General features: G+C 68.8%; 63 protein-coding genes and 4 tRNA genes (2 of these 67 cut by a window edge). 65 read left to right on the top strand and 2 right to left on the bottom strand.

The window, feature by feature from the left end; translation table 11 throughout:
- From AB0M35_RS09645 to AB0M35_RS09615, 7 genes are all read left to right on the top strand, one after another.
- Positions 1 to 557 carry the 3' portion of an NADH-quinone oxidoreductase subunit J gene (locus AB0M35_RS09645; RefSeq protein WP_363743518.1) on the top strand. Its footprint begins 4 nt before the window's first position, so 557 of the gene's 561 nt are visible here — the last part of the coding sequence; its start codon lies off the left edge, out of view; it ends in the stop codon at positions 555 to 557.
- Entirely contained in the window at positions 554 to 925 is a 372-nt protein-coding gene (gene nuoK / locus AB0M35_RS09640; protein ID WP_363743515.1) for an NADH-quinone oxidoreductase subunit NuoK, read from the top strand. Before AB0M35_RS09645 ends, nuoK begins: the two co-directional genes overlap by 4 nt.
- A complete protein-coding gene (locus AB0M35_RS09635) occupies positions 922 to 2,874 on the top strand; it encodes an NADH-quinone oxidoreductase subunit L (RefSeq protein WP_363743512.1) in 1,953 nt (650 codons plus the stop codon). The genes nuoK and AB0M35_RS09635 overlap by 4 nt, the downstream gene beginning before the upstream one ends.
- A 46-nt stretch (positions 2,875 to 2,920) precedes the next feature.
- Positions 2,921 to 4,453, top strand: a complete 1,533-nt coding sequence (locus AB0M35_RS09630; RefSeq protein WP_363743510.1) for an NADH-quinone oxidoreductase subunit M — start codon at positions 2,921 to 2,923, stop codon at positions 4,451 to 4,453.
- 34 nt (positions 4,454 to 4,487) lie between these two features.
- Positions 4,488 to 5,966, top strand: coding sequence for a proton-conducting transporter membrane subunit (locus AB0M35_RS09625; protein WP_363743508.1), 1,479 nt, complete (start codon positions 4,488 to 4,490; stop codon positions 5,964 to 5,966).
- A 138-nt stretch (positions 5,967 to 6,104) separates the two neighbouring features.
- A complete protein-coding gene (htpX, locus tag AB0M35_RS09620; protein ID WP_363743506.1) occupies positions 6,105 to 6,980 on the top strand; it encodes a zinc metalloprotease HtpX in 876 nt (291 codons plus the stop codon).
- Between the two features lie 126 nt (positions 6,981 to 7,106).
- Positions 7,107 to 8,366: an MFS transporter gene (locus tag AB0M35_RS09615; RefSeq protein WP_363743504.1), complete on the top strand. Its 1,260-nt coding sequence runs from the start codon at positions 7,107 to 7,109 to the stop codon at positions 8,364 to 8,366.
- 340 nt (positions 8,367 to 8,706) lie between these two features.
- Here the strand turns inward: AB0M35_RS09615 and AB0M35_RS09610 are convergent, their stop codons facing one another.
- On the bottom strand, positions 8,707 to 9,201 hold the full coding sequence (locus tag AB0M35_RS09610) for a YajQ family cyclic di-GMP-binding protein (RefSeq protein WP_363743502.1): 495 nt from the start codon (positions 9,199 to 9,201) through the stop codon (positions 8,707 to 8,709).
- 149 nt (positions 9,202 to 9,350) lie between these two features.
- Between AB0M35_RS09610 and AB0M35_RS09605 the strand changes: the two genes are divergently transcribed.
- From AB0M35_RS09605 to truA, 56 genes are all read left to right on the top strand, one after another.
- Positions 9,351 to 9,434 (top strand) — tRNA-Tyr (locus AB0M35_RS09605).
- A gap of 750 nt (positions 9,435 to 10,184) precedes the next feature.
- Positions 10,185 to 10,331 carry a hypothetical protein gene (locus AB0M35_RS09600; RefSeq protein ID WP_363743500.1) on the top strand — a complete coding sequence of 49 codons (147 nt, stop codon included), beginning with the start codon at positions 10,185 to 10,187 and terminating at the stop codon, positions 10,329 to 10,331.
- A 59-nt stretch (positions 10,332 to 10,390) separates the two neighbouring features.
- On the top strand, positions 10,391 to 12,919 hold the full coding sequence (locus tag AB0M35_RS09595) for a bifunctional diguanylate cyclase/phosphodiesterase (RefSeq protein ID WP_363743498.1): 2,529 nt from the start codon (positions 10,391 to 10,393) through the stop codon (positions 12,917 to 12,919).
- A 92-nt stretch (positions 12,920 to 13,011) separates the two neighbouring features.
- Positions 13,012 to 13,084, top strand: a tRNA-Thr gene (locus tag AB0M35_RS09590).
- Positions 13,085 to 13,109: 25 nt separating this feature from the next.
- Positions 13,110 to 13,182, top strand: a tRNA-Met gene (locus AB0M35_RS09585).
- A 132-nt stretch (positions 13,183 to 13,314) separates the two neighbouring features.
- Positions 13,315 to 13,482: a 50S ribosomal protein L33 gene (gene rpmG / locus AB0M35_RS09580; protein ID WP_007073056.1), complete on the top strand. Its 168-nt coding sequence runs from the start codon at positions 13,315 to 13,317 to the stop codon at positions 13,480 to 13,482.
- Between the two features lie 124 nt (positions 13,483 to 13,606).
- Positions 13,607 to 14,053, top strand: coding sequence for a MaoC family dehydratase N-terminal domain-containing protein (locus AB0M35_RS09575; protein ID WP_363743496.1), 447 nt, complete (start codon positions 13,607 to 13,609; stop codon positions 14,051 to 14,053).
- 1 nt (position 14,054) lies between these two features.
- Positions 14,055 to 14,447 (top strand): MaoC family dehydratase, encoded by a 393-nt coding sequence (locus tag AB0M35_RS09570; RefSeq protein ID WP_363743494.1) that lies wholly within the window; start codon positions 14,055 to 14,057, stop codon positions 14,445 to 14,447.
- 125 nt (positions 14,448 to 14,572) lie between these two features.
- A tRNA-Trp gene (locus AB0M35_RS09565) sits at positions 14,573 to 14,645 on the top strand.
- A 211-nt stretch (positions 14,646 to 14,856) separates the two neighbouring features.
- Positions 14,857 to 15,249 (top strand): preprotein translocase subunit SecE, encoded by a 393-nt coding sequence (gene secE, locus AB0M35_RS09560; RefSeq protein WP_363743492.1) that lies wholly within the window; start codon positions 14,857 to 14,859, stop codon positions 15,247 to 15,249.
- A gap of 38 nt (positions 15,250 to 15,287) precedes the next feature.
- Positions 15,288 to 16,010, top strand: a complete 723-nt coding sequence (nusG, locus tag AB0M35_RS09555) for a transcription termination/antitermination protein NusG (protein ID WP_363743490.1) — start codon at positions 15,288 to 15,290, stop codon at positions 16,008 to 16,010.
- A 207-nt stretch (positions 16,011 to 16,217) separates the two neighbouring features.
- Positions 16,218 to 16,652 (top strand): 50S ribosomal protein L11, encoded by a 435-nt coding sequence (gene rplK / locus AB0M35_RS09550; protein WP_363743488.1) that lies wholly within the window; start codon positions 16,218 to 16,220, stop codon positions 16,650 to 16,652.
- An 82-nt stretch (positions 16,653 to 16,734) separates the two neighbouring features.
- Positions 16,735 to 17,451: a 50S ribosomal protein L1 gene (gene rplA / locus AB0M35_RS09545; protein ID WP_363743487.1), complete on the top strand. Its 717-nt coding sequence runs from the start codon at positions 16,735 to 16,737 to the stop codon at positions 17,449 to 17,451.
- A gap of 576 nt (positions 17,452 to 18,027) precedes the next feature.
- Positions 18,028 to 18,573, top strand: a complete 546-nt coding sequence (gene rplJ / locus AB0M35_RS09540) for a 50S ribosomal protein L10 (protein ID WP_013735964.1) — start codon at positions 18,028 to 18,030, stop codon at positions 18,571 to 18,573.
- A gap of 54 nt (positions 18,574 to 18,627) precedes the next feature.
- Entirely contained in the window at positions 18,628 to 19,014 is a 387-nt protein-coding gene (gene rplL, locus AB0M35_RS09535) for a 50S ribosomal protein L7/L12 (protein WP_363743485.1), read from the top strand.
- A gap of 575 nt (positions 19,015 to 19,589) precedes the next feature.
- A complete protein-coding gene (locus tag AB0M35_RS09530; RefSeq protein WP_363743483.1) occupies positions 19,590 to 23,021 on the top strand; it encodes a DNA-directed RNA polymerase subunit beta in 3,432 nt (1,143 codons plus the stop codon).
- 126 nt (positions 23,022 to 23,147) lie between these two features.
- Positions 23,148 to 27,035, top strand: a complete 3,888-nt coding sequence (locus AB0M35_RS09525) for a DNA-directed RNA polymerase subunit beta' (RefSeq protein ID WP_363743823.1) — start codon at positions 23,148 to 23,150, stop codon at positions 27,033 to 27,035.
- Between the two features lie 107 nt (positions 27,036 to 27,142).
- On the top strand, positions 27,143 to 27,517 hold the full coding sequence (locus AB0M35_RS09520; RefSeq protein WP_363743481.1) for a hypothetical protein: 375 nt from the start codon (positions 27,143 to 27,145) through the stop codon (positions 27,515 to 27,517).
- 447 nt (positions 27,518 to 27,964) lie between these two features.
- Entirely contained in the window at positions 27,965 to 28,345 is a 381-nt protein-coding gene (locus AB0M35_RS09515; protein WP_363743480.1) for a hypothetical protein, read from the top strand.
- A gap of 514 nt (positions 28,346 to 28,859) precedes the next feature.
- A complete protein-coding gene (rpsL, locus tag AB0M35_RS09510; protein ID WP_013735958.1) occupies positions 28,860 to 29,234 on the top strand; it encodes a 30S ribosomal protein S12 in 375 nt (124 codons plus the stop codon).
- A 1-nt stretch (position 29,235) separates the two neighbouring features.
- Positions 29,236 to 29,706: a 30S ribosomal protein S7 gene (gene rpsG / locus AB0M35_RS09505; RefSeq protein WP_077938296.1), complete on the top strand. Its 471-nt coding sequence runs from the start codon at positions 29,236 to 29,238 to the stop codon at positions 29,704 to 29,706.
- A gap of 76 nt (positions 29,707 to 29,782) precedes the next feature.
- A complete protein-coding gene (gene fusA / locus AB0M35_RS09500; protein ID WP_363743478.1) occupies positions 29,783 to 31,879 on the top strand; it encodes an elongation factor G in 2,097 nt (698 codons plus the stop codon).
- Positions 31,880 to 32,095: 216 nt separating this feature from the next.
- The gene (gene tuf / locus AB0M35_RS09495; protein ID WP_102658909.1) at positions 32,096 to 33,289 is read left to right on the top strand and encodes an elongation factor Tu; all 1,194 of its coding nucleotides are present in this window, start codon (positions 32,096 to 32,098) and stop codon (positions 33,287 to 33,289) included.
- A 349-nt stretch (positions 33,290 to 33,638) separates the two neighbouring features.
- Positions 33,639 to 33,947, top strand: a complete 309-nt coding sequence (gene rpsJ, locus AB0M35_RS09490; RefSeq protein ID WP_007073037.1) for a 30S ribosomal protein S10 — start codon at positions 33,639 to 33,641, stop codon at positions 33,945 to 33,947.
- An 11-nt stretch (positions 33,948 to 33,958) separates the two neighbouring features.
- Entirely contained in the window at positions 33,959 to 34,624 is a 666-nt protein-coding gene (gene rplC / locus AB0M35_RS09485) for a 50S ribosomal protein L3 (RefSeq protein WP_363743476.1), read from the top strand.
- The gene (gene rplD, locus AB0M35_RS09480) at positions 34,621 to 35,271 is read left to right on the top strand and encodes a 50S ribosomal protein L4 (RefSeq protein ID WP_363743474.1); all 651 of its coding nucleotides are present in this window, start codon (positions 34,621 to 34,623) and stop codon (positions 35,269 to 35,271) included. The genes rplC and rplD overlap by 4 nt, the downstream gene beginning before the upstream one ends.
- Positions 35,268 to 35,570: a 50S ribosomal protein L23 gene (gene rplW, locus AB0M35_RS09475; protein WP_013735952.1), complete on the top strand. Its 303-nt coding sequence runs from the start codon at positions 35,268 to 35,270 to the stop codon at positions 35,568 to 35,570. Before rplD ends, rplW begins: the two co-directional genes overlap by 4 nt.
- A gap of 12 nt (positions 35,571 to 35,582) precedes the next feature.
- Positions 35,583 to 36,422 carry a 50S ribosomal protein L2 gene (rplB, locus tag AB0M35_RS09470; RefSeq protein ID WP_363743472.1) on the top strand — a complete coding sequence of 280 codons (840 nt, stop codon included), beginning with the start codon at positions 35,583 to 35,585 and terminating at the stop codon, positions 36,420 to 36,422.
- 12 nt (positions 36,423 to 36,434) lie between these two features.
- A complete protein-coding gene (gene rpsS, locus AB0M35_RS09465; RefSeq protein WP_013735950.1) occupies positions 36,435 to 36,716 on the top strand; it encodes a 30S ribosomal protein S19 in 282 nt (93 codons plus the stop codon).
- Positions 36,717 to 36,756: 40 nt separating this feature from the next.
- On the top strand, positions 36,757 to 37,212 hold the full coding sequence (gene rplV, locus AB0M35_RS09460; protein WP_363743470.1) for a 50S ribosomal protein L22: 456 nt from the start codon (positions 36,757 to 36,759) through the stop codon (positions 37,210 to 37,212).
- Entirely contained in the window at positions 37,212 to 38,066 is an 855-nt protein-coding gene (gene rpsC, locus AB0M35_RS09455; RefSeq protein WP_102658911.1) for a 30S ribosomal protein S3, read from the top strand. Before rplV ends, rpsC begins: the two co-directional genes overlap by 1 nt.
- A gap of 3 nt (positions 38,067 to 38,069) precedes the next feature.
- The gene (gene rplP / locus AB0M35_RS09450; protein WP_007465292.1) at positions 38,070 to 38,495 is read left to right on the top strand and encodes a 50S ribosomal protein L16; all 426 of its coding nucleotides are present in this window, start codon (positions 38,070 to 38,072) and stop codon (positions 38,493 to 38,495) included.
- The gene (gene rpmC / locus AB0M35_RS09445; protein ID WP_117226251.1) at positions 38,495 to 38,728 is read left to right on the top strand and encodes a 50S ribosomal protein L29; all 234 of its coding nucleotides are present in this window, start codon (positions 38,495 to 38,497) and stop codon (positions 38,726 to 38,728) included. Before rplP ends, rpmC begins: the two co-directional genes overlap by 1 nt.
- On the top strand, positions 38,725 to 39,009 hold the full coding sequence (gene rpsQ / locus AB0M35_RS09440; protein ID WP_117226250.1) for a 30S ribosomal protein S17: 285 nt from the start codon (positions 38,725 to 38,727) through the stop codon (positions 39,007 to 39,009). Before rpmC ends, rpsQ begins: the two co-directional genes overlap by 4 nt.
- A gap of 96 nt (positions 39,010 to 39,105) precedes the next feature.
- A complete protein-coding gene (rplN, locus tag AB0M35_RS09435) occupies positions 39,106 to 39,474 on the top strand; it encodes a 50S ribosomal protein L14 (protein ID WP_007073026.1) in 369 nt (122 codons plus the stop codon).
- Positions 39,471 to 39,791, top strand: a complete 321-nt coding sequence (gene rplX, locus AB0M35_RS09430; RefSeq protein WP_018217055.1) for a 50S ribosomal protein L24 — start codon at positions 39,471 to 39,473, stop codon at positions 39,789 to 39,791. Before rplN ends, rplX begins: the two co-directional genes overlap by 4 nt.
- Positions 39,791 to 40,360 carry a 50S ribosomal protein L5 gene (gene rplE, locus AB0M35_RS09425; protein WP_363743467.1) on the top strand — a complete coding sequence of 190 codons (570 nt, stop codon included), beginning with the start codon at positions 39,791 to 39,793 and terminating at the stop codon, positions 40,358 to 40,360. Before rplX ends, rplE begins: the two co-directional genes overlap by 1 nt.
- 1 nt (position 40,361) lies before the next feature.
- On the top strand, positions 40,362 to 40,547 hold the full coding sequence (locus AB0M35_RS09420; protein ID WP_007073023.1) for a type Z 30S ribosomal protein S14: 186 nt from the start codon (positions 40,362 to 40,364) through the stop codon (positions 40,545 to 40,547).
- A 94-nt stretch (positions 40,548 to 40,641) separates the two neighbouring features.
- Entirely contained in the window at positions 40,642 to 41,049 is a 408-nt protein-coding gene (gene rpsH, locus AB0M35_RS09415) for a 30S ribosomal protein S8 (RefSeq protein ID WP_018784557.1), read from the top strand.
- Positions 41,050 to 41,065: 16 nt separating this feature from the next.
- Positions 41,066 to 41,608: a 50S ribosomal protein L6 gene (gene rplF, locus AB0M35_RS09410; protein WP_363743465.1), complete on the top strand. Its 543-nt coding sequence runs from the start codon at positions 41,066 to 41,068 to the stop codon at positions 41,606 to 41,608.
- The gene (gene rplR, locus AB0M35_RS09405) at positions 41,605 to 41,994 is read left to right on the top strand and encodes a 50S ribosomal protein L18 (protein ID WP_363743463.1); all 390 of its coding nucleotides are present in this window, start codon (positions 41,605 to 41,607) and stop codon (positions 41,992 to 41,994) included. Before rplF ends, rplR begins: the two co-directional genes overlap by 4 nt.
- Positions 41,995 to 42,028: 34 nt before the next feature.
- The gene (gene rpsE, locus AB0M35_RS09400) at positions 42,029 to 42,643 is read left to right on the top strand and encodes a 30S ribosomal protein S5 (protein WP_013735940.1); all 615 of its coding nucleotides are present in this window, start codon (positions 42,029 to 42,031) and stop codon (positions 42,641 to 42,643) included.
- Entirely contained in the window at positions 42,643 to 42,825 is a 183-nt protein-coding gene (gene rpmD, locus AB0M35_RS09395; RefSeq protein WP_013735939.1) for a 50S ribosomal protein L30, read from the top strand. Before rpsE ends, rpmD begins: the two co-directional genes overlap by 1 nt.
- Positions 42,825 to 43,268, top strand: a complete 444-nt coding sequence (gene rplO / locus AB0M35_RS09390; RefSeq protein WP_363743461.1) for a 50S ribosomal protein L15 — start codon at positions 42,825 to 42,827, stop codon at positions 43,266 to 43,268. The genes rpmD and rplO overlap by 1 nt, the downstream gene beginning before the upstream one ends.
- A 233-nt stretch (positions 43,269 to 43,501) precedes the next feature.
- A complete protein-coding gene (gene secY, locus AB0M35_RS09385) occupies positions 43,502 to 44,827 on the top strand; it encodes a preprotein translocase subunit SecY (protein ID WP_013735937.1) in 1,326 nt (441 codons plus the stop codon).
- The gene (locus AB0M35_RS09380) at positions 44,828 to 45,481 is read left to right on the top strand and encodes an adenylate kinase (protein ID WP_363743459.1); all 654 of its coding nucleotides are present in this window, start codon (positions 44,828 to 44,830) and stop codon (positions 45,479 to 45,481) included.
- A 93-nt stretch (positions 45,482 to 45,574) separates the two neighbouring features.
- A complete protein-coding gene (map, locus tag AB0M35_RS09375) occupies positions 45,575 to 46,426 on the top strand; it encodes a type I methionyl aminopeptidase (RefSeq protein WP_363743457.1) in 852 nt (283 codons plus the stop codon).
- A 71-nt stretch (positions 46,427 to 46,497) separates the two neighbouring features.
- Positions 46,498 to 47,172, top strand: coding sequence for a DUF1707 domain-containing protein (locus AB0M35_RS09370; RefSeq protein WP_363743455.1), 675 nt, complete (start codon positions 46,498 to 46,500; stop codon positions 47,170 to 47,172).
- 229 nt (positions 47,173 to 47,401) lie between these two features.
- On the top strand, positions 47,402 to 47,623 hold the full coding sequence (infA, locus tag AB0M35_RS09365) for a translation initiation factor IF-1 (protein ID WP_007073013.1): 222 nt from the start codon (positions 47,402 to 47,404) through the stop codon (positions 47,621 to 47,623).
- A gap of 90 nt (positions 47,624 to 47,713) precedes the next feature.
- The gene (gene rpmJ / locus AB0M35_RS09360) at positions 47,714 to 47,827 is read left to right on the top strand and encodes a 50S ribosomal protein L36 (RefSeq protein ID WP_012184307.1); all 114 of its coding nucleotides are present in this window, start codon (positions 47,714 to 47,716) and stop codon (positions 47,825 to 47,827) included.
- A gap of 272 nt (positions 47,828 to 48,099) precedes the next feature.
- On the top strand, positions 48,100 to 48,480 hold the full coding sequence (gene rpsM, locus AB0M35_RS09355; protein WP_013735933.1) for a 30S ribosomal protein S13: 381 nt from the start codon (positions 48,100 to 48,102) through the stop codon (positions 48,478 to 48,480).
- An 89-nt stretch (positions 48,481 to 48,569) separates the two neighbouring features.
- A complete protein-coding gene (rpsK, locus tag AB0M35_RS09350) occupies positions 48,570 to 48,977 on the top strand; it encodes a 30S ribosomal protein S11 (RefSeq protein WP_007073011.1) in 408 nt (135 codons plus the stop codon).
- Positions 48,978 to 48,991: 14 nt separating this feature from the next.
- Positions 48,992 to 49,618: a 30S ribosomal protein S4 gene (gene rpsD, locus AB0M35_RS09345; protein ID WP_013735932.1), complete on the top strand. Its 627-nt coding sequence runs from the start codon at positions 48,992 to 48,994 to the stop codon at positions 49,616 to 49,618.
- 98 nt (positions 49,619 to 49,716) lie between these two features.
- Positions 49,717 to 50,739, top strand: a complete 1,023-nt coding sequence (locus AB0M35_RS09340; protein ID WP_013735931.1) for a DNA-directed RNA polymerase subunit alpha — start codon at positions 49,717 to 49,719, stop codon at positions 50,737 to 50,739.
- A gap of 34 nt (positions 50,740 to 50,773) precedes the next feature.
- Positions 50,774 to 51,334: a 50S ribosomal protein L17 gene (rplQ, locus tag AB0M35_RS09335; protein WP_363743453.1), complete on the top strand. Its 561-nt coding sequence runs from the start codon at positions 50,774 to 50,776 to the stop codon at positions 51,332 to 51,334.
- A 68-nt stretch (positions 51,335 to 51,402) separates the two neighbouring features.
- Positions 51,403 to 52,233 (top strand): tRNA pseudouridine(38-40) synthase TruA, encoded by an 831-nt coding sequence (truA, locus tag AB0M35_RS09330; RefSeq protein ID WP_363743451.1) that lies wholly within the window; start codon positions 51,403 to 51,405, stop codon positions 52,231 to 52,233.
- A 3-nt stretch (positions 52,234 to 52,236) separates the two neighbouring features.
- Here the strand turns inward: truA and AB0M35_RS09325 are convergent, their stop codons facing one another.
- A complete protein-coding gene (locus tag AB0M35_RS09325) occupies positions 52,237 to 53,325 on the bottom strand; it encodes a hypothetical protein (RefSeq protein ID WP_363743448.1) in 1,089 nt (362 codons plus the stop codon).
- A gap of 126 nt (positions 53,326 to 53,451) precedes the next feature.
- Between AB0M35_RS09325 and AB0M35_RS09320 the strand changes: the two genes are divergently transcribed.
- Both AB0M35_RS09320 and AB0M35_RS09315 read left to right on the top strand, forming a co-directional pair.
- On the top strand, positions 53,452 to 54,057 hold the full coding sequence (locus AB0M35_RS09320; protein ID WP_363743445.1) for a methyltransferase: 606 nt from the start codon (positions 53,452 to 53,454) through the stop codon (positions 54,055 to 54,057).
- A 56-nt stretch (positions 54,058 to 54,113) separates the two neighbouring features.
- Positions 54,114 to 55,476, top strand: partial view of an ATP-binding cassette domain-containing protein gene (locus AB0M35_RS09315; protein ID WP_363743442.1) — the 5' portion only. Its footprint extends 317 nt past the window's final position; the window shows 1,363 of its 1,680 coding nt (coding positions 1–1,363); the start codon lies at positions 54,114 to 54,116; the stop codon falls past the right edge of the window.

Genomic DNA, 55,476 nt, shown 5'->3' with positions numbered 1-55,476 from the left:
CCGGCGTGGACGCGCTGCTGCTCGCCCTGGGTGCGGTGGCGGTCGGGTCGGCGGTGCTGGTGGTGTCGACCAGGCATCTGGTGCGCGCCGGGCTCTACCTGGTGGTCTGTCTCGGTGCGGTGGCCGGGATGTACCTGGTACTCACCGCCGAACTGGTGGCCTGGGTGCAGGTGCTGATCTACGTGGGCGCGGTGGTGGTGCTGCTGCTGTTCGCGGTGATGCTCACCCGCGCGCCGATCGGCGCCTCGGACGATCTGGACCGTCCCGGTTGGCCGGCCGCGCTGATCGGTGGCGGAGTCGGCCTGGGCCTGGCGGCGCTGCTGGTCGACGCGTACCGCTGGACGAAGGTGGAGCTGCCCGAGGCGGGCACCGCCGAGCGCATCGGCGAACAGGTCTTCGCCAGCTGGGTGCTGCCGTTCGAGGTGCTCTCGATCCTGCTGCTGTCGGCGCTGGTCGGCGCCATCGTGCTGTCCCGCCCCGACATCGGCCGCACCCCGGCATCCGGGGACCAGACGGCCGAGCGGGCCGGCTCCGGCGGCGAGGGAGGGGCCCGGTGAGACCGGTCATCCCGTACGTCACCGCCGCGTTGCTGTTCGGCCTCGGCGTGTACGGCGTGCTGCGGCGACGCAACGCGGTGCTGGTGCTGATGGGCGTCGAGTTGATGCTCAACGCGGTGAACCTGATCCTGATCACCGCCGACACCACGACGCGGGCGTTGCTGCCGCACAGTGGTCAGGTCTTCGCGCTCTTCGTGATCGTGCTGGCGGCGGCCGAGATCGGGGTGGGGCTGGCGATCGTGCTCCAGCTCTACCGGATGCGGGCCAGCGTCGCCGTCGACGAGGTGCCACTGAACGAGGTGCCACTGAACGAGGTGCCACTGAACGAGGTGCCGCTGGACAAGGTGCCGTTGGAGGGTCAGCGGTGAGCACCACGACGCTGCTCGGCGCGCTGCTGCCGGTCGTACCGTTGGTTGCCGGTCTGGTCGGTCTGCTGCTGCCACCGGCTGCGCGGGGCGCGGCCACCGACCGGGACACGGCTCGGCGCGCGGCCATTGCGCTCGGCGTGGCCGGCGCGGCGGGCGCTCTCGTGCTGGCGGTGGCGCTGCTGGTCACCCTGGACGGCCCGGCGGAGTCCTCGGCCACCTGGATCCGCTTCGGCGAGCTCACCGTCACCCTCGGGGTACGCCTCGACGGCGCCGCCGCCCTGGTCGCCGTGGCGGTCGCCGCCGTGGCCCTGGCCGTGCAGGTCTACTCGGTCGGCTACCTCAGGCGGGGTCCGCACGACGACGTGGACGTCGATCATCGCTACCCGCCGTACGCGGCTCAGATCAGCCTCTTCACCGCCGCCATGCTGCTGGTGGTGGTCTCCGGGGACCTGATCATGCTGCTGGTCGGTTGGGAGGTGATGGGGATCTGCTCGTACCTGCTGATCGCCCATGACCGGTGGCTGCCGCAGGCGCCGGCCGCCGCGCAGAAGGCGTTCCTGGTGACCCGGGTCGGCGACGTCGGGTTCCTGCTCGGCATCGCCCTGCTCGGCGTCTCGGCGGGCAGCTTCCGCATCGCCGACGTGCTCGCCCACGACCACGGCACCGGCACGCTCACCGCCGCCGGTCTGCTGCTGCTCGCCGGGGTGGCCGGCAAGAGCGCCCAGTTCCCGCTGCACACCTGGCTGCCGGACGCGATGGCCGGCCCCACCCCGATCTCCGCGTTGATCCACGCCGCCACCATGGTGGCCGCCGGGGTTTACGTGCTGACCCGGCTGTGGCCGCTGTTCGCGGCCACCCCCACCGCGCTGGCGGTGCTCGGGGTGATGGCGTCGGTGACGGTGCTGCTCGGCGCGTTAGCGGCCACCGCGCAGGACGACATCAAGCGGGTTCTCGCCTGGTCGACGGTCTCCCAACTCGGCTACATGACCGGTGCGCTGGCCGTCGGCTCGCCGCCGGCCGCGCTGTTCCACCTGCTCACCCACGCCGCGTTCAAGGCGCTGCTGTTCCTCGCCGCCGGTGTGGTGATCCACGCTGTCGGCACCGCGGCGATGTCCCGGATGGGCGGGCTGCGGCACAGCATGCCGGTCACCTTCTGGTGCACGCTGATCGGGCTGGGCGCGCTGGCCGGCGTACCGCCGCTGTCGGGCTTCTGGAGCAAGGAGGGCGTGCTTGCCGCCGCCGAGGGTGCCGCCCTGCACGGCGACGGCCCGGCCCCGGCCTGGGTGGGCTGGCTGGTCTGGCTGGCCGGGCTGGTCGGCGTCGCGGTCACCGCCTGGTACGCCACCCGGCTGCTGCTGCGTACCTTCTTCGGCGCGCCGCGCACCCCGCTGACCCACCCGCACGACCCGCCCGCCCTGCTGCGCTGGCCGGGGCTGGCGCTGGCCGTGCCGGCGGCGCTGCTCGGCCTGGCCGGCTTCCCCGGCTGGTTCGCCACCCAGTTGCAGAGCACGACGCCGTCCGACGCCGAGGGGGTGTCGGATCTGATGCCGCCGGACGGGCTGATCCACCTCACCCCGACCGTCCTGCTTCCCCTGGCGTTGCTGCTGCTCGGAGCGGGCCTGGCCTGGGCCGGGTGGCGGCGGGACACCGCCGCCGATCCGGCGGTGGCGCTGGGTCCGCTGCGGCCGGTCTTCGCCCGCGCGTTCCGCCTCGACGACGTCCAGCAAGCCTTGGTGGTACGCCCCACGACCGCGCTCGGCAAAGCGGCGCGGGTGGCCGACGAGCGGGTCGTCGACGGGGCGGTCACCGGCACCGGACACGGCGCCGGTGCCCTCGGCGGCGGCCTCGCCACCCTGCACCGGGCGGCGCTGCCCCGAGCCGTCGCCGCAGTGCTCGCCGGTGCGCTGCTGATCGCCTTGGCCGCCGCCCTGATCGGAGTCATGTCATGAGCCGCAGCACATCGCGGGCGAGGCGGTCGCGGTCCGGAGGGGCGCCATGAGCCTCGGGGAGTTCCTGCTGGTCGCGGTGCTTGCGGTGCCGGCGTTCGGCGCCCTGGCCGTGGCGGCGATCCCCCGTGACCTGCCCGCCCGGGTGGCGGGTACGGTGGCCGCCGCGCTGACCCTGGTCGCGGCCCTCGCGCTGGCCGTCGACCGGTCCGGCACCTGGACCGCCTACTCGGCGACCCCGCCGGCCGTACGCCCCTGGCACGCCCTCGACGTGGCCTGGGTTCCCGGCCTGGATCTGCGCTTCCACCTCGGGGTGGACGGCATCTCCTGGCCGCTGGTGGTGCTGACCGCCCTGCTCACCCTGCTCTGCTGCGGGTACACCTGCTGGCGGGTGCCGGCCGGCGGCAGCGGACGGGCCCTGGTGGCTCTGCTGCTGGTGGTCGAGGTCGGCATCCTGGGCACCTTCCTCGCCCTCGACCTGGTGTTGTTCTTCCTCTTCTTCGAGGTCGTCCTGCTGCCGATGTACGCCATCATCGTCGGCTGGGGCGGCGACGGCACCGACCCGGCGGCGGTGGCGGCACGGCGTCGGGCGGCCCGCAAATTCGCTCTCTACACCCTGTTCGGCTCGGTGCTGCTGCTGGTCGGGGTCTACGTGGTGGTGGCCGCCGCCGGTACCGCCGACATCGTCGCGTTGACCGGCGGCACCGGGTTGTCCCGGGGCACCCAACTGGCCGCGTTCACGCTGCTCGCGGTGGCCTTCGCGGTGAAGAGTCCGCTCTGGCCGCTGCACTCCTGGCTGCCCGACGCGCACACCCAGGCCCCCACCGTCGGCAGCGTGCTGCTCGCCGGGGTGCTGCTCAAGATGGGCACCTACGGCCTGATCCGGGTCGCCGTCGGGGTCGCCCCGGAAGGCGCCCGCTGGGCGGCACCGGTGCTCGGCGTACTCGCCGTCGCGGCGATCCTGATCGGTTCACTCGTGTGCCTGGCGCAGACGGAGCTGAAGCGGCTCATCGCGTACTCCAGCGTGGGGCACATGGGTTTCGTGCTCCTCGGGATCGCCACGCTGACCGCCACCGGGATCCAGGCGGCGCTGATCGGCAACGTCGCGCACGGCATCATCACCGGCCTGCTGTTCTTCCTCGCCGGAGCGATCAAGGACCGCGCCCACACCGGCGCGCTGCGCGAACTGTCCGGATTGCGGGAGACCGCGCCCCGGCTGTCCGGGCTGCTCGCCTTCGCGGCGGTCGCCTCGCTGGGGCTGCCGGGTTTGGCCGGGTTCTGGGGTGAGGCGTTCGCCGTGGTCGCCGCCGTCGAGGTGGGCGGCACGCTGTGGATCACGCTGGCGGTGCTGGCCGCGCTCGGTGGTGCGCTGACGGCGGCGTACCTGCTGCGGTTGTTGCGGCAGGTGACCCACGGTCGGCCGAGCGCCGCGGTGGCCGGGTTGAAACCGGGGCTGGCCGGGGCCGAACTGGCCGCCTGGGCGCCACTGGTGCTGCTCGCGCTGGCCGTCGGGCTGGCACCGACCCTGGTGCTGGGCGTCGCCGAGGCACCGGTGACGGCCCTGGTGGAGGTCCTGCGATGACGACGATCCGCGACCGTGCCGACGGGAGGCAGCCGTGAGCAGGGTGCAGAGCGTCGACAGCGTGGCGCTGCTGCCGGCGTACCTGGCGGCCGGGACGGCCGTGCTGGCGCTCCTGGTCGACCTGGTGCTGGCCCGCAGGGCGGCGACGATCGTCGCGGCGGCCACCGGTGCACTCGCCACCATCGTCGCGGCCGTGGCGGTCGGTGCCGGAGGCGAACGCCGTACCTTCTGCGTCGGTGCCGACTGCTCGTACGTCTTCGGTGGGCGGGCCGCGCTGGTGGCCGGGCTGGTGGCGCTGCTGGTGCTCGGGGTGTTGGCGTTGTCCGGGCCACTGCTGCGCGACGGCGTGACCCCGGTGGGGGAGTTCTGTTTCCTGCTCGCCTGTTCGATGACCGGTGGCGTGGTGCTCGGTGCGGCCGGCGACCTGATCACCCTGATCGTGGCGGTGGAGGCTCTCACCCTGCCGCTGTACATCCTGGTCGGGCTGCGCCGGGGGAGCCTGGCCAGCGCCGAGGCGGCGGTGACCTTCTTCGTGGTCAGCGTGGTGGCCACCACGCTCACCCTGCTCGGCGCCGCACTGCTCTACGCGGTCACCGGCAGCCTGCACCTGGAACGGCTGGGCGCGATCCTGGCCGACCGGTCTGAGCTGCTGGACCTGCCGCTGACCACGGTCGCGGTGACGCTGGTGCTGGCCGGGCTGGCGTTCAAGGTGGCGGCGGTGCCGTTCCACGCCTGGGCGCCGGCCACGTACGACGGGGCACCGCTGCCGGTGGCCGCGTACCTGTCGACCGCGTCGAAGCTCGGTGGTGTGGTCGCCCTGCTGGCCGTGGTGCAGCACGCGCTGCCGCTGAGCGTGGCGGGGCCGGTGCTGGCCGTGGTCGCCGCGCTGACCATGACCGTGGGCAACCTGGTGGCCCTGCGCCAGCGGCGTACCGTGCGGCTGCTGGCCTGGTCCTCGGTGGCCCAGGCGGGCTACATCCTCGCCCCCCTCGGTGCCTTGGCCCTGGCCGACGTCGACGCCCGCTCCGCCGCGTACGCCGCCGCCCTGGCGTACGCCGTCTTCTTCGTGTTGTTGGAGTTGGCCGCCTTCGCGGGGGTGGTGGCCCTGCGCCCGGCCGGCGCGGACGGCGGGCACCTCGACGACCTGCGCGGCGCGGCCCGACGGCACCCGTGGGTCGGCGCGGGTCTGGCGTTCGCGCTGATCGGGCTGGCCGGTCTGCCACCGGGGCTGGCCGGGCTGTTCGCCAAGGTGACGGTTGTGCGGTCGCTGCTCGGCGGGGACGCGGCGTGGCTCGCCCTGCTGGTGGCGCTGAACGCGGTCATCGGCCTGGCCTACTACCTGCGGTTCGCCGCGCTGCTCTACACCCCGGCCGACAGCGCCCCGGCCGGTGACGCCCCTGCCGTGCCGATCCGACCGGCCCGCGTGGTGGCTGCCGCGCTGGCCGTGGCGACCGCGATCGCCGTGATCGTCGGCTTCGCACCGCAACTGGTGCTCGATCTCGCCGGGAGCTGAACCCGGCCCGACCTGCCGGTTCATTCCCAACCATGACTGTCACTCAGGTAACTCTCAGTCATGAGACGGATGGTTGACGGGTACCGGGTTGTTGTACCGGTCAGCGGATCCGCGCATCCGTGCACCGAAGGAGTGATCGTGCACCACAACCGTCTGAAGACCGCCGCGCTGCTCGGCCTGCTCACCTCGCTGATCCTGGCGGTGGGCTACTGGTTCGGCGGCAGTGGCGGCCTGGTCATCGCCGTCGTCGTCTCGTTGGTGATGAACGGCGTCACCTACTTCTACTCCGACAAGCTGGCGCTCCGCTCGATGCGGGCGCAACCGGTCAGCGAGGCACAGTTCCCCGAGCTGTACCACATGGTGCGGGAGTTGGCCGCCGAGGCACGGCAGCCGATGCCCCGGCTCTACATCAGCCCGACCGCCCAGCCCAACGCGTTCGCCACGGGTCGTAACCCGCAGAACGCGGCGGTCTGCGTGACCCAGGGGATCGTCGAACTGCTCGACTACCGGGAGTTGCGGGGCGTCATCGGACACGAGTTGTCACACGTCTACAACCGGGACATCCTGATCTCCAGCGTGGCGGCCGGCCTGGCCGGCATCATCACCATGGTGGCGAACCTCGCCCTGTTCATCCCGCTGGGCGGCAACAGTGACGAGGACGGCCCGAACCCGGCCGTGCTGCTACTCACCATCATCCTGGGCCCGATCGCCGCGAGCATCATCCAGCTGGCGATCAGCCGCAGCCGGGAGTTCCAGGCGGACGCCTCCGGCGCCGAACTCACCCGTGACCCGCTGGCGCTGGCCAGTGCGCTGCGGAAGATCCACATGGGCGCCCAGCGTCGGCCGCTGCCGGCCGAGGGACAGCTCACCAGCACCGCGCACCTGATGATCGCCAACCCGTTCAAGGGCGGCGGGGTTGCGGCGCTGTTCGCCACCCACCCGAAGATGGAGGAGCGCGTCGCCCGCCTGGAGCAAATGGCGCTCAACATGGGCCCGGTCCGCTACCAGCGCTGACCAGCACCAACCCTTCGCCGCCCGCGCCGATGTCCAATCGGCGCGGGCGGCACCCTGTTCGGTTGCGCATCGGGGCAGCGTTAGGGTCTAAACGGTTCTCGCTCATTACATACGTGGAGGTCGTCGGTGGCTGGTCTGCGCCGTTACCTGGGTGTCTGGCAGCTTCCGGGGGCACCGACGCTGCTGATCACCGGCATCATCGGGCGGCTCGGGATCGGCATGACCCCGCTGGCGCTGCTGCTCGTCATCGAGCAGGTCACCGGCCGCTACTCACTGGCCGCCGTCGCCGGCGGCTGCTACGCCCTCGCCGGTGCCGCGCTCAGCCCGGTAGCCGGGCGGATCGCCGACCGGATCGGCCCCACCCCGGTACTGCTCGGCACCGCAGTCGCCCACCCGTTGGCCCTGATCGGCCTGCTCTGGGCGGCCCGCTCAGAATCGGCCCCTTTCGCCCTGGTGCTGGTGGCCGCCTCCGTGGCCGGCGCCACCTACCCACCGTTGACCGCCGCGATCCGCGGCGCGTGGAACGACCTGACCAGCGTCGCCTCCGGCCGGTACCACCTGCGCAACACCGCCCTGGCCGCCGAGACCACCCTGTTCGAAGTCGTCTTCGTGCTCGGCCCACTGCTCGTCGCCGGCTTCGTCCTGTTCGCCGATGCGGGTGCCGCGCTGATCGGCGCGGCAGTGGTCACCCTGGTCGGCACCGTGGCGGTGGCGCTCGGCCAGACCATGCGCGGCTGGCAGCGCCACTCCGGGGAACACCACACCAAGGGCCTGGGCCCGCTGCGGGTCGCCGGCTTCCCGGCGCTGCTGCTCTGCGTGGCCAGCCTCGGCATCGCCTTCGGCGCGGCCGGCGTGACCGTGCCCGCCTTCGCCACCCGCTACACCCCCGACGACCCGGACAGCCTGGCCGGCGTACTCCTGGCCGTCTGGGGTATCGGCAGCGCCGTCGGCGGCTTCTGGTTCGGTGTCCGCCGCCCCGCCCGCAACATGACCCGACAGTTCGCCTGGCTGCTCGCCGGGGTGGCAGGCAGCTTCGTCGTCTTCGCCATGATGCCCACCCCCGTCGCGCTCGGCGCCGCACTGGTGGTCGGCGGGGCCACCATCGCACCGGCCCTGACCCTGGAGAACACCCTGGTCGGGCGGATCTCGCCGGCCGGCATGCTGAACGAGGCGTACACCTGGGTGGTCACCATGTCCGTCGGCGCGAGCGCCGCCGGTGGCGCGGTCGCCGGCCTGATCGTCGACCACGCCGGCGGCGTGCCCTGGGCCTTCCTGTTCGCCGGTGCGGCGGTCGCCGCCGGGGCCGCCATCGCCGCCCTGCCCGCCGGCCCCATCGCCCGCGCAGAAGCCGCCACCGTACGCGTCGAAACCCCAGCCCCGGTCTGACCGCGCTCCCGGTGGGTATCACCGAGGCATGTTCGCCTTCTTCTCGAACCGCCTCGGCTGCCTCGGCTCGATCCTGGTCAGCGCCATCGGCACCATCGTGCTCCTGCTGATCTTCAACGGCTGACGCCGCTGCTGGCGGACGGCTGCCCGGGTGGGCGACGACAGGGCGACGATTGGGCTGGTGGTTGACCGAAGCGCGGTGATCGACTCCGTTACGACGTAATGGCGGTTTCCCGCCGCCGCGCACCCCGCCGTTTCGGCGATACGGCGCGCCCACCGGGGCGTCGTACCGACCGAGGGTCGGCCTCGGGCGCAGCTTCCACGGACGGTCGGGCCCTGCCTACCGGTAGTTGGTGAACTGGAGGGCGACGCCGAAGTCCTCCGCCTTGAGCAGGGTGATGACGGCCTGAAGGTCGTCCTTCTTCTTGCCTGTGACGCGCAACTGGTCGCCCTGGATCTGTGCCTGTACGCCCTTCGGGCCCTCGTCGCGGATCTTCTTGCTGATCGCCTTGGCCTTCTCCTGGTTGATGCCCTGCACCACCTTGGCATCGATTTTGAAGATCTTTCCCGACGAACGAGGGTCACCAGCGTCCAGCGACTTCAGCGAGATGTTCCGCTTGATCAGCTTCTCCTTGAAGACCTCCAGCGCGGCCCGCACCCGCTCCTCGGTCTCCGCCTGGAGGCTGATCGCCTCCTCACCCGACCAGGAGATCTCCGCGCCCGTACCCCGGAAGTCGAACCGCGTCGCAAGCTCCTTCTCCGCCTGACGAAGGGCGTTGTCGACCTCCTGGCGGTCAACCTTGCTCACGATGTCGAACGACGGGTTCGCTGCCATGCTCATACTCCTGCTGTCCGGCTGGTTTGTGATCGTTTGCCCCCGGATGACCAGGGGTGCGACTCCCTGACGGTACCCGGTTGCGCCGAAGCCGGGAGGAGCCGCTATCCTTGCTTCCGCCGCCGCACCACGGTGCGGGGGTACGCCCTGGCGGGTTGCCCGAGCGGCCAATGGGAGCGGACTGTAAATCCGTCGCGAAAGCTACAGAGGTTCGAATCCTCTACCCGCCACCAGGTGCAGATGCGGCCCCTGACCAGCAGAGATGCTGATCAGGGGCCGTTCTCATTCGTTCCCGCGGAGTCCGACTGCGTCCAGCGGCGGTAACTGCCTCAGCGTGTGGGAGCCACCCGAACTTCTCGATGCTCCGTCGCAGGCAAGCACGCTGTCGACGCGGCGTACGTGATCCGACACTTCACACCGATGGCGGTGTCCGGTAGGTGGGCGAGGGGGTCCTTGCTGGGCCTCGGCACATGTTCACGGCCTCGTCAGCGGTGTCTGTCCTGACTGAGCGGCTGAATCATCCATTCATGGGGGTGACTGAACTGGTATGTCGCGCCTACTCTGGTCGTGGTGCGGCTCCGACTCCTGTCGTCTGCGGGGATGTTGGAATGAGAGCTGGCCGTTGGACGCGTGGTGGGGTGGGCGGCGACTGGGGGAGGCGGTCGCCGGGGCGCGTTGACTGGGTGCTCGCGGTGGTGCTATGGCACTGCCATCCATTTTGGCTGGTCAGGAAGGTTTCTCGCCATTGTCCGCTAGACCCGCTAAGCCGTCTAAGCGGCGTATGCGCGGTTAGTGCTTTCTTCCAGTCAGGCGCTCGTCTTGGCGGCCCTGACCTGGCCGGATGTGGTGCGGAGGGGTGTGGACAAGTCGCGCCAAGCGATAACCCCACCAACATCGGGTTCGTGAACTTTCCACTGCCGGGCTGGCTGTGGCACCATCGGAGAGCCCCGTCACGCACAACCGTCACCCCGCCAGGAGCGCACATGTCTGCTCACCGTCTGGGCCGGCTATTCGGCTCCCTTCTGCTTGTCTCCGGTCTGGTGGTCGCGGCCGGCGTCGCCAGCGAGTTCGAGGTTCGGACCCACGGCATCGAATGGCAGATGCCGAAGTTGGGCACGCAGGTGCGCTGACGCGCTTCCCGTCCTGACCGGGCTCGCCACCTCCAGCACCCCACGTCGCGAGGAGAGCCATGACGTCGCCGAGGTCTGGCTCTTCTCGCGGACGGACCGAGCGGGCCTGGCTGATCACGGCTCCGCTCGCGCTCTGTGCGGTCCTCTTCGCACTTCTGCTGGGCCTGACCGTTCGGCCCGCACTGGGTGACTGGCTGCTTACGCTGCTGCTCACGGTGGCGATGATCGTTGCCGCGATCCCCACCATCAACGTGGTGGTACGCCGGCAGGCGCTCGGCACCACCTTCACCGAGATTCCGCTCGTCGTCGCGCTTTACGTGCTGCCACCGCTGTCGGTGGTGCTGGCGTACACCGTGGCCACGCTTGTGGTGCAGTTGCGCCGCAAGTTGCTACCGCCGAAGCTCTGGTTCAATGTGGCCCTCGCGGCGGCGGCGACCGCCCTGGCCACGACGGTCTACACGGTCCTGCCGACCCCGGACGGTCCCGGGCCCGCTACCTGGGGGTTGCTGCTCGCGGCGATCGGCACGCATGCTCTCGTCGGGTTCGTCGCGGTGGTCGCGGTGATCTCCGTCGTGCAGGGTTGGCAGTCCGGCCGGGAGTTGATCCGGGCGGTCCCGCCGATGTCGCTCACCGTCGCGATCAACCTCTCCATCGGCATCCTGATCATCATCTGCCTGGAGAGCACGCCGTGGGCGCTTCTCCTCTTCGCCGGTCTCGCCGTGGCGTTCGCGCTCGTCTACGACACGTACACACAGGTCATTCGGCAGCACCGCACGCTGACGGAGATGTACGAGCTGACCAAGGCGATCACCGAGAGCGGGTCGGACGGCAACCTCATCGACGCACTGCTGGTCCGCATCCGCGGTTTGATGCAGGCCGAGTACGCCACTCTCTGGCTGCCCGCCCAGGGGCGTCATCCGGAGGTTCTGCTGACCGCCCAGGAGGGCAAGCCCGGTCTGCTCGACTCGGCGCTCACCCCGCCGGCGCTGCGGGACGCGGCGGTGGCCCGTCAGGCGACGGTGGCGGTGGGCAGCCGGTTCGGCGCCGACCCGGCGCTGCGGGAGTCGTTGGGGCGGACGGCCAAGGACGTGATTGTGGTGCCGCTGCGTTCGGGCAAGGCGATCATCGGCACGCTGGAGGTGGCGAACCGCCTCGGCGACGTCAACTCGTTCCGTCCGGCGGACGTGCCGGTCCTCCAGACGGTCACCGCCCACGCTGCGGTCGCACTGGAGAACTCCCGACTGGTCGACCGGCTGCGCCACGACGCGTACCACGACGGGCTCACCAAGTTGCCCAACCGGCGCCGGATCCTCGGCGCGCTTGCCGAGGCGGTCCGGATCCGGGCCCCGGGCGAGGTGGTCGCGCTGCTGCTGTTCGACGTCGACCGGCTGCGTCAGGTCAACGAGTCGCTGGGGCATGCCGCCGGAGACAAGGTCCTGGCCGAGGTTGCGAACCGGCTGCGGGGCTGTGTGCCGTCGGCCGCCCTGGTCGGCCGAGCCGGTGGCGACGAGTTCCTGGTGACCCTGCGCCTGGAGAGTGCCGAGGCAGCGGTGGAACTCGCGGGCCAGGTCCGCGAGCAGATTCGCGACGAGATGGTCTTCGACGCGCTAACCCTCGACGTGGACACCGCCGTCGGGGTCGTCGTACACCCGGATCACGGCAGCGACCCGGCGACCCTGCTGCAACGGGTGGACGTGGCGGCGACCGCCGCGAAGTCGGTGCCGGGCAGCGTGCAGTTGTACAACCCGGCGCTGGAGTCGCGTTCGTTGCGCCGGCTCGGGCTCGCCGGCGACCTGCGGAACGCTCTCGACAACGGCGAACTGGAGATCTACTACCAGCCCAAGGTGACGTTGCGGGAACGCCGGCTGGTCGGGGTGGAGTGCCTGGCCCGCTGGGAGCACCCAACGCACGGCACGGTCGCACCGGCGGACTTCGTCGCGGTCGCCGAGCACACCGGCCAGCTCGGTCGGCTCACCGAGTTCGTGCTCCGGGAGGGGCTGCGGCACAGCCGCGACTGGGCGCACGGCGGCCAGTCGCTCGCCGTCGCGGTCAACCTGTCCGCGCGTACGCTCAACGACGAGCATTTCCCCGAGCGGGTCCGGGAACTCCTCGCCGAGTACGACGTCCCACCGCAGTTGCTGACGTTGGAGATCGAGGAGGCCGGGGTGCTCGACGGCACCGACCGGCCGATCCCGAGCCTGCGCCGGCTGCGTGACCTCGGCGTACGGTTGTCGGTGGACGACTTTGGCACCGGTAATTCGTCGCTGGCCCACCTGCGTCGGCTACCCGTGCACGAGGTGAAGGTGGACCGCTCCTTCGTGCAGGGCATGGCGACCGATCCGGGGGACCTAGCGATCGTCAACGCCGTGGTCACCCTCTCCCAGCAGTTCGGGCTGACAGTGGTGGCCGAGGGGGTGGAGAGCGAGCTGACCCTGGAGCTGCTCCAGGACATCGGCTGTGAGATCGGGCAGGGATTCCTGTTCAGTCGGCCCCTGCCGTTCGAGCGGTTGGAGGCCTGGTTCGGCGCCCAGGTCGACCCCGAGTCGATCTCGAATCGAGAGCTTCCTCGCCTCCGCGCGGTGCCCTGAGCTGGGCGTACGCCGGCAACGGGGATCCGATTTCACCAGCACGGCATGGCCGTGTACTCTTACCTCTGCGCGGCCACCGAGTGATCGCGCAGGCCCCCTTAGCTCAGTCGGCAGAGCGTCTCCATGGTAAGGAGAAGGTCTACGGTTCGATTCCGTAAGGGGGCTCAGAGGGTCCGGCTGGGCCCACCACGGCGGTGTAGCTCAGATGGCAGAGCAAGCGGCTCATAATCGCTGTGTCGCCGGTTCAAGTCCGGCCACCGCTACTCTCCGCCGCCGGGGTGTTCCTCGGTGGTCAGTGGGACGGGCGCCATAGGCGCCCACTTTGCGTGTCCGCCCTGGCGGCGCGTAGGCTTTGACGCCGTAGTTGTATCCGTTAGCGAGGAAGGCACTCCGCCGTGGCGAAGGCGACCGATGTCCGGCCGAAGATCACTTTGGCGTGTGTGGAGTGCAAGGAGCGCAACTACATCACGCGCAAGAACCGCCGTAACGACCCGGACCGCATCGAGCTGAAGAAGTTCTGCCCCCGGGACGGGCGGCACACCGTTCACCGCGAGACGCGCTGAGCGTCGCCGGGCATCGCCCCGGCACTTCTGGACACCACGATCGCCGGTTCACGCGCAGGGCGCGGCTTCAGGCCGCCCCGACCGCGTGGATCGGCGATCTTGTTCTGCGTGTAGGTTCGGCGGCATGTCCCTGGACCACTCCTTCGTCGGCAAGACCTATCCGCCGACTGCCCCCTATCAGGTGGGCCGAGAGAAGATCCGTGAGTTCGCGCGCGCGATCGGCGCGACCGATTCCGTCCACCACGACCCGGAGGCCGCCCGAGCGCTGGGCCACCCGGACGTGGTCGCGCCGCCGACCTTCCCGATCGTGCTCACCATGGCCGCCAATCAGCAGATGATCGAGGACCCGGATCTCGGCATCGACTACACCCGGGTGCTCCACGGCGACCAGCGGTTCGCGTACACCCGCCCGGTGGTGGCCGGCGACGAGCTGGTCTGTGTCAACGCCATCGAGGAGATCACCAGCCGCGGTGGCCACGTTTTCGTGACCAGTCGGACCGAGGTCCACACGACCGCCGGCGAGCCGGTGGTCACTGCCTGGATGAAGCTCGTCGTACGCGGGGAGGCCTGAGATGGAACTGCCCACCCAGACGTTCCGGGTGACCCGGGCGGACCTGATCCGCTACGCCGGTGCCTCGGGCGACTTCAACCCGATCCACTGGAGCGACCGCTTCGCCACCGGAGTCGGCCTGCCCGGGGTGATCGCGCACGGCATGTTCACCATGGCGCTGGTCGGTCGCGCGGTCACCACCTGGGCCGGCGCGCCCGACGCCGTCGTCGACTACGGGGTCCGGTTCACCCGTCCGGTGGTGGTTCCCGATGACGATTCCGGCACCGAGATCGTCGTGACCGCGGTGGTCCGTGAGGTGACCGAAACGGGTCTGACCAGGCTCGACATCACCGCAACCTGTCAGGGAGACAAGGTGCTGTCGCAGGCGCGGGCCACCGTCCGGACGGCGGGCTGACCTGCTCCGCAGGGCGCGATGGCTAGACCGGTTGGGAAACTCGGGTTCGTACCCGTACACTGGTCCGCCGTGGGGCAAGTGAATTCTGCCTGGTCGTGTGACCTGGGGGATGAGCGTTGCCGCATAGGGGTGTAGCTCAATTGGCAGAGCAGCGGTCTCCAAAACCGCAGGCTGCAGGTTCAAGTCCTGTCACCCCTGCGCCTCAGGCCTGACCGTTCCGTGGGTCGCGCCACCGAAAGGTGGCGTCCGGCCCGTGGTGGTGGCATCGGCGGGGAGGTTCCGAGGCATCGGGCCTTCCGGTTGATCCGCCGGCCGCGGCTCGTCCCGGGACGGTTGGGTCCGGCTGGCGTGACCAAACGCCGCGTACGCGAACCGCGTACGACCCCAATATCCCGCGACGGAGGGCGAAGTGGCCGACAACAAGCGGCGCGGCGAGGACGCCGACGACGACCGCCTGAACGACGAGGTCGTCAGTGACGGCGCCGACGACGACGCCACCGACGCGGACGAGCCGGTTACCCGGGGTGGTACCGCCACCCGGGAGCGGGCCAAGGCGGATTCCGCCGACAGCCGGTCGAAGACGCGTACCGATGGCGAGAAGGTGGGCCTGTTCGGTCGCATCGCGCGTTTCATCCGCGAGGTCGTGGCTGAACTGCGTAAGGTCATCTGGCCGACCCGCAAGGAGTTGCTGACCTACACGGGCGTGGTGATCGCGTTCGTCTCGGTGATGCTGGCGATCGTGGCCCTCCTTGACTTCGCCTTCGCGAAGGGCGTGCTGTGGGTCTTCGGCAACCCCAGTTGACCGGCTGACTGTGCCGATAGTGACGGAAGTGAGCGAGCGTGCCTGAGTACGACGAGACCGCCGAGACCCCGGACGAGCAGTCCACGGTGGCGACGGCGGCTGGCGACGAGTCGGTCGAGGCCGCCAGCGAGCCGGAGTTCGCGATGACCGAGCCCGCGCCCGACGAGGACTACGACCCGGTCGCCGAGCTGCGCCAGAAGCTGCGCTACGCGCCCGGCGACTGGTACGTGGTGCACTCGTACGCCGGCTACGAGAACAAGGTCAAGACCAACCTCGAAACCCGGATCACGTCCCTCGACATGGAGGACTACATCTACCAGGTCGAGGTGCCGACCCGGGAAGAGGTCGAGGTCAAGAACGGCAAGCGGTCCCAGGTGCAGGCCAAGGTCTTCCCCGGCTACATCCTGGTCCGGATGGAGTTGACCGCCGAGTCTTACTCCTGCGTACGCAACACGCCGGGCGTCACCGGCTTCGTGGGCGCCACGGACCGGGCCGACCGTCCGGCGCCGCTGAGCCTCGACGAGGTGCTGAAGTGGCTGGCGCCAACCGTGGAGACGGAGCAGAAGAAGGCCAAGCCGGAGGTCAAGGTCCTCGACTTCGAGGTCGGTGACTCGGTCACGGTCACCGACGGTGCCTTCGCCTCGTTGCCGGCCACGATCAGCGAGATCAACGCCGACCAGCAGAAGCTCAAGGTGCTGGTGTCGATCTTCGGCCGCGAGACGCCGGTGGAACTGAACTTCAACCAGGTCGCGAAGATCTGATTCACCGACCGCTGGTGACGGCCCTCCCGGGGTCGTCACCAGCGGTGTTTTCGTTCGGTTCGCCCGTCCGGCCAACCTCCGTGGGTGAGCCGCCCTCGGCCTGCGCTACCCTAGAACGTCGCTGCCGCCGTACCCGCGCTGACCGTGCGCGCCCCCGGCGGCGGTGTAGGTGCGAACCATTCCCAGTTCCAAGCCCCAGGAAGAGACATGCCTCCGAAGAAGAAGAAGCTCGTCAAGACGTTCACGCTTCAGCTGCCGGCGGGCCAGGCCACTCCGGCGCCGCCGGTCGGTCCCGCGCTCGGCCAGCACGGCGTGAACATCATGGAGTTCTGCAAGTCGTACAACGCGCAGACCGAGTCGCAGCGGGGCGACATCGTCCCCGCCGAGATCAGTGTGTACGAGGACCGGTCCTTCACCTTCGTGCTGAAGACCCCGCCCGCCGCCCGGCTGCTGATCAAGGCTGCCGGCGTGCAGAAGGGCTCGGGCGTCCCGCACAAGGAGAAGGTCGGCTCGGTGACCCGCGCCCAGGTGCGGGAGATCGCCGAGAAGAAGATGGCTGACCTCAACGCCAACGACCTCGACCAGGCTGAGAAGATCATCGCCGGCACCGCCCGGTCGATGGGCCTGAACGTCACCGACTGACCTCGGCCACCACCGACCCGTACGGATCGTGGGAGGGCGCGCGAGCATCGCGGCCCGCCAGAAACCACAGGAGTAGACAGAAATGCAGCGCAGCAAGAGCTACCGCAAGGCCGCCGAGGTCATCGACCGGTCCAAGCTCTACACCCCCGCCGAGGCCGTGAAGCTGGCCAAGGAGACGACCAACGTCAAGTTCGACGCCACGGTCGAGGTCGCGATGCGCCTCGGCGTCGACCCCCGCAAGGCGGACCAGATGGTCCGCGGCACGGTCAACCTGCCGCACGGCACCGGTAAGACCGCCCGCGTGATCGTGTTCGCCGCCGGCGCGAAGGCCGAGGAGGCCGTCGCCGCCGGTGCCGACGAGGTGGGCACCGACGAGCTGGTCGCTCGGATTCAGGGTGGTTGGCTGGACTTCGACGCGGCCATTGCCACGCCGGACCAGATGGCCAAGATCGGCCGGATCGCGCGGATCCTGGGCCCGCGCGGTCTGATGCCGAACCCGAAGACCGGCACGGTGACCATGGACGTCACCAAGGCGGTGTCCGACATCAAGGGCGGCAAGATCACCTTCCGGGTGGACAAGCACTCGAACCTGCACCTGATCATCGGCAAGGCCTCCTTCTCGGAGGCCCAGCTGGTCGACAACTACGCGGCCGTGCTGGACGAGGTGCTGCGGGCCAAGCCGTCCGCGGCGAAGGGCAAGTACCTCAAGAAGGTCACCCTGACCACCACCATGGGCCCGGGTGTCCCGGTCGACCCGAACGTGGTGAAGAACCTGCAGGAAGGCTCGGCCGACAGCTGAGCACGAGCGCCCGGAAGGGGCCCCGCCACGACATGGCGGGGCCCCTTCCGTCGTCGCAGGCGTGCCGGGGCTCGCGCGCTTCGGCTCTACACAGACGCACGGCGGTGACGGTCAGCGCGGTGATCGACACCGGATCGCCGAAGCGGCGATGTCCAGTCACGGCGTACCCCGCTGTTTCGGCGATACGGCGGGGGCCGGCGAGGTGGTGCCGGAGGAGATCGGGCTAACCTGATGATCAACGGGGCGGGGTGGGGCGAAGGTGGGGCGATTTGGCGAGTACAGGTGGGGTCGCGTAGCCTGTTGACGTCGCACGATTCTGTCGTGCGTGAAGTTCCACCCAGAGACCGCTGGTCACCGTGCCCTGGCACGGTCGAAGGTTCCGCGAAGACGGGCGACCCGCGCAGGGCGGTAAGCGAACATCGGCAGCATCCCGTGGTCCGCCGACTGCGGTGAGCGTTGCCCATCTCGCCCCGTGCGCCCTGCGCCGGGGCTTTCTGTTTGTCGCGATGCCCTCGCTCCAGTCGCAGGCGCCCGCCTGTGCTGGCGACCAGCCTCGAGTAACGAGAGAGGAGGGACATGGCGGACAAGCCGATCCGGGCCGACAAGGCCACGGCTGTTGCTGAGCTGACCGAGAGCTTCCGCAGCGCGGGTGCCACCGTGCTGACCGAGTACCGCGGCCTGACGGTTTCCCAGCTCACCCAGCTGCGGCGCTCGCTCGGTAAGGAGACCAGCTACACGGTTGCCAAGAACACGCTGGCCAAGCGTGCTGCGGCGGACGCGGGCATCTCCGGCCTCGACGAGCTGTTCACCGGTCCTACCGCGCTGACTTTCGTTTCGGGCGACGTCGTCGAGGCGGCGAAGGGCCTTCGCGACTTCGCGAAGGCCAACCCGAAGCTCGTCATCAAGGGCGGTGTCTTCGAGGGCAAGGCCATTTCCGCGGCCGAGGTCACGAAGCTCGCCGACCTGGAGTCCCGTGAGGTGCTGCTGGCCAAGCTGGCCGGCGCGATGAAGGGCAACCTGAGCAAGGCCGCGGCCCTGTTCCAGGCCCCGTTGTCGAAGACCGCCCGTCTGGCGGCTGCGCTTCAGGACAAGCGCGAGAAGGAAGGCGCCGAGGCGGCCTGAGGGCCCACGGCGCACCCACGTTCTTAGTCAAACCTTTAGGAAAGGACGCCAGACATGGCGAAGCTCAGCACTGACGAGCTGCTCGACGCGTTCAAGGAGATGACGCTGATCGAGCTCTCCGAGTTCGTGAAGCAGTTCGAGGAGACCTTCGAGGTCACCGCCGCCGCCCCGGTCGCCATGGCCGCTGCCCCGGCCGGCGGTGGCGCCGCCGCCGAGGCCGAGCCGGAGAAGGACGAGTTCGACGTCGTCCTCGACGCCGACGGTGGCAAGAAGATCCAGGTCATCAAGGTCGTGCGTGAGCTGACCGGCCTGGGCCTCAAGGAGGCCAAGGACCTGGTCGAGGCTGCCCCCAAGGCCGTCCTGGAGAAGGTCAACAAGGAGACCGCGGACAAGGCCAAGGCCAAGCTTGAGGGTGAGGGCGCCAAGGTCACCCTCAAGTGACCTGAGCACCACCTGGCCGTCCTGACTCACGTGAGCCGGGGCACACCATGTCGCGGCGGGCGGCGATCCGATCTGACGGATTGCCGCCCGCCGTGCTGGTGGACGCGGGCGCAGCGGGCATGAGCAGGCCGTGGAACTGGCGTTCGGATCTGTCGACGCGTCAGGCGGATTGGTCCGTTGGTGGGAAAGAGCAGCGGATGGCAATCTCGGCCCTTGACGCGACCATGGGCTGACAGGCACGCTGACATCAGCAAGACCTTCCGCGCTTGCGACGGCCACTGCGTGGGTAGATCAGCGGCAGCACCCACCTGTCGCAGACACCCGAAGCGGCCCTGCGGGAACGTTGCGTTCCGAGCGGTCCGGTACGACCTGTTCCACGGGTCCCGAGGCCAGTTCCGCAACGTCCTGCGGGATGGGCTGGACAGCGGTTAGCCTCTCGGCTACACTGCTAGTTTGCGCTGCCTTCCGACTTGACCCCTGCTCGGAAATGTCCGGTTATGGATATTTTCTGGTGGGGTCATTGGAGTGCACGCGTACCAGCCGTTCTGCAGCACCGGTCCTCGGAAGGACGCATCTTGGCAGCTTCCCGCCCTGCGAAGACCAGTCGTACGTCGAGCGCATTCGCTCCCCGCCGAGTTTCCTTCGGCCGGATCACCGAACACCTCGAGGTCCCCAACCTCCTCGCCATTCAGAACGAGTCCTTCGACTGGCTCGTCGGCAACGAGGCTTGGCAGGGCCGGTCGGCGGACGACCCGCACGCACGCTCGGGTCTCGCGGAAATTCTCGACGAGATCAGTCCCATTGAGGACTTTTCCGGCACCATGTCGCTTTCCTTCTCGGCTCCGCGCTTCGACGAGGTCAAGGCCTCGATCGAGGAGTGCAAGGAGAAGGACCTCACTTACTGTGCGCCACTGTTCGTGACCGCTGAGTTCACCAACAACACCACCGGCGAGATCAAGAGCCAGACGGTGTTCATGGGTGACTTCCCGATGATGACGCCGAAGGGCACCTTCATCATCAACGGCACCGAGCGTGTGGTGGTCAGCCAGCTCGTCCGTTCGCCGGGCGTCTACTTCGACAAGCAGCCGGACAAGACCTCCGACCGCGACCTCTCCAGCGTCAAGGTCATCCCGAGTCGGGGTGCCTGGCTGGAGTTCGACATCGACAAGCGCGACACGGTCGGCGTCCGCATCGACCGCAAGCGTCGGCAGGCCGTCACGGTGCTGCTCAAGGCCATCGGATGGTCGGCCGAGCGGATCCGTGAGAAGTTCGGCTGGTCCGAGCTGATGATGACCACGCTCGAGAAGGACCACATCGCCGGCCAGGACGAGGCGCTACTCGACATCTACCGGAAGCTGCGCCCTGGCGAGCCGCCGACCCGCGAGAACGCCCAGACCCTGCTCGACAACCTCTTCTTCAACCCGAAGCGGTACGACGTCGCCAAGGTCGGTCGGTACAAGTTCAACAAGAAGCTCGAGCTGGGCGTGCCGATCACCACCGGCACGCTGACCGAGGACGACATCGTCGCCACCGTGGAGTACCTCTGCCGGCTGCACGCCGGTGAGGACGGCTACGAGGCCGACGACATCGACCACTTCGGCAACCGGCGGCTGCGTACCGTGGGCGAGCTGATCCAGAACCAGGTTCGGGTCGGCCTTTCCCGGATGGAGCGGGTCGTCCGCGAGCGGATGACGACTCAGGACGTCGAGGCGATCACGCCGCAGACCCTGATCAACATCCGCCCGGTGGTGGCCGCGATCCGGGAGTTCTTCGGCACCTCGCAGCTGTCCCAGTTCATGGACCAGACCAACCCGCTGGCGGGCCTGACCCACCGGCGCCGGCTGAGCGCACTCGGCCCAGGTGGTCTGTCCCGGGAGCGGGCCGGCTTCGAGGTCCGCGACGTGCACCCGTCGCACTACGGCCGGATGTGCCCGATCGAGACGCCGGAAGGCCCGAACATCGGCCTGATCGGCGCGCTGTCCACCTTCGCCCGGGTCAACCCGTTCGGCTTCATCGAGACGCCGTACCGGAAGGTCGTCGACGGTCGGGTCACCGACCAGATCGACTACCTGACCGCGGACGAGGAGGACCGGTTCGTCAAGGCCCAGGCCAACGCGCCGCTGCGGGCCGACGGCACGTTCGCCGAGGACCGCGTCCTGGTCCGTCGTAAGGGCGGCGAGACCGAGGACGTCCCGCCGGCGGCCGTGGACTACATGGACGTGTCGCCGCGGCAGATGACCTCGGTCGCGACCGCGATGATCCCGTTCCTTGAGCACGACGACGCCAACCGGGCCCTGATGGGCGCGAACATGCAGCGTCAGGCGGTGCCGCTGGTCAAGGCCGAGTCTCCGCTCGTCGGCACCGGCATGGAGTACCGTGCCGCCGTCGACGCCGGTGACGTGGTGGTGGCTGAGGTCGGTGGCGTGGTCGAGGACCTCTGCGCCGACTACATCACCGTCCACCAGGACGACGGCCACCGCCGTACGTACCTGCTGCACAAGTTCCGCCGCTCCAACGCCGGCTCCTGCGTCAACCAGAAGCCGGTGGTCTTCGAGGGCGACCGGGTCGAGGCCGGCCAGGTCATCGCCGACGGTCCGTGCACCGACGAAGGTGAGATGGCGCTCGGGCGCAACCTGCTCGTGGCGTTCATGTGCTGGGAGGGCCACAACTACGAGGACGCGATCATCCTGTCGCAGCGCCTCGTGCAGCAGGACGTGCTCACCTCGATCCACATCGAGGAGCACGAGGTCGACGCCCGGGACACCAAGCTCGGCCCGGAGGAGATCACCCGCGACATCCCGAACGTCAGCGAGGAGATGCTCGCCGACCTCGACGAGCGCGGGATCATCCGGATCGGTGCCGAGGTCGTCCCTGGCGACATCCTGGTCGGCAAGGTCACTCCGAAGGGTGAGACCGAGCTGACTCCGGAGGAGCGGCTGCTCCGCGCGATCTTCGGTGAGAAGGCGCGTGAGGTCCGGGACACCTCGCTGAAGGTGCCGCACGGTGAGACCGGCACGGTCATCGGCGTGCGTACCTTCTCCCGGGAGGACGGCGACGAGCTGCCGCCGGGCGTCAACGAGCTGGTCCGGGTCTACGTCGCCCAGAAGCGGAAGATCCAGGACGGTGACAAGCTCGCCGGCCGGCACGGCAACAAGGGCGTCATCTCCAAGATCCTGCCGGTCGAGGACATGCCGTTCCTGGAGGACGGCACCCCGGTCGACATCGTGCTCAACCCGCTGGGTGTGCCGAGCCGGATGAACATCGGCCAGGTGCTGGAGACCCACCTGGGCTGGGTGGCCAAGACCGGTTGGAAGGTCGAGGGCGACGACGCGGAGTGGAAGCGTCAGCTCCAGAGCATCAGCGCTGACTCCTCCGAGCCGGACACCAACGTGGCCACTCCGGTCTTCGACGGTGCCCGTGAGGAGGAGATCTCCGGTCTGCTCGCGTCGACCCTGCCCAACCGGGACGGCAAGCAGCTGATCGGGGCCAGCGGCAAGGCGCAGCTGTTCGACGGCCGCTCCGGCGAGCCGCTGCCCGACCCGATCGCGGTCGGCTACATCTACATCCTGAAGCTCAACCACCTGGTCGACGACAAGATCCACGCTCGGTCGACCGGTCCGTACTCGATGATCACGCAGCAGCCGCTGGGTGGTAAGGCGCAGTTCGGTGGCCAGCGCTTCGGTGAGATGGAGTGCTGGGCGATGCAGGCCTACGGTGCCGCGTACGCCCTGCAGGAGCTGTTGACGATCAAGTCCGACGACGTCCTCGGCCGGGTGAAGGTCTATGAGGCCATCGTCAAGGGCGAGAACATCCCCGAGCCGGGCATTCCGGAGTCGTTCAAGGTGCTGCTCAAGGAGCTGCAGTCGCTGTGCCTCAACGTAGAGGTGCTCTCCAGCGACGGTGTGGCCCTGGAAATGCGCGAGACCGACGACGAGGTGTTCCGGGCCGCGGAGGAACTGGGCATCGACCTTTCCCGGCGCGAGCCGAGCTCGGTCGAGGAAGTGTGACGTTGGGGTTTCGGGGCGGGGCGACCCACTCCGGGCGATCAGGTTGATCCCTACGAGGGTCACCCCGTCCCGAAACCGAACCCGGTGAGCTGCTGACGCAACAAGCGACGTGTGAGGGAATTGAACGTGCTCGACGTCAACTTTTTCGACGAGTTGCGAATTGGGCTGGCGACCGCGGACGACATCCGTCAGTGGTCGCACGGCGAGGTCAAGAAGCCCGAGACGATCAACTACCGCACCCTCAAGCCGGAGAAGGACGGGCTCTTCTGCGAGAAGATCTTCGGTCCGCAGCGGGACTGGGAGTGCTACTGCGGTAAGTACAAGCGGGTCCGCTTCAAGGGCATCATCTGTGAGCGCTGCGGCGTCGAGGTGACCCGCTCGAAGGTCCGCCGGGAGCGGATGGGCCACATCGAGCTGGCCGCCCCGGTGACCCACATCTGGTACTTCAAGGGCGTGCCGAGCCGGCTGGGCTACCTGCTGGACCTCGCCCCGAAGGACCTCGAAAAGATCATTTACTTCGCCTCGTACGTCGTGACGAGCGTGGACGCTGAAGCGCGTCACCGTGACCTCTCGACCATCGAGAACGAGATCCTGGCCGAGAAGCGGCAGTCGGAGAACAGCCGCGACTCGGAGATCGAGAAGCGGGCCGCCAAGCTTGAGGCCGACCTGGCCGAGCTGGAGGCCGAGGGCGCGAAGGCGGACGTCCGGCGCAAGGTCAAGGAGGGCGGAGAGCGCGAGATGCGCCAGATCCGCGACCGGGCCCAGCGCGAGATCGACCGCCTGGACGAGGTGCTGGACACCTTCCGCAAGCTGGAGCCGAAGCAACTGGTCACCGACGAGCTGCTCTACCGCGAGCTGCGCGACCGGTTCGGCGAGTACTTCACCGGTGGCATGGGCGCCGAGGCGATCAAGGCCCTGGTGCAGAACATGGACCTCGACGCCGAGGCGGAGAGCCTGCGGGAGACCATCCGCACCGGCAAGGGTCAGCGGAAGATCCGGGCGCTCAAGCGGCTGAAGGTCGTGGCGGCGTTCCAGAACACCCGCAACTCGCCGCTGGGCATGGTGCTGGACTGCGTACCGGTGATCCCGCCGGACCTGCGTCCGATGGTGCAGCTCGATGGTGGCCGGTTCGCGACCAGCGACCTGAACGACCTGTACCGCCGGGTGATCAACCGGAACAACCGGCTCAAGCGACTGATCGACCTCGGCGCGCCCGAGATCATCGTCAACAACGAGAAGCGGATGCTCCAGGAGGCCGTCGACGCGCTGTTCGACAACGGCCGCCGGGGCCGACCGGTCACCGGTCCGGGTAACCGTCCGCTGAAGTCGCTGTCCGACATGCTCAAGGGCAAGCAGGGTCGGTTCCGTCAGAACCTGCTGGGCAAGCGCGTCGACTACTCCGGCCGTTCGGTCATCGTGGTCGGCCCGAAGCTCAAGCTGCACCAGTGCGGCCTGCCCAAGCAGATGGCGCTGGAGCTGTTCAAGCCGTTCGTGATGAAGCGGCTGGTCGACCTCAACCACGCACAGAACATCAAGTCCGCCAAGCGGATGGTCGAGCGGCAGCGGCCGGTCGTGTGGGACGTGCTGGAAGAGGTCATCGGCGAGCACCCGGTGCTGCTCAACCGGGCGCCGACCCTGCACCGACTCGGCATCCAGGCCTTCGAGCCGCAGCTGGTCGAGGGCAAGGCCATCCAGATCCACCCGCTGGTCTGCACCGCGTTCAACGCCGACTTCGACGGTGACCAGATGGCGGTGCACGTGCCGCTGTCCGCCGAGGCCCAGGCCGAGGCACGGATCCTGATGCTGTCGTCGAACAACATCCTCAAGCCGGCCGACGGCAAGCCGGTCACCATGCCCACCCAGGACATGGTCATCGGCCTGTACCACCTGACCCACCTCACCACCGGTGAGCGTGGCGAGGGCCGGGCGTTCAGCTCGGACGCCGAGGCGCGGATGGCGTACGACAACGGTGAGCTGCACCTGCAGGCACCGGTCAGGATCCGGCTGCGCAACGTGGTCGAGGTCGACAACGGTGCCGGCGCGCAGCCGTGGACCGCCCCCGAGGACTGGACCCCGGGTGAGCCGCTGACCGTGGAGACCACCCTCGGTCGGGTGCTGTTCAACGAGACCCTGCCGCAGGGCTACCGGTACGTGAACTACGAGATCCGCAAGGGTCAGCTCTCCGCGATCGTCAACGACCTCGCCGAGCGGTTCCCGAAGGTGGCGCTGGCAGCCACCCTCGACGGGCTCAAGGAGGCCGGTTTCCACTGGGCCACCTGGTCCGGCGTGACCATCGGCATGGAGGACGTCATCGCTCCGCCGCGCAAGCGGGAGATCCTGGAGCGGTACGAGAAGGAAGCCGACCGGATCGACAAGCAGTACCAGCGTGGTCTGATGACCGCCGAGGAGCGTCGCGGCGAGCTCATCGAGATCTGGACCAAGGCGACCAACGAGGTCGCCAAGGAGATGGACACCGCGCTGCCGCAGGAGAACCCGCTGTGGAAGATGATCAACTCGGGTGCTCGCGGTAACCTGCTCCAGCTCCGGCAGATCGCGGCGATCCGTGGTCTGGTGGCCAACCCGAAGGGTGAGATCATCCCGCGGCCGATCAAGGCCAGCTACCGGGAGGGTCTGTCCGTGCTGGAGTACTTCATCTCCACGCACGGTGCCCGTAAGGGCCTCGCGGACACCGCCCTGCGTACCGCCGACTCGGGTTACCTGACCCGTCGTCTGGTGGACGTCTCGCAGGACGTCATCATCCGCGAGGAGGACTGCGGCACCGACCGGGCCATCCCGATGCAGATCGGTCAGCAGCTCGACGGTCGGCTGGTGGTGCACGAGCACGCCGAGACCAGCGTGCACGCTCGTACCCTGGCCGACGACATCAAGGGGCCGGACGGCACCGTCGTCGCCGAGCGGGGCGCGGACATCAACTCGATCCTGGTCGACAAGATCGTCGCCGCTGGGGTCGAGACCGTCCGGGTGCGCAGCGTGCTCACCTGCGAGTCGAAGCTGGGCGTCTGCGGTGCGTGCTACGGCCGTTCGCTGCCGACCGGCAAGATCGTGGACGTCGGCGAGGCGGTCGGCATCATCGCCGCCCAGTCGATCGGTGAGCCGGGTACGCAGCTGACGATGCGTACCTTCCACACCGGTGGTGTCGCGGGTGAGGACATCACCCAGGGTCTGCCGCGTGTCCAGGAGATCTTCGAGGCCCGGATCCCGAAGGGTAAGGCGCCGATCGCCGACACCCCCGGCCGGATCCGGATCGAGGACGGCGAGCGGTCGCGCAAGATCGTCGTGATCCCGGACGACGGCAGCGAGGAGATCGTGTACGACAAGATCTCGAAGCGGGTCCGGCTGCGGGCGCACGACGGCGACCACGTCGAGGTCGGCGAAAAGCTCACCGAGGGCACCATCGACCCGCACGAGCTGTTGCGCATCCTCGGCCCGCGGGCGGTCCAGGTCCACCTGACCCAGGAGGTTCAGGAGGTCTACCGCTCGCAGGGTGTGCTCATCCACGACAAGCACATCGAGATCATCATTCGCCAGATGCTCAAGCGGGTGACGGTCATCGACTCCGGCTCGACCGAGTTCCTGCCGGGTGTGCTGGTCGACCGGGCACTGTTCGAGTCGGAGAACCGCCGGCTCGTCTCCGAGGGCGGCGAGCCCGCGGCGGGTCGTCCGGTGCTGATGGGTATCACCAAGGCCTCGCTGGCCACCGACTCCTGGCTCTCGGCGGCCTCCTTCCAGGAGACCACCCGGGTGCTGACCGACGCGGCGATCCACGCCCGCAGCGACTCGCTGATCGGTCTCAAGGAGAACGTGATCATCGGTAAGCTCATCCCGGCCGGTACGGGCATCAGCAAGTACCGCAACGTCCGGGTCGAGCCGACCGAGGAGGCGAAGGCCAAGGTCTACTCGATGACCGGCTACCCGGAAACCGACTACGGCTTCGGGCCGGCCAGCGGCCAGGCGGTTCCGCTGGACGACTTCGACTTCGGGTCGTACCGCTGAGTCATTCGCTCTGACGACGAGGCCCCCGGCACCGCGCCGGGGGCCTCGTCGTCGGTACCGGTGGTCATGGTTCTACCGATCCGCCGTGCGCGGGGCATGATGGAGGCATGACGACCGCCGCCGGACCGATGCCGGTCGCTGCACCGACCGGGCCGCCCCGGCATCCGCTCGATCCGGACCCGGTCCGGGCCACCAAAGCACGGGCCGTCTTCGCGCTCGGTCTGATGGGTGCGCTTACCGGACTGTTCATCGGGGGAGTTGTGCCGGCCATGGTGGCGCTTCAGCTGGCCCGACAGGCGCGCCGCGAGGCGTACGCGTCGGGGGGTTTTCTCACCGGCGCGGCGTGGCTGCGGCGGGGGGAGAGCCTGGCCTGGGCGGGCCTGGTGCTGGTCGCGGTGAGCGTGGTCGTCGCGGTGGTGGTGGGCGTGATCCGGCTCGCCGAGGCACCCTACGGCCACGATTTCGCGCCGAACGTGGACTGAGGTCTCACCTGCCTGCGGGTATCACCGCCCCGTCCGGGAGGCGTTCGGGCACTCACCTGACGTGGCGTCGTCTCCCGCGCCGCACATCGGTGAGCTGACCGGCGACGGTAGCCTGACGTTGTCCGCCGCACGGCGGTGGACGCGGCCGATGAGGAGGATCCTGTGACGGAACCGGCGCGTCCCGAGAGCGGCGAACCCGCTCGGCCAAGCGCCGGGCGTCCGGAGGCCGAAGCGGCGGAACCGGCCAGGTGGACACCATCGGGCCCGCCGGCGACAAACTTCCCGACCGGGTACGCACCGCCACCACCCGCCGCATTCGCGCCCGTACCCTCCGGACCGCCGGGTGGGCCGGGTGCTGGTGTGCCCTCGGGTTGGCCTGCCGGCTCGGGGTGGCGCGGCGGTGGTTCCGTCCCGCCGCCGCAGGAACGTCCCCGACCGCCGAGCCGGGTGGAGCCCGTACCGGGTACCTCGTTTGCGATGGTGCACCTCGACGTGCCGCCGGTCACCTCGGGCCTGGCGGTCGGCTCACTGATCGCGGGAATCATCTCCATCCTCGTGTCGTTTCTGGTCATCTGTGTGGGTGCGGTGGGCGGTGGGTTGAACGGTGTCTGGGCCTCCGGCTCATTCGCCGCCCTAGGCGGCCTCACCGGGGCCGGCGCCGTGGTCGCCGGCCTGCTGGGCGCGCGTCAGATCCGGCGGCCGGCACCTCCGCCGGCGGTGCGGTTCACCGGTCGTGGTCTGGCCATCGCCGGGATCAGTTGTGGCGGCGTCGGACTGCTGTTGAGCCTGCTGGGCGTGGGCCTGGCCCTGCTGTTGACGCTGACCTGACCCGGCTGGTTGATGCCGCCTGATCCGGCTGGCGACGCTGGGCGTCGTTGGTGACGTCGGCTAGGGGGCTCGGCGGGCGGTTTCCGGTGGAGCCGGTACACTTGTATCTGTAGGTGCCCATCACGGGCGGGCAGAGCGACGGAGCCGGTCGCCGAGCGGTGAGAAGTTCGGCGGGTCTCCCGTTTTGACCTGCGCGGCTGTGGTAGGTACTCTTTCCCCTTGTGCCCGGGCTCGCCCGGGCAACTCGTGCGTGCGCTGGTTCCGGCATCCGGTTCCGGAAGGCGCCACGACTGAGCCAAAGGAACCGACGCGCGGTCGTCCGTGTGTCGGTGACAACCCCCGGGGCTGCGCTCAACCGCGCGGGACCGGGACCGTGAGCGGGCGACACGCCCGACCGCGGGTGCCGGGACCTCCGCGAGGTGGCCCTGGTCGGAATGTAGGAGAGCCGGTCATCAGGTCGGCTACGGCAGACGGCGCGGTCGCGACAAGCGGCCGAAGGGAGCGGAGAAACCCGGTGCCCACGATCCAACAGCTGGTCCGAAAGGGCCGCCAGGCGAAGACCACCAAGACCAAGACCCCGGCGCTGAAGGGATCCCCTCAGCGGCGCGGTGTGTGCACTCGCGTGTACACCACCACCCCGAAGAAGCCGAACTCGGCGCTGCGCAAGGTTGCTCGTGTCAAGCTCAGCAGCCAGGTCGAGGTGACCGCCTACATCCCGGGTGTCGGGCACAACCTGCAGGAGCACTCGATCGTGCTCGTCCGCGGTGGCCGTGTGAAGGACCTCCCCGGCGTGCGTTACAAGATCGTCCGCGGCTCGCTGGACACCCAGGGTGTCCGCAACCGCAAGCAGGCGCGCAGCCGTTACGGCGCGAAGAAGGAGAAGAGCTGACATGCCGCGTAAGGGACCTGCCCCGCGTAAGCCGCTGGTCGCTGACCCGGTGTACAACTCGCCGCTGGTCACCCAGCTGGTAAACAAGATCCTGCTTCGCGGCAAGCGTCAGCTCGCCGAGCGCATCGTGTACGCAGCCCTGGAAGGCTGCCGCGAGAAGAGCGGCACCGATCCGGTCGTCACGCTCAAGCGCGCCATGGACAACGTCAAGCCGACCCTTGAGGTCCGCAGCCGCCGTGTCGGTGGCGCGACCTACCAGGTCCCGGTCGAGGTCCGCCCCGCCCGGGCGACCACCCTGGGGCTGCGCTGGCTGGTCACCTACTCCCGCGCCCGGCGTGAGAAGACCATGATCGAGCGGCTGATGAACGAGCTGTTGGACGCGAGCAACGGCCTCGGCGCTGCCGTCAAGCGGCGTGAGGACACCCACAAGATGGCGGAGTCCAACAAGGCCTTCGCGCACTACCGCTGGTAACACCTGAGGTCCCGGCGCCCAACCGGCGCCGGGGCCGCCACCAGTTGTGTCGGGACGACGATAAGTAGGGATTGAAGTGGCCGCCGCAGACGCGCTCGCCAACGTACGCAACATCGGCATCATGGCGCACATCGATGCCGGTAAGACCACTACCACCGAGCGGATCCTGTTCTACACCGGTATCACGTACAAGATCGGTGAAGTTCATGAGGGCGGCGCCGTCATGGACTGGATGGAGCAGGAGCAGGAGCGCGGTATCACCATCACTTCCGCCGCCACGAAGTGCGAGTGGAAGGGCCACACGATCCAGATCATCGACACGCCCGGCCACGTCGACTTCACGGTCGAGGTGGAGCGGTCGCTTCGAGTCCTGGACGGTGCCGTCGCGGTCTACGACGGTGTGGCCGGCGTGGAGCCGCAGACGGAGAACGTCTGGCGCCAGGCGGACAAGTACAACGTCCCCCGGATGTGTTTCGTCAACAAGCTCGACCGCACCGGTGCCGACTTCTTCCGCTGCGTGCAGATGATGATCGACCGGCTGAACGCCACTCCGCTGGTGCTTCAGATCCCGATCGGCGCCGAGAGTGACTTCATCGGCGTGGTCGACCTGGTCGAGATGCGCGCCCTCACCTGGCGTGGCGAGACCCAGAAGGGTGAGGACTACGCGGTCGAGGAGATTCCGGCCGACCTGGCCGACTCCGCTGCCGAGTGGCGCGAGAAGCTGATGGAGACCCTGGCCGACGTCGACGACGCGGTGATGGAGAAGTACCTGGAGGGCGAGGAGATCTCCGTCGAGGAGATCAAGGCCGCCATCCGTCGGTCCACCATCGCCGGTAAGGCCAACCCGGTCCTCACCGGCACCGCCTTCAAGAACAAGGGCATCCAGCCGATGCTGGACGCGGTCGTCGCCTACCTGCCGTCGCCGCTGGACGTCCCGGCGATCGAGGGTACGGCCACCGACGGCGAGACCCCGATGCAGCGCAAGCCGTCGGTGTCCGAGCCGTTCGCCGGCCTGGCCTTCAAGATCCAGACGGACAAGCACCTTGGCAAGCTCACCTACGTGCGGATCTACTCCGGCACGCTCGAGTCCGGCTCCCAGGTGGTCAACTCCACCAAGGACCGCAAGGAGCGGATCGGCAAGATCTACCAGATGCACGCCAACAAGCGGGAAGAGCGCAGCTCGGCCCAGGCTGGCGACATCATCGCGGTGCAGGGTCTGAAGCAGACCACGACCGGTGACACCCTGTCCGACCCGGCGAACCCGGTCATCCTGGAGTCGATGACCTTCCCGGAGCCGGTCATCGAGGTGGCCATCGAGCCGAAGACCAAGGCCGACCAGGAGAAGCTCAGCACCGCCATCCAGCGGCTGGCCGAGGAGGACCCGACCTTCCGCGTCAAGCTGGACGACCAGACCGGCCAGACGGTCATCTCCGGCATGGGCGAGCTGCACTTGGACATCCTGGTCGACCGGATGCGCCGGGAGTTCAACGTCGAGGCGAACATCGGTAAGCCGCAGGTGGCGTACCGCGAGACCATCCGCCGCAAGGTGGAGAAGGTCGAGTACACCCACAAGAAGCAGACCGGTGGGTCCGGCCAGTACGCCCGGGTGATCGTCAGCCTGGAGCCGCTGCCGCTCGGCAACGACGCCCCGACCTACGAGTTCGCCAACGCGGTCACCGGTGGCCGTATCCCTCGGGAGTTCATCCCCTCGGTGGACGCGGGTGCGCAGGACGCCATGCAGTACGGCATCCTCGCCGGCTTCCCGCTGGTGGGCGTCAAGCTGACGCTGCTCGACGGGCAGTACCACGAGGTCGACTCGTCCGAGATGGCATTCAAGATCGCCGGCTCGATGGTGATGAAGGACGCGGCCCGCAAGGCTGATCCCGCACTGCTCGAGCCGATGATGGCCGTTGAGGTCACCACTCCTGAGGAGAACATGGGTGACGTCATCGGTGACCTCAACTCCCGTCGTGGCATCATCCAGGCGATGGAGGAGCGCAGCGGCGCCCGCGTCGTCCGGGCTCTGGTGCCGCTGTCGGAGATGTTCGGCTACGTCGGCGACCTGCGGTCGAAGACCCAGGGCCGGGCTAGCTACAGCATGCAGTTCGACTCCTACGCCGAGGTTCCGGCCTCGGTGGCCAAGGAGATCATCGCCAAGGCGACGGGTGAGTGACGCTCGCTTGAGCTGATCCGACGGTGGTCGCGGGAGGAGATCCCCGACCGCGACCACCTCGGTCGGATTGTGTGAATTCCGGGCCTGTAGGCTTCATCGCCGCAGAACCCACAAAAGCTTCCCGGCCGTCAGGCCGGAAAGGCTGTCGACAGAGTCCTAAGCGCCGCTCCTGGCGCACCGGGGCGAACGAACCAAGAAGTCCACAGGAGGACACCAGTGGCGAAGGCGAAGTTCGAGCGGACTAAGCCGCACGTCAACATCGGCACCATTGGTCACATCGACCACGGTAAGACGACGCTGACGGCGGCCATCACCAAGGTCCTGCACGACCAGTACCCGGACCTGAACCCGTACACGCCGTTCGACGAGATCGACAAGGCGCCGGAGGAGAAGGCCCGCGGCATCACGATCTCGATCGCGCACGTCGAGTACCAGACCGAGGCGCGGCACTACGCGCACGTCGACTGCCCCGGTCACGCTGACTACATCAAGAACATGATCACCGGTGCCGCCCAGATGGACGGCGCGATCCTGGTGGTCGCCGCGACCGACGGCCCGATGCCGCAGACCCGCGAGCACGTGCTGCTGGCCCGCCAGGTTGGCGTGCCGTACATCGTCGTGGCGCTGAACAAGAGCGACATGGTCGACGACGAGGAGCTGCTGGAGCTCGTCGAGCTCGAGGTCCGCGAGCTGCTCTCGTCGCAGGAGTACCCGGGCGACGACCTGCCGGTCGTGCGTGTCTCGGCGCTCAAGGCTCTTGAGGGTGACCCGGAGTGGACCGGCCGGCTCCTGGAGCTGATGAACGCCGTCGACACCGCGATCCCGCAGCCGGAGCGCGAGACCGAGAAGCCGTTCCTGATGCCGATCGAGGACGTCTTCACGATCACCGGTCGTGGCACCGTCGTCACCGGTCGCGCGGAGCGCGGCATCCTCAAGCCGAACGAGGAGGTGGAGATCGTCGGTATCCGCGAGAAGTCGCAGAAGACGGTCTGCACCGGCATCGAGATGTTCCGCAAGCTGCTCGACGAGGCCCGCGCGGGTGAGAACGTCGGTCTGCTGCTGCGTGGCATCAAGCGCGAGGACGTCGAGCGCGGCATGGTGGTCGTCAAGCCGGGCACCACGACCCCGCACACCGAGTTCGAGGCGACGGTCTACATCCTCTCCAAGGAGGAGGGCGGCCGGCACACCCCGTTCTTCCAGAACTACCGTCCGCAGTTCTACTTCCGGACCACGGACGTCACCGGTGTCGTCACCCTTCCCGAGGGCACCGAGATGGTCATGCCTGGCGACAACACCACGATGACCGTGAAGCTGATCCAGCCCATCGCGATGGAGGAAAACCTCAAGTTCGCGATCCGGGAGGGTGGCCGTACGGTCGGCGCGGGTCGCGTCACCAAGATCATCAAGTGAGCTGGGTAACCCCGATTAGACCCGCCGCCGGTCGTGCGGCATACTAGTCAGGTTGCGTAACGACAGTTCGCCGCCCGTGTTCGGCTTCCGCTGAACCTCCGGGTAGGCAGAGCAGTCGGGCGTGGGGTGGTTGGCGGTCCAACCGCCAACCACCCTCGCGCGGCGTTCAGGTCGCGGTAGCGCGATCGGCGCCTTGACCCACCGCGGTCAGGATCGCTCCGGAATCTTGGGGCGGAGCCTGGCCCAAGGGCGCGACACGCCCGACCGCGGGGGTGGGCGAAGAGGGTCTGTGCCAGCCGGTACAGGCACCCGCAACACAGCGGCATCGAGAGAAGGAACAGAAGCCACCATGGCGGGACAGAAGATCCGCATCCGGCTCAAGGCCTATGACCACGAGGTCGTCGACTCCTCGGCTCGGAAGATCGTCGAGACGGTGACGCGCACCGGGGCGCAGGTCGCGGGCCCGGTGCCGCTGCCCACGGAGATCAACCGTTTCTGCGTCATCCGCTCGCCGCACAAGTACAAGGACTCGCGCGAGCACTTCGAGATGCGTACGCACAAGCGGCTGATCGACATCATCGACCCGACCCCGAAGACGGTCGACTCGCTCATGCGCCTCGACCTGCCGGCTGGCGTCGACATCGAGATCAAGCTGTAGGGACCGGACACATGGACAGGCAAGTGAAGGGGATCCTGGGCGCGAAGCTCGGCATGACCCAGGTCTGGGACAACAACAAGGTTGTTCCGGTGACCGTGGTTCAGGCCGGCCCGTGCGTCATCACCCAGGTTCGTGACGCCGACAAGGACGGTTACTCCGCGGTCCAGCTGGCGTACGGCACGATCGACCCGCGCAAGGCCAAGAAGCCGCTGCGTGGGCACTACGCGAAGGCTGACGTGGCGCCGCGCCGGCACATCGTCGAGCTGCGCACCACCGACGCCGCGGACTACTCGCTCGGTCAGGAGATCACGGTCGAGGAGTTCCCGGCCGGCGTCTCGATCGACGTCACCGGCAAGACCAAGGGCAAGGGCTTCGCCGGCCCGATGAAGCGGCACGGCTTCCACGGTCTGCGGGCCAGCCACGGCGTCGAGCGCAAGCACCGCTCGCCGGGCTCCATCGGCGCCTGCGCCACCCCGGGCCGGGTCTTCAAGGGCACCCGGATGGCGGGTCGCATGGGCGGTGTGCGCTACACCGTGCAGAACCTGACCGTCCAGGCGGTCGACACCGAGAACAACCTCCTGCTCGTCCGCGGCGCCATTCCCGGCCCCAAGGGCGCGCTGGTCCTGGTCCGCACCGCGGCCAAGGCGAAGGTGAAGAAGGGCGGTGCGGCCAAGTGACCACCGTTGACGTCTTGAACTCCGAAGGCACCAAGACCGGCTCGGTCGAGCTGCCCGGTGACATCTTCGACGTGCAGGCCAACGTGCCCCTGATGCACCAGGTCGTGGTGGCTCAGCTGGCCGCGGCCCGGCAGGGCACCCACAAGACCAAGACGCGGGGCGAGGTCGCCGGTGGCGGCAAGAAGCCCTACAAGCAGAAGGGCACCGGTCGGGCCCGGCAGGGCTCGATCCGCGCGCCGCAGTTCGCCGGCGGTGGCGTGGTGCACGGCCCGGTGCCGCGCGACTACAGCCAGCGCACCCCGAAGAAGATGAAGGCCGCCGCGCTGCGTGGCGCCCTGTCGGACCGGGCCCGCGCCGGGCAGGTGCACGTCGTCGAGGCGTTCGTCTCGGGCGAGAAGCCGTCGACCAAGGCCGCGCTGGCCACGCTCGCCAAGCTGAGCCAGGCCCGCCGGGTGCTGGTCGTGCTGAGCAGCATCGACGAGCTGAACTGGGTGTCGCTGCGCAACGAGCCGCGGGTGCACCTGATCGAAGCCGGCCAGCTGAACACGTACGACGTGCTGGTGGCCGACGACGTGGTCTTCACCAAGGAGGCCCTGGACGAGTTCCTGGGCGTTCCCGCCGAGACCACCGAGGAGGGTGGCAAGTGAGCACGATCGCCGACCCGCGCGACATCATCGTGGCGCCGGTCGTCTCGGAGAAGAGCTACAGCGAGCTGAACCGCAACTGGTACACCTTCCTGGTGCACCCGGACGCGAACAAGACCGCGATCAAGATCGCTATCGAGCAGATCTTCAACGTCCGTGTCCTGACGGTCAACACGCTCAACCGCGAGGGCAAGCGCAAGCGGACCCGTACCGGGTTCGGTAAGCGCAAGAACACCAAGCGCGCGATGGTGAAGCTGGCTGAGGGCGACCGCATCGAGGCCTTCGGCGGCCCGGTCAGCTGAGGGGTGTAGACAATGGCTATCCGTAAGTACAAGCCGACGACGCCGGGCCGGCGTGGCTCAAGCGTCGCCGACTTCGCCGAGATCACCCGATCGACGCCCGAGAAGTCGCTGCTGGCGCCGCTGCCGAAGAAGGGTGGGCGTAACGCCCACGGGCGGATCACCGCCCGGCACCAGGGTGGCGGCCACAAGCGGCAGTACCGGATCATCGACTTCAAGCGGGTCGACAAGGACGGTGTGCCGGCCAAGGTCGCGCACATCGAGTACGACCCGAACCGCACCGCGCGGATCGCGCTGCTGCACTACGCCGACGGCGAGAAGCGGTACATCATCGCGCCGAAGGACCTGAAGCAGGGCGACCGGGTCGAGTCCGGTCCGGGCGCCGACATCAAGCCGGGCAACAACCTGCCGCTGCGCAACATCCCGGTCGGTACCACCGTCCACAACGTGGAGCTGCGTCCGGGTGGCGGGGCCAAGCTGGCCCGCTCGGCCGGCGTCGGCATCCAGCTGCTCGGCCGGGAGGGCGCGTACGCGACCCTGCGTATGCCGTCGGGTGAGATCCGGCGCGTGGACGTGCGGTGCCGGGCCAGTATCGGCGAGATCGGCAACGCCGACCAGTCGAACATCAACTGGGGTAAGGCCGGCCGGATGCGGTGGAAGGGCAAGCGCCCGACCGTCCGTGGTGTGGCCATGAACCCGGTCGACCACCCGCACGGTGGTGGCGAGGGCAAGACCTCCGGTGGTCGCCACCCGGTCAACCCGCAGGGTAAGCCAGAGGGCCGCACCCGTCGTAAGGGCCAGCCGAGTGACCGGCTGATCGTCCGCCGCCGCTACGCCACGCGTAAGCGCGGCTGAGGGAGATAAGACATGCCTCGCAGCCTGAAGAAGGGCCCGTTCATCGACGACCACCTGCTCAAGAAGGTGGAGACGCAGAACGAAAAGGGCTCGAAGAACGTCATCAAGACCTGGTCGCGGCGCTCGACGATCATCCCGGAGATGCTCGGGCACACGATCGCCGTGCACGACGGACGCAAGCACGTCCCGGTGTTCGTGACCGAGGCGATGGTCGGGCACAAGCTCGGCGAGTTCGCGCTGACCCGTACGTTCAAGGGTCACGAAAAGGACGACCGGAAGAGCCGCCGGCGCTGACGCCGCGGGCATACGGATAGAGGATCAAGGGGTTACAGCGATGCCAGGAAAGGGCGACGCTCCGGTGCTTCCGGGCGCGCGGGCGGTTGCGCGGTACGTGCGCATCTCGCCGATGAAGGCGCGCCGGGTGGTCAACCTCGTCCGCGGCCTGCCCGCGAAGGAGGCGCTCACGGTGCTGCAGTTCGCGCCGCAGGCTGCGAGCGAGCAGGTGTACAAGGTGCTCGCGAGCGCGATCGCCAACGCGGAGAACAACGAGCGGCTGGACCCCGACGCGCTGCTCGTCAGCGAGGCGTTCGTGGACGAGGGCCCGACCATGAAGCGGTTCCAGCCGCGGGCGCAGGGCCGGGCGTACCGGATCCGTAAGCGCACCTGCCACATCACGGTGGCGGTCGAGGCGATTGCGCCGGCCGCGCCGAAGAAGTCGGCGAAGAAGGCGGCCCCGGCGGAGCAGACCGCACCGGCCGAGACGCAGAGCAACACGGAGGGCGCCGAGTAATGGGTCAGAAGGTTCACCCGCACGGGTTCCGCCTCGGCATCTCGACCGACTGGAAGTCCCGCTGGTTCGCGGACAAGCTCTACAAGGACTACATCGGCGAGGACGTCAAGATCCGCCGGATGATGTCCAAGGGCCTGGAGCGCGCCGGCATCTCCAAGGTCGACATCGAGCGCACCCGCGACCGGGTTCGCGTCGACATCCACACCGCCCGGCCGGGCATCGTCATCGGCCGTAAGGGTGCGGAGGCCGACCGGATCCGCGGCGAGCTGGAGAAGCTCACCGGCAAGCAGGTGCAGCTGAACATCATCGAGGTGAAGAACCCCGAGTCGGACGCGCAGCTGGTCGCCCAGGGCGTGGCCGAGCAGCTCTCCAGCCGGGTCAGCTTCCGTCGGGCGATGCGCAAGGCGATGCAGTCGGCGATGAAGAACCCGATGTGCAAGGGCATCCGGGTGCAGGTCTCGGGTCGCCTCGGCGGCGCCGAGATGAGCCGCACGGAGTTCTACCGCGAGGGTCGGGTTCCGCTGCACACGCTGCGGGCCAACATCGAGTACGGCTTCTTCGAGGCCCGTACCACCTTCGGCCGCATCGGCGTGAAGGTCTGGATCTACAAGGGTGACGCGGTGCCGGGTCGGGAGACCCCGGCCGAGGCGCCGTCGCGCCCGCGCCGGGATCGGGGTGACCGCCCCGAGCGGCCGCGTCGTGGTCGCTCCGGTTCGTCCGGTACGACTTCCGGTGGCACCGAGGCCGGCCGGGCTGCGGCGACGACCGTTGCGCAGCAGGCCGAGACGCCGAGCGGCGAGCCGGTGGACACGTCCGCCGTCGCCGCCGCGGCAGAAACGCAGCAGGAGGGCTGACAGATGCTGATGCCGCGCAAGCCCCCGAAGGGCTTCCGCAAGCCGCACCACCCGGACCGCAGCGGCGCGTCCAAGGGCGGCAACCGGGTGGTGTTCGGCGAGTTCGGGATTCAGGCTCTCGAGCCGGCGTACGTGACCAACCGGCAGATCGAGTCGGCGCGTATCGCGATGACCCGCCACATCAAGCGTGGCGGCAAGGTCTGGATCACCATCTTCCCGGACCAGGCCCTCACCAAGAAGCCGGCCGAAACGCGGATGGGTTCCGGTAAGGGCTCGCCCGAGTGGTGGGTCGCCAACGTCAAGCCGGGACGGGTTCTCTTCGAGATGTCCTTCCCGAACGAGCAGATCGCGCGAGAGGCGATGCGTCGCGCGATCCACAAGCTCCCGATGAAGTGCCGGATTGTGACGCGCGAAGTGGGTGAATCCTGATGGCAGCGGGCGTTAAGGCCTCCGAGCTGCGTGAGCTCTCCGAGGAGGAGCTGGTCACGAAGCTGCGTGAGGCCAAGGCGGAGCTGTTCAACCTCCGCGTGCAGGCCGCAACCGGGCAGCTGGACAACAACCGGCGGCTGCAGGTCATCCGTCGGGAGATCGCCCGGATCTACACGATCATGCGTGAGCGTGAGCTGGGGCTCTCGGCCGCGCCGACTGAGGTGGCTTCATGAGCGAGAACACGACCGCGAGCGCGGAGCGCGTGCGGGGACGTCGTAAGGTCCGCGAGGGCCTCGTGGTCAGCGACAAGATGGACAAGACCGTCGTGGTCGAGGTCGAGGACCGGGTCAAGCACGCGCTGTACGGCAAGATCATGCGCCGGACCAGCAAGCTCAAGGTCCACGACGAGCAGAACTCCGCCGGCATCGGCGACCGGGTCCTGATCATGGAGACCCGCCCGCTGTCCGCCACCAAGCGGTGGCGGCTCGTGGAGATCCTCGAGAAGGCCAAGTAGCGAAGGCTCGAGCTCGGCCGAGATCGGTCGGGCGCAGGTTCCGCCAGGCTCCGGCCGCTCCGGCGGCCGGAGAACCGGCAGACATAGGAGATAGACGTGATTCAGCAGGAGTCGCGACTGCGCGTCGCCGACAACACGGGTGCCCGGGAGATCCTGTGCATCCGAGTTCTCGGTGGCTCCGGTCGGCGCTACGCGAGCATCGGCGACGTCATCGTCGCCACGGTCAAGGACGCGATCCCCGGTGCTGGTGTGAAAAAGGGCGACGTCGTGAAGGCGGTCGTCGTCCGCACCGCCAAGGAGAAGCGCCGGCCGGACGGTTCGTACATCCGCTTCGACGAGAACGCCGCCGTCATCATCAAGGACGGCGGGGACCCGCGGGGTACCCGCATCTTCGGCCCGGTCGGTCGTGAGCTGCGGGACAAGCGGTTCATGAAGATCATCTCTCTCGCGCCGGAGGTGTTGTGACCGTGAAGGTCAAGAAGGGCGACACGGTCGTCGTCATCGCCGGCAAGGACAAGGGTGCCAAGGGCAAGGTCATCGCGGCCTACCCGCGGCAGGACAAGGTCCTGGTCGAGGGCGTGAACCGGGTCAAGAAGCACACTCGCATCAGCACCACTCAGCGTGGCGCCAAGACCGGTGGCATCGTCACCCAGGAGGCCCCGATCCACGTCTCGAACGTGATGGTCGTGGACTCCGACGGCAAGCCGACCCGCGTCGGTTACCGCATCGACGACAACGGCCAGAAGGTCCGCATCGCGCGTAGCACCGGTAAGGACCTGTGATGACCACGGCTACCGAAACCAAGTCCATGCCGCGTCTCAAGGAGCGGTACCGCAACGAAATCGTGGCCAAGCTGCGCGAGCAGCACGACTACGCCAACCCGATGCAGGTGCCGCGGCTGGTGAAGATCGTCGTGAACATGGGTGTCGGCGAGGCTGCTCGCGACGCCAAGCTCATCGACGGCGCGGTCCGCGATCTGGCCACCATCACCGGCCAGAAGCCGCAGGTCCGGCGGGCGAAGAAGTCCATCGCGCAGTTCAAGCTGCGTGAGGGGATGCCGATCGGCGCGAAGGTCACCCTGCGCGGCGACCGGATGTGGGAGTTCCTGGACCGGCTGCTGTCCATCGCGCTGCCGCGTATCCGTGACTTCCGCGGCCTCGACGGGCGCAAGCTCGACGGGCACGGCAACTACACGTTCGGTCTGACCGAGCAGTCGGTGTTCCACGAGATCGACCAGGACAAGATCGATCGCCAGCGGGGCATGGACATCACGGTGGTCACGACCGCCACGACCGACGACGAGGGCCGGGCGCTGCTCAAGCTCCTGGGCTTCCCGTTCAAGGAGAACTGAGATGGCCAAGAAGGCGCTGATCCTCAAGGCGGCCGCGAAGCCGAAGTTCTCGGTTCGCGCGTACACCCGCTGCCAGCGGTGCGGGCGTCCCAAGGCGGTCTACCGCAAGTTCGGGCTCTGCCGGGTGTGCATCCGGGAGATGGCCCACCGCGGTGAGCTGCCCGGCGTGTCCAAGGCTTCCTGGTAATAGCCCGGCGCGCCCTGCGCGTTAGCTGGACTGTCTCTTCGCCGTAGGCCTGCGCGAGCCGCGGGAACCCCGGCGAGAAAGGTTGACGAGTTTCATGACGATGACCGACCCGATCGCAGACATGCTCACGCGTCTGCGTAACGCCAACCAGGCGTACCACGACCGGGTGACGATGCCCTACTCGAAGATCAAGGCGAACATCGCCGAGGTCCTCAAGTCCGAGGGTTACATCGCCACCTGGTCGGTCGAGGAGCCCGAAGAGGGTGCCGTCGGCAAGCGACTGGTCGTCGAGCTGAAGTACGGCCAGAACCGGGAGCGGAGCCTGGCCGGTATCAAGCGTGTCTCCAAGCCCGGTCTGCGGGTGTACGCCAAGTCGGACGGGCTCCCGCGGGTGCTCGGCGGGCTGGGCGTGGCGATCATTTCGACGTCCCAGGGGCTGCTCACCGACCGGCAGGCCCGCAAGCGGAGCGTTGGCGGGGAAGTCCTCGCCTTCGTCTGGTAACGGGAGACAGGTAGAAATGTCGCGTATTGGACGTAAGTCGATCCCGGTGCCATCCGGCGTCGACGTGACGATCGACGGCCGGACCGTCAAGGTCAAGGGCCCCAAGGGCGAGCTCTCGCACACTCTGGCCGAGCCGATCTCCATCGAGCGGGCCGAGGACGGGCAACTGAGCGTCAACCGCCCGAACGACGAGCGCAAGGCCAAGGAACTGCACGGCCTGAGCCGTACCCTGGTCGCCAACATGATCGTCGGAGTCACCGAGGGCTACCGCAAGAGCCTGGAGATCTCCGGCACCGGTTACCGGGTCACGGCCAAGGGTAAGGACCTCGAGTTCGCGCTCGGGTTCTCGCACCCGGTCACGGTCCCCGCGCCGGACGGCATCACCTTCACGGTGGAGAAGCCGACGCTGTTCCATGTGGCCGGCATCGACAAGCAGCAGGTCGGTGAGGTCGCCGCCAACATCCGGAAGATTCGCCCGCCGGAGCCCTACAAGGGCAAGGGTGTCAGGTACCAGGGCGAAGTCATCCGACGTAAGGCCGGAAAGGCAGGTAAGAAGTGAGCGCCACGCTGCTCAAGCGCCGCCGCGGCGTCGCCGCCAAGCGTGCCGTCGGGCGTGCGCGTCGGCACTTCCGGGTCCGCAAGACCGTCAGCGGTACGGCCGAGCGTCCGCGCCTGGTCGTCACCCGGTCGCTGCGGCACATCGTCGCCCAGATCGTGGACGACACCAAGGGGCACACCCTGGCGTCGGCCTCGACCCTGGACGCCTCGGTGCGCGGCACGGAGGGCGACAAGAGCGCCCTGGCCGGCAAGGTCGGCACCCTGCTCGCCGAGCGGGCCAAGGCTGCTGGCGTCTCCAAGGTCGTCTTCGACCGCGGTGGCAACCGGTACGCGGGGCGGGTAGCCGCGCTTGCCGACGCCGCCCGCGAAGCCGGGCTCGAGTTCTGACAATCCCCGTCACGAGAGAAAAGGAAGGCTGCTGATGCCAGGTCAACAGCGCCGTGGCGGCGGGTCCGGTGGCAACGAGGGTGGTCGCCGCGACAACCGCCGTGAGGGCGGCCGCGGAAACGCGCCCGCCGAGAAGACCCCGCACCTTGAGCGGGTCGTCGCGATCAACCGTGTCGCCAAGGTCGTGAAGGGTGGTCGTCGCTTCAGCTTCACCGCCCTGGTGATCGTGGGCGATGGCGACGGCACCGTGGGCGTGGGCTACGGAAAGGCCAAGGAGGTGCCCGCGGCGATCGCCAAGGGTGTCGAGGAGGCCAAGAAGCACTTCTTCAAGGTGCCGCGGATCGGCTCCTCGATCCCGCACCCGGTGCAGGGCGAGGCCGCTGCCGGTGTGGTGCTGCTCAAGCCGGCCTCGGCCGGTACGGGTGTCATCGCCGGTGGCCCGGTTCGTGCCGTGCTGGAGTGCGCGGGCATCCACGACGTGCTCTCCAAGAGCCTCGGGTCGTCGAACCCGATCAACATCGTGCACGCCACGGTGGCCGCGCTGAAGGGGCTGGAATCCCCGGAGGCCGTGGCCGCGCGTCGAGGCCTGCCGGTGGAGGACGTTGCGCCGGCCGCCATGCTGGCGTCCCGGGCGGGGGTGGCTTCCTGATGGCACGTCTCAAGGTCACCCAGGTCCGGTCCGGGATCGGGACCAAGCACAACCAGCGTGAGTCGCTGCGTTCGCTCGGTCTCAAGCGGATCAACGACGTGGTGGTCAAGGAGGACCGGCCGGAGATTCGCGGCATGATCTTCACGGTGAGCCACCTCGTGAAGGTCGAGGAGGTCGAGTAATGACGATCAAGGTCCACCACCTGCGCCCGGCGCCGGGGGCCAAGACCGCGAAGACCCGTGTGGGTCGTGGTGAGGGCTCCAAGGGCAAGACCGCCGGTCGCGGTACCAAGGGTTCCAAGGCCCGCAAGAACATCTCAGCGGCGTTCGAGGGTGGGCAGATGCCCATCCACATGCGCCTGCCGAAGCTTAAGGGCTTCAAGAACAAGTTCAAGGTGGTCTTCCAGGTGGTAAACCTGGACCGCCTGGCTGAGTTGTTCCCCAACGGCGGCCAGGTCGGCCCGGCCGAACTGGTCGAGGCCGGCGCGGTCCGCAAGGGCCAGCCGATCAAGGTTCTCGGTTCCGGGGACCTCGGCGGTGTCTCGCTCCAGATCTCGGCGCACGCGTTCAGCGCGTCGGCCAAGGAGAAGATCACCGCTGCCGGTGGCTCGGTCACAGAGCTGTAAGCTGCACAAACGTATGGCGCCCGCCAGTTGATCCCAGCTGGCGGGCGCCGTGCTCTCAATCGGGCATGTGCGCCCGGTAACATCGGATTCGGTTTATGTAGCCGGGCACATCTGCCCGGACCGGGATCGGGCTGTTAGAGTCCCTTCCCAGCCATGGATATCGGGCACCTGCCCGGCACCCACCCCGATCCGCCAGGGATGCCCGGCGGCCCGCCTCGCGCAGGAGGAAGAAGTTGCTGTCCGCCTTTCTCAGTGCGTTCCGTACGCCTGACCTGCGCAAGAAGCTGCTGTTCACAGTAGGCATCATCGCGATCTATCGGCTCGGCGCCACCCTGCCGAGCCCAGGTGTCTCGTACGGCAACGTGCAGAAGTGCCTCGACACGATCGAGGGTTCCACCGGTGTGCTGAACCTGCTCGACCTCTTCTCGGGCGGCGCACTGCTCCAGCTGTCGGTCTTCGCGCTGGGCATCATGCCCTACATCACCGCGTCGATCATCCTGCAGCTGCTGACGGTGGTGATTCCCCGGCTCGAGCAGCTCCGCAAGGAGGGCCAGGCCGGTCAGGCGAAGATCACCCAGTACACCCGCTACCTGACCCTGGGCCTCGGTGTCCTCCAGGCGTCGGCGTTCGTGGCGCTGGCCCGCTCGGGTCAGCTGTTCAACAACCAGTGCGACGAGTTCCCGATCATCCCGCAGGGCACCGGCATCCCGGACTGGCTGACGCTGTCCATCCTGGTGATGACGATGACCGCGGGCACCGGCGTGGTCATGTGGCTCGGTGAGCTGATCACCGACCGCGGCGTCGGCAACGGCATGTCCGTCCTGATCTTCACCTCGATCGCCGCCCGGCTTCCCAGCGAGGGCTGGCGGATCAAGGAGAGCCAGGGCTGGTTCAAGTTCTTCCTCGTCATCGCCCTGGTGCTGGTGGTCATCACCGCGGTCACCTTCATCGAGCAGGCCCAGCGCCGCATTCCTGTGCAGTACGCCAAGCGCATGATCGGCCGGCGGATGTACGGCGGCACCTCGACCTACATCCCGCTGAAGGTCAACCAGGCGGGTGTCATCCCGGTCATCTTCGGTTCGTCGCTGCTCTACCTGCCGCAGCTGGCGCTGCAGTTCTTCGACCAGAACGACCCGGGCAAGACCCAGGCGTGGATCCAGAACAACCTGGTCGACCCGACCAGCCCGATCTACATCTCGGTCTACTTCCTGCTGATCATCTTCTTCACGTACTTCTACGTCTCGATCACGTTCAACCCGACCGAGGTCGCGGACAACATGAAGAAGTACGGCGGCTTCGTGCCGGGCATCCGCCCCGGCAAGCCCACCGCCGACTACCTGGACTTCATCCTCAGCCGCATCACCCTGCCGGGGGCGCTGTACCTCGCGATCATCTCGATCCTGCCGAACTTCTTCTTCATCTGGCTGGACCGGCAGCAGTACCTCAACTTCCCGTTCGGCGGTACCGCTGTTCTGATCATGGTCGGTGTGGCTCTCGAGACCAGCAAGCAGATCGAGAGCCAACTGATGCAGCGGAACTACGAAGGGTTCCTGCGGTAGATGAGACTGGTTCTGGTTGGCCCGCCGGGCGCGGGCAAGGGCACACAGGCAGAGTTCATCGCCGCGCACCTGTCCGTACCGAAGATCTCGACCGGCGACATCTTCCGGGCCAATGTCTCGCAGGGCACGCCGCTGGGCGTCGAGGCCAAGCGATACATGGACGCCGGCAAGCTGGTGCCGGACGAGGTCACCATCAACATGGTGCGGGAGCGGCTCGCTGAGCCGGACGCGGCCGAGGGGTTCCTGCTCGACGGCTTCCCTCGGACGACCCCGCAGGCCGCGGCACTGGACAAGCTCCTCGCCGACCTGGGCACCGCCCTGGACATCGTGCTGGAACTGGTGGTCGACGACGACGAGGTGATCCGGCGGTTGTCCGGCCGGCGCACCTGTCGGGGCTGCGGCAAGATCTGGCACGTCGAGTTCGACCCGACGAGCGGGGAGAGCATCTGCGACCGCTGCGGCGCCGAGCTGTTCCAGCGCGACGACGACAAGCCGGAGACCATCGCGGCCCGTCTGCGGGAGTACGCGGAGAAGACCGCGCCGTTGGTGGACTACTACGGCGCCCAGGGCAAGCTGGTCGGCATCGACGCAACGGGCCCGGTGGAGGACGTCACGGTCCGCGCGATCGACGCCCTGCGGTCCTACGGGAGCTGACTGACCTCGGCCGACCACCGCCCGGATAGAGTGCGAACAGCGGGGTACGCTCGGCGTGCCCCGCTGTTTGTGGCAACGAAAGGTAGCTCCTCCATGCGTCGTCCCCAGCTGGACATCCAGCTGAAAACCCCCGAGCAGATCGTGAAGATGCGAGCCGCCGGTCTGGTGGTCGCGGAGGCGTTGCGCAGAATGCGGGAGGCGGTCGCGCCCGGGGTGACCACGGCTGACCTGGACGCGATCGCCGAGTCGACGATCCGCGAGGCGGGCGCCGTCCCCTCCTTCAAGGGCTACCACGGTTTCCCGGCGTCGATCTGCTCGTCGGTGAACGAGCAGATCGTGCACGCGATCCCGTCGCCGGAACAGGCACTCGCCGAGGGTGATCTGATCTCGATCGACTGCGGTGCGGTGCTCGACGGCTGGCACGGCGACGCGGCGATCACCGTGGGCGTGGGCGAGGTCGACCCGGCGCTGCTGCGGATGGCGAAGGTCGCCGAGGACGCCATGTGGGCCGGTATCGCCGCCGCCGCCCGGGGTGCGGCCAGCGGCAAGGGCCGGCTCACCGACATCTCGCACGCGGTGGAGAACGCCGTACGCAAGGCGGGCCGGTACGGCATCGTCGACGGCTACGGCGGCCACGGCATCGGCACCGAGATGCACCAGGATCCGCACGTGCTCAACCACGGCCGGCCGGGTAAGGGACCGCGACTGGTGCCGGGTATGGCGTTGGCCATCGAGCCGATGATCACCATGGGTTCTCCGCGTACGGTCGAGTTGGCCGACGGTTGGACGGTCGTCACCCGGGACGGGTCGCGTGCGGCGCACGTCGAGCACACCATGGCGCTGTTGCCCGACGGGGTCTGGGTGCTGACCGCCGCCGACGGTGGGCGGGCCCGTCTCGGTGATCTGGTCACCGCTCGCCAGCCGAGCAACGCGCCGACCGCCTGACCACAGCTGTGTCTCGGCCCGGAGGAGTGGCCGGATGGGCGGACTGGCGGCTCGGTGGCATGCTTGCCGGCATGGATGGGCGCGACGGCATGCGGGCAGCGGATTCCGACCGTCAGGCCATCGCTGAGCGGCTCCGGGTCGCCCTCGACGAGGGTCGGCTGGATCTGCACGAGTACGACGAGCGCCTTCAGCGGGCGTACGCCGCTCGCACCTACGCCGACTTGGACGACCTGGTGCGTGACCTGCCGGCGGCGGGTGCGGTGGTGTCGAGGCCGGGCGCGGTGCCGGCGCAGCGGGAGGGTGGTGGGCCGGCGGCGGCGCTGCCCGGCGCCAGCGGGCGGGCAGTGACCGTGCGCTGGCTGGTCGAGGTCTGGGAGCCGTGGCTGACGGCCGTCGGGATCGTGGTCGCGATCTGGGCGGTGACCTCGCTGGCCGCCGGCGACCTGCGCTACTTCTGGCCGGGCTGGGTGGCCGGGCCGTGGGGTGCGGTCGTGCTGGTTCAGACCTTCACCGGCCTGGCCACCGGCGAGCCCCAGCGGTGGGCGGCCGACCGGGAGCGGCGCCGGCAACGGCGGGCGGAGAAGAAGGCGGCCAAGCGGGCCCGCAGGGCCCTCGGCCACCAGCCGCCCGATCACCAGGCGATCGACGGCGGCACCGGCGGGCGGGGCGGAGAACGTGGCGTGGACCACCACGCGGGCGAATTCGGCTCTGCTCAGCGGCGGCCATTTCCGGAGCGGGACGCCTGAAAGTCACGTTTGTCGTACCGGATCGGGCTCGATGGCCGGTCGGTTTGGCGACAGCGTGCAGGCGGGCGTACACTTTCTGATCGGCGCACAGCGTCCACTCCGCCATGCCCACCAAGCGCTTCGGTGGGACGCGGAGCCGCGGCTGGCGCGGGTCATCTGATCTTGATCAGGAACCCGTGTAAGGCGTTGTGAGCCGTCCGGAGTAACCGACGTCAGGACAGCGGAGGACATGCCGAAAAAAGACGGAGCCATCGAGATCGAAGGTCGGGTCATCGAGCCCCTGCCGAACGCCATGTTCCGGGTGGAGCTCGCCAACGGCCACAAGGTGCTGGCTCACATCAGCGGCAAGATGCGGCAGCACTACATCCGCATCCTGCCGGAGGATCGGGTCGTCGTCGAACTTTCGCCGTACGACCTGACTCGCGGGCGCATCGTCTACCGCTACAAGTAGTCCTGACGACGGCCGGGAACGTCCCGTGTCCGTCTTCGACGTCCGGTGTCGCGCCTCGTGGCGCCGGGCCAGATGGGAAGTAAGGCAACCGTGAAGGTCAAGCCGAGCGTCAAGAGGATCTGCAACAAGTGCCGGGTGATCCGCCGGCACGGCCGGGTCATGGTCATCTGCACCGACCCGCGCCACAAGCAGCGCCAGGGCTGATCTCGTCACGACCGACCGGCAGTTGACGGTCGGTCGAGGGCGTGCTCCCGGGCCGCAGATCCAGCCAGCACATCACACATGCTCGTCCCAGCCGCGAGCGGTGCGCAGCGCGTACTTTCTCGTGGTTGACCCCCGGTCGGAGGCCGGGGCCCGCTTGGGCAGCGACCGATCCCGGTCGCCGGCGCACGACGCGCCGGAGGAGACGGGGCGGTCGGTAGCGGGGTGGGACGGGTCCACACCTCCGCGAGACACCACAAGGAGTACGCCCACAGATGGCACGTCTAGTCGGCGTTGACCTCCCCCGCGAGAAGCGGCTGGAGATTGCGCTCACCTACATCTTCGGCGTGGGTCGCACCCGCGCCCTGGAGACGCTCGCTGCCACCGGCATCTCGCCGGACAAGCGCGCCCGGGACCTCACGGACGAGGAGCTGGTCCAGCTCCGTGACCACATCGAGGCCAACTACAAGGTAGAAGGCGACCTGCGCCGCGAGGTCGCCGCTGACATCCGCCGCAAGGTCGAGATCGGCTGCTACGAGGGCATCCGGCACCGCCGGGGTCTGCCCGTCCGTGGCCAGCGGACCCGTACCAACGCCCGCACCCGCAAGGGCCCGAAGCGGACGGTCGCCGGCAAGAAGAAGCCCGGCAAGAAGTAATTCTCTTTCACCGGAGTGCGGGTCCGGGTCTGCCCAGGTAGGCCAGGCCGCAACCCGTGCCGGGAAGTCAACTAGGAGCGCACAGACTTATGCCACCGAAGGCTCGTGCCGGGGCCGCCGTAAAGAAGGTCCGGCGCAAGGAACGCAAGAACGTCGCCCACGGGCAGGCGCATATCAAGAGCACCTTCAACAACACCATCGTGTCCATCACGGACCCGACCGGTGCCGTCATCTCCTGGGCCTCCGCGGGCCAGGTCGGCTTCAAGGGTTCGCGCAAGTCGACCCCGTTCGCCGCCCAGCTGGCCGCCGAGGCCGCCGCGCGTCGGGCGATGGAGCACGGCATGCGCAAGGTCGACGTGTTCGTCAAGGGTCCCGGCTCCGGCCGGGAGACCGCCATCCGTTCGCTGCAGGCGGTGGGTCTGGAGGTCGGGCAGATCTCCGACGTCACCCCGCAGCCGCACAACGGATGCCGTCCGCCGAAGCGTCGTCGGGTCTGAGAGGTTAGAGAGAGATGGCTCGTTACACCGGTGCTGACTGCCGCCGTTGCCGGCGGGAGAAGATGAAGCTGTTCCTCAAGGGCAGCAAGTGCGATGGCCCGAAGTGCCCGTTCGAGTCCCGGCCGTTCCCGCCCGGGCAGCACGGCCGCGGCCGCACCAAGGAGACGGAGTACCTGCTCCAGCTCCGTGAGAAGCAGAAGGCTCGCCGGGTCTACGGCGTGCTGGAGAAGCAGTTCCGCGGTTACTACGAGGAGGCCGTGGCCAAGCAGGCCAAGACCGGTGAGGTCCTCCTGCAGATCCTCGAGTCGCGGCTGGACAACGTGGTCTACCGGGCTGGCTACGCCAAGTCCCGGGACATGGCCCGTCAGCTGGTCAAGCACGGTCACTTCACGGTGAACGGCAAGAAGGTCGACATTCCGTCGTACCGCGTCAGTGCACACGACATCATCGAGGTGCGGGCGAAGAGCAAGGAGCTCACCCCGTTCATCGTGGCCCAGGCCGAGGCCGGTTCCAAGACCGTGCCGGCGTGGCTGGAGGCCATCCCGAGCCAGATGAAGGTTCTCGTGCACTCGCTCCCGGCCCGCCAGGTGATCGACACCCAGGTCCAGGAGCAGCTGATCGTCGAGCTCTACTCCAAGTAAGAGCTCGTTGCGGTGGCCCGCCCGGCGACGGGCGGGCCACCGGAACAGTTTGTGTCGTGGGCGTCATATGGCGGGCGCCCCGGAAGAGAAGAGAAGACATGCTCATCAGCCAGCGACCGACCCTTTCCGAGGAGTCGATCAACGAGACCCGGTCCCGGTTCACCATCGAGCCGCTGGAGCCGGGCTTCGGCTACACCCTGGGCAACTCGCTGCGGCGTACGCTGCTGTCGTCCATCCCGGGTGCGGCGGTCACCTCGATCAAGATCGACGGTGTGCTGCACGAGTTCACCACGATCCCCGGTGTCAAGGAGGACGTGGTCGAGCTCGTCATGAACATCAAGGAGCTCTGCGTCAGCTCCGAGCACGACGAGCCGGTCAGCATGTACCTGCGCAAGCAGGGCCCGGGCGACGTGACCGCCGGTGACATCCAGCCCCCGGCCGGTGTCTCGGTGCACAACCCGGATCTGAAGCTCGCCACCCTCAACGGCAAGGGCCGGCTCGACATGGAGCTGACCGTCGAGCGGGGTCGTGGCTACGTCACGGCGGCGCAGAACAAGCAGGCGGGCGCGGAGATCGGCCGGATCCCGGTCGACTCGATCTACTCGCCGGTGCTCAAGGTGACGTACCGCGTCGAGGCGACCCGTGTCGAGCAGCGGACCGACTTCGACCGGCTGATCATCGACGTCGAGACCAAGCCGTCGATGGGCCCGCGTACCGCGCTGGCCTCGGCCGGCTCGACGCTGGTGGAGCTGTTCGGGCTGGCCCGGGAGCTGGACGAGACGGCGGAGGGCATCGACATCGGCCCGTCCCCGCAGGACGCGCAGCTGGCGGCGGACCTGGCCCTGCCGATCGAGGAGCTGGACCTGACCGTCCGCTCCTACAACTGCCTCAAGCGCGAGGGCATCAACTCCGTTGGTGAGCTCATCGGGCGTACCGAGGCCGACCTTCTCGACATCCGCAACTTCGGCCAGAAGTCGATCGACGAGGTCAAGATGAAGCTCGCCGGGATGGGTCTGGGGCTGAAGGACTCGGCCCCGAACTTCGACCCGGCGCACGTCGTGGACGCCTTCGGCGAGGCCGACTACGACACCGACGACTACCGCGAGACCGAGCAGCTCTAGTCCGCGCTGCCGCCACACCTGAGGAGCACCAAGCATGCCCACGCCCACCAAGGGCCCCCGCCTCGGCGGCAGCCCCGCGCACGAGCGGCTGATGCTGGCCAACCTGGCCACCTCGCTGTTCCAGCACGGCAAGATCAAGACCACCGAGACCAAGGCCCGGCGGCTGCGTCCGCTCGCCGAGCAGCTGATCACCAAGGCCAAGCGGGGCGACCTCGCCTCGCGTCGGCGGGTGCTGGCCGTGGTCAAGGACAAGGACGTGGTCTACTCGCTGTTCGACCAGATCGCGCCGCGGTACGCCAACCGCAACGGCGGCTACACCCGGATCGTGAAGACCGGTCCGCGTAAGGGTGACGCCGCTCCGATGGCGATCATCGAGCTGGTCGAGGAGTTGCAGGTCGCCGAGCCGACGGCGAACCGCAAGACCGCTGCCCGCAAGGCCGCCCAGCAGGACAAGGTCGAGGCGCTGGCCCCGGCCGAGGAGACCCCGGCCGCGCGCTCGGCCGACCAGGACTCCGAGGCCCCGGTGTCGGCGTCCGGTGACACCGCCGCCGCCCGCGAGGACAGCGACCTGGCCACCGAGGAAGGCAAGGCCTGATCCAGGCCGTCGTCGGGCCCGGCATCCCCCACGGGGTGCCGGGCCCGACTCGTCTTAGGAGGTACGACGTGGACGAGCGGATTCGGCTGCGGCTGGATGTCGCGTACGACGGCGGGAACTTCTCCGGCTGGGCCGCCCAGCCGGATCGGCGTACGGTCGCCGGGGTGCTGGTCGAGACGCTGGACCTGGTGCTCGGCGCCGGAACCGCGACCGGGTTGACGGTGGCTGGCCGTACCGACGCCGGGGTGCACGCCACCGGGCAGGTCTGCCACCTCGACCTGCCCACCGAGGTCTGGCGCGAGCACGAGGGCCGACTGCTGCGCCGACTGGCCCGACTGCTGCCGGGCGACGTGCGGGTGCGGGCGATGACCGAGGTGCCGGCCACCTTCGACGCCCGCTTCTCGGCGACCTTCCGCCGGTACGAGTACCGGGTGACCGATGCCCCCTGGGGTGCCGAGCCGCTGCGCCGGCACGAGGTGCTGGCCTGGCCTCGTCCGCTGGACTGCGACCGGCTCTCCGCCGCCTCGGCCGGGTTGGTGGGGGAGCACGACTTCGCCGCGTACTGCCGGCGCAAGGAGAACGCCACCACGTTGCGGGAGGTGACCCGGCTGGACTGGCGGCGTGACCCCGACGGGATCCTGGTCGCCACTGTGCAGGCCGACGCGTTCTGCCAGGCGATGGTGCGCAGCCTGGTCGGCGCCATGCTGGTCGCCGGGGACGGCCGCCGACCGGTGGAATGGCCGGCCGGCCTGCTGATGCGGCGGGAGCGGTCGAGTGAGGTGACGGTGGCACCGGCACACGGGTTGACCCTGGTGGCGGTGGGCTACCCGGACGATCCGGCCGAGTACGCCCGCCGCGCCGAGGCGACCCGACGGTTGCGGGTGCCGGCCGACGCCTGAGGCTCAGTCCTCGTCGGACCCGTCCTGGCTGCCGGTGCCGTCGGTGGGTGTCACCGTGGGCTGGTTGGCGATGCCGCCGTTGGCTCGCCGCTCCAGCACATTGCGGTTCAGGTGCAGTTCGAGCATGTCGAAGAGGATCTCGCGAACTACGGTGTCGCTGGAGCGGATGGTCGCGCCGTCGGCGCGGGTGACCACCGCGTACGCAATGTAGTGGCCGCGTACCTGCCAGCCGACGCGGGCGGGGGCGTTGGCGATGACCTCGGTACCGTCGCCCGCCGGCATGCCGCGGAAGCGGCCCTGCCGTTCGTCGAGCACCTGGCGGATCCGATCGCGGGCTCGTTCGGCGCTGGACCGGTCGGTCAGGTTGAACAGTCCTGTGGTGACCAGGTGCTCCTGGTCGGGAGTGCGCAGGGTGGCCCGGACGACCTGGTTGCAGCCGAGCCGTACGAGCAGATCCGCGACCTCGCCGGTGGCCGCCACCGGGCAACTCGCGCTCGACTGGGTGCGCAACACCTCGTACCCACCCTGGCCGCCGCCGGCGGCAAGGGTGTTGCCGGGGAAGACTTCCCGGGCGGTCAATGGTGCCTGGTCGGTGTCGCGGGAGTCGAGGTCGCTCACCGAGTCCGGGTCCGTGCCCCGGGTGGTGTCGGGTTCGGTGCTCGGCGCCGCCTGCTGGCCGATCAGCTGCCTGCCGTCGAGCAGCGCGGCGCCCGCCAGGCCGCAGAGGGCGAGCAGAACCAGCGCGGCGGCACCACCGATCACCACCTGCCAGGTACGGCCACCGCCGCGGCGTGGCGGTGGTGCGGCGGCCGGCTCCTGCGGCGGCCGGGGTGCGGCGGCCGGGGGCGGGTCGTACTGGGCGGGCGGACCGGCCTCGTACTGGGACACCGGGCTCTGCGGCGGTGGTGGAGCTGCCGATGCCGCCGTCGAGGGCAGCAGCAACTGGTTGGGCCGCGGCAGTGACGGTGCGGGAAAGCGCGACGGCGACGGTCCGGCCGGCGCCGCGCCGGCTGCGGGCGGTGGCTGCCTCTCGGGCTCGCCTTCCCGGTACGGGAGGTAGGCGTCCTCATCGGAGTCGTACCGATATACCATGCGGTCCAGAGTAGGGACTTTTATCCCTTTAGTAGGTTTTTTGGGAAAAACGTAACGGTGGGTCGTGTCGCGCTCCACGGGATCCGTCCCGCCGGGCGGATCGGGGCCGGTGCGAGAATGGCCGGCGTGACCGGGGACCACTACTTCACCGCCGCACCGACCGCCTCCGCCCAGCCGCGCGAGGTGCAGTTCACCGTCGCCGGCCGCGACTTCACTCTGGCCTCGGCGGCCGGGGTGTTCTCGGCGACCCGCCTCGACCCCGGCACCGCCGTGCTGCTGCGCAAGGCCGAGCTGCCCCCGGCCGGGGCCGAGGGTGCCCTGCTCGACCTCGGCTGTGGCTTCGGGCCGATCAGCTGCGTGCTCGCGACCGTCGCGCCGACGGCGACGGTGTGGGCGGTGGACGTCAACGAGCGGGCCCGGGAACTCACCGCCGCCAACGCGGACCGCCTCGGTCTTGCCGACCGGTTGCGGGTGGCGGCCCCCGAGGAGGTACCCGCCGACCTGGCCTTCGCCCAGATCTGGTCCAACCCGCCCATCCGGCCAGGCAAGGACGAACTGCACGCGCTGCTGCGGCACTGGCTGCCCCGGTTGACCCCGGACGGGGTGGCCTGGCTGGTGGTGGGTCGCCACCTCGGCGGTGACTCGTTGCATCGCTGGCTGGTCGAGCAGGGCTGGCAGGTCGAACGGCACGCCAGCCAGAAGGGCTTCCGGGTGCTTCGCGTCACGCGGTGAGTGGCCGGCGCCGGTAATCAGTTGGCCGGTCGGTCGGGGTCCGGGAGGATGCCCGCGTGGGATACGTGGACGTGGCAGCGGTCGGGTACGTCCTGCCGGACGGGCGGGAACTCTTCGCCGACGTGTCGTTCCGGGTCGGTGAGGGCGCCAAGGTGGCACTGGTCGGGCCCAACGGCGCCGGCAAGACGACGTTGCTGCGAATGGTCGCCGGTGACCTGCCGGTGCGTACCGGCACCATCGCGCGTACCGGTGGGCTGGGCGTGATGCGCCAGTTCATCGGCATGATCGGGGACGATTCGACACTGGCCGACCTGGCGTTGTCGCTGGCTCCGCCACCGCTGCGCGAGGCCGGTCGCCGGCTCGCCGAGACCGAGGCGGCCATGCGCGCGGCCGAGCTGCGCGGCAAGTACAGCAGCGCCGCAGGCAAGGCCCAACTGGCGTACGCGGACGCGCTGGCCGCCTGGGGCGAGACCGGCGGGTACGACGCCGAGGTCCTCTTCGACACCGTCGCCACCATCGTCCTCGACCTGCCCTGGGACACCGCGCGGCAGCGACCGGTACGCACCCTCTCCGGCGGTCAGCAGAAGCGGTTCGCGCTGGAGTTGCTGCTGCGCGGTACCGACGAGGTGCTGCTGCTCGACGAGCCGGACAACTTCCTCGACGTGCCCGGCAAACGTTGGCTGGAGGCGCGGCTGCGCGAGTCCGGCAAGTCGGTGCTCTACGTCTCGCACGATCGGGAGTTGCTGGCGCACACCGCCGACCGGGTGGTCGCCGTGGAAGGTGGCAGCGCTTGGGTGCACCCGGGTGGCTTCGCGAGCTGGCACGAGGCTCGGGTGGCTCGGCACGCCCGCCTCGACGAGCTCCGCAAGCGGTGGGACGAGGAGCACCAGAAGCTGCGCGAGCAGATGCTGATGTACAAGCAGAAGGCCGCGTACAACTCCGACATGGCCTCGCGCTACCAGTCGGCGCAGACCAAGTTGCGTAAGTTCGAGGAGGCCGGGCCGCCGCCCGTACCGCCGAAGGACCAGGACATCCGGATGCGGCTGACCGGCGGGCGCACCGGCAAGCGCGCGTTGATCTGCGAACACCTGGAGCTCGACGGCCTGACCTATCCGTTCGACCTGGAGGTCTGGTACGGCGACCGGGTCGCGGTGCTCGGTGCCAACGGCACCGGCAAGTCGCATTTCCTGCGGCTGCTGGCGCGCGGCGGTACGGACCCCGACCCGGCCAACGGCCCGGTGGACGGCGCGGCGGCGCTCGCGTCGGTGGCGCACGACGGCGTCGCGCGGCTCGGCGCCCGGGTCCGTCCCGGGCACTTCTCGCAGACCCACGACCGCCCGGAGCTGATGGCGAAGACCCTGGTCGAGATCCTCTGGCGAGGCGATGAGCATCGCGACGGCATGGACCGGCATGCGGCGA

It is taken from the genome of Micromonospora sp. NPDC051196 (assembly GCF_040682415.1).
In the GTDB taxonomy this organism is placed as follows: domain Bacteria; phylum Actinomycetota; class Actinomycetes; order Mycobacteriales; family Micromonosporaceae; genus Micromonospora.
This window is presented reverse-complemented; position numbering and strand designations above follow the sequence as displayed.

Coding starts and splice junctions, on each gene's coding strand:
- AB0M35_RS09630 (WP_363743510.1), top strand. CDS start 2,921: ATGAGCCTCGGGGAGTTCCTGCTGGTCGCGGTGCTTGCGGTGCCGGCG.
- AB0M35_RS09610 (WP_363743502.1), bottom strand. CDS start 9,201: ATGGCAGCGAACCCGTCGTTCGACATCGTGAGCAAGGTTGACCGCCAG.
- AB0M35_RS09600 (WP_363743500.1), top strand. CDS start 10,185: ATGTCTGCTCACCGTCTGGGCCGGCTATTCGGCTCCCTTCTGCTTGTC.
- AB0M35_RS09595 (WP_363743498.1), top strand. CDS start 10,391: ATGACGTCGCCGAGGTCTGGCTCTTCTCGCGGACGGACCGAGCGGGCC.
- AB0M35_RS09575 (WP_363743496.1), top strand. CDS start 13,607: ATGTCCCTGGACCACTCCTTCGTCGGCAAGACCTATCCGCCGACTGCC.
- AB0M35_RS09570 (WP_363743494.1), top strand. CDS start 14,055: ATGGAACTGCCCACCCAGACGTTCCGGGTGACCCGGGCGGACCTGATC.
- rplK (WP_363743488.1), top strand. CDS start 16,218: ATGCCTCCGAAGAAGAAGAAGCTCGTCAAGACGTTCACGCTTCAGCTG.
- rplA (WP_363743487.1), top strand. CDS start 16,735: ATGCAGCGCAGCAAGAGCTACCGCAAGGCCGCCGAGGTCATCGACCGG.
- rplJ (WP_013735964.1), top strand. CDS start 18,028: ATGGCGGACAAGCCGATCCGGGCCGACAAGGCCACGGCTGTTGCTGAG.
- rplL (WP_363743485.1), top strand. CDS start 18,628: ATGGCGAAGCTCAGCACTGACGAGCTGCTCGACGCGTTCAAGGAGATG.
- AB0M35_RS09520 (WP_363743481.1), top strand. CDS start 27,143: ATGACGACCGCCGCCGGACCGATGCCGGTCGCTGCACCGACCGGGCCG.
- rpsG (WP_077938296.1), top strand. CDS start 29,236: ATGCCGCGTAAGGGACCTGCCCCGCGTAAGCCGCTGGTCGCTGACCCG.
- rpsJ (WP_007073037.1), top strand. CDS start 33,639: ATGGCGGGACAGAAGATCCGCATCCGGCTCAAGGCCTATGACCACGAG.
- rplC (WP_363743476.1), top strand. CDS start 33,959: ATGGACAGGCAAGTGAAGGGGATCCTGGGCGCGAAGCTCGGCATGACC.
- rplB (WP_363743472.1), top strand. CDS start 35,583: ATGGCTATCCGTAAGTACAAGCCGACGACGCCGGGCCGGCGTGGCTCA.
- rpsS (WP_013735950.1), top strand. CDS start 36,435: ATGCCTCGCAGCCTGAAGAAGGGCCCGTTCATCGACGACCACCTGCTC.
- rplV (WP_363743470.1), top strand. CDS start 36,757: ATGCCAGGAAAGGGCGACGCTCCGGTGCTTCCGGGCGCGCGGGCGGTT.
- rpsC (WP_102658911.1), top strand. CDS start 37,212: ATGGGTCAGAAGGTTCACCCGCACGGGTTCCGCCTCGGCATCTCGACC.
- rplP (WP_007465292.1), top strand. CDS start 38,070: ATGCTGATGCCGCGCAAGCCCCCGAAGGGCTTCCGCAAGCCGCACCAC.
- rpmC (WP_117226251.1), top strand. CDS start 38,495: ATGGCAGCGGGCGTTAAGGCCTCCGAGCTGCGTGAGCTCTCCGAGGAG.
- rpsQ (WP_117226250.1), top strand. CDS start 38,725: ATGAGCGAGAACACGACCGCGAGCGCGGAGCGCGTGCGGGGACGTCGT.
- rplE (WP_363743467.1), top strand. CDS start 39,791: ATGACCACGGCTACCGAAACCAAGTCCATGCCGCGTCTCAAGGAGCGG.
- AB0M35_RS09420 (WP_007073023.1), top strand. CDS start 40,362: ATGGCCAAGAAGGCGCTGATCCTCAAGGCGGCCGCGAAGCCGAAGTTC.
- rpsH (WP_018784557.1), top strand. CDS start 40,642: ATGACGATGACCGACCCGATCGCAGACATGCTCACGCGTCTGCGTAAC.
- rplF (WP_363743465.1), top strand. CDS start 41,066: ATGTCGCGTATTGGACGTAAGTCGATCCCGGTGCCATCCGGCGTCGAC.
- rpsE (WP_013735940.1), top strand. CDS start 42,029: ATGCCAGGTCAACAGCGCCGTGGCGGCGGGTCCGGTGGCAACGAGGGT.
- rpmD (WP_013735939.1), top strand. CDS start 42,643: ATGGCACGTCTCAAGGTCACCCAGGTCCGGTCCGGGATCGGGACCAAG.
- rplO (WP_363743461.1), top strand. CDS start 42,825: ATGACGATCAAGGTCCACCACCTGCGCCCGGCGCCGGGGGCCAAGACC.
- AB0M35_RS09380 (WP_363743459.1), top strand. CDS start 44,828: ATGAGACTGGTTCTGGTTGGCCCGCCGGGCGCGGGCAAGGGCACACAG.
- map (WP_363743457.1), top strand. CDS start 45,575: ATGCGTCGTCCCCAGCTGGACATCCAGCTGAAAACCCCCGAGCAGATC.
- AB0M35_RS09370 (WP_363743455.1), top strand. CDS start 46,498: ATGGATGGGCGCGACGGCATGCGGGCAGCGGATTCCGACCGTCAGGCC.
- infA (WP_007073013.1), top strand. CDS start 47,402: ATGCCGAAAAAAGACGGAGCCATCGAGATCGAAGGTCGGGTCATCGAG.
- rpsM (WP_013735933.1), top strand. CDS start 48,100: ATGGCACGTCTAGTCGGCGTTGACCTCCCCCGCGAGAAGCGGCTGGAG.
- rpsK (WP_007073011.1), top strand. CDS start 48,570: ATGCCACCGAAGGCTCGTGCCGGGGCCGCCGTAAAGAAGGTCCGGCGC.
- rpsD (WP_013735932.1), top strand. CDS start 48,992: ATGGCTCGTTACACCGGTGCTGACTGCCGCCGTTGCCGGCGGGAGAAG.
- AB0M35_RS09340 (WP_013735931.1), top strand. CDS start 49,717: ATGCTCATCAGCCAGCGACCGACCCTTTCCGAGGAGTCGATCAACGAG.
- rplQ (WP_363743453.1), top strand. CDS start 50,774: ATGCCCACGCCCACCAAGGGCCCCCGCCTCGGCGGCAGCCCCGCGCAC.
- AB0M35_RS09325 (WP_363743448.1), bottom strand. CDS start 53,325: ATGGTATATCGGTACGACTCCGATGAGGACGCCTACCTCCCGTACCGG.